Genomic DNA, 57,279 nt, shown 5'->3' on the forward strand with positions numbered 1-57,279 from the left:
GCGAACTCGGCGGCCACCGCCCACCCGAGCCCCGTACCACCCCCGGTCACCAGGACGAGCCGGCCGTCGTACGTACCCGGGGGCAGCGCGCAGGCGCCGAGCGGGGGAGGGGCGGGGAGGCCGCGCGGGGCGGCGGAGGTGTCGTCCGTCATGGCGCACATGGATACCCCGTGAGCGCTCAACCTTCCATGGCCGCGACGGGGTCGAGGTTTGCCGCGCCTATCGAAAAACGATAGATTCTTGTCGTAAGTCAATGGGAGGTGGTTCGGGGCATGGGGAATTTGGCCGTACGGGCGTTGCGCGCCGTACTCGCGGTGGTGCTCGCCGGCACCGTGTTCGTCCAGGTGTCGATGGCGTGGACGTTGATCAGCGGGAACGATCCGGAGGACGGTTCGCTCCCGCTGACGCCGCTGCGTGTGATCGTGATCCTGGGCATGGTGGCGGTCCAGGTCGCCCTGGGGTGCGTATGGCGGCTGGTGGGGATGGTGCGGCGCGGCACCGTGTTCTCGGGCGCGGCCTTCCGGTACGTGAACGGGGTGATCGGCGCGATCGTGGCGGTCGCCCTGCTGTGGTTCACGGTCACCGCGATCAACGCGCCCGGCCAGCGCGAGGACCCGGGCGTCACCCTCATCATGGGCGGCATCGGCGTGGCCATCCTGGGTGTCGCGCTCGTCGTGCTCGTCCTGCGCATGCTGTTGGCCCAAGCGGCTCAGATGCGGGCCGAGTTGGCCGAGGTCATCTGATGCCGATCGTCGTCGACATCGACGTGATGCTGGCCAAGCGGAAGATGTCCGTGGGGGAGCTGGCCGAGCGCGTGGGCATCACGCCCGCCAACCTCGCCGTCCTGAAGAACGGGCGCGCCAAGGCGGTCCGCTTCACGACGCTGGCCGCGCTGTGCGAGGTGCTCCGCTGTCAGCCGGGTGATCTGTTGCGGTGGGAGGAGGGATAGTGACTCGCCGGGTGTTGGTGGGGCCCGAAGGCCGGGGCTCTGCCCCGGACCCCGCGCCTCAAACGCCGGCGGGGCTGGAAAGATCGACCGCCTCCCGCTCCAGGTCGGCGTGGAGCAACTGCGCGTGGATCGTGACCCCCGCCCGGTAGCCCGCGCTCGCCGCGTTGACCACCTGCTCCGCGGGCCCGGCCGCGTTCCCCACCGCCCACACCCCCGGCACACTGGTCATCCCGGTCGGATCCACCTCCACGAACGGCCCCGCCGGAGTCTCCTTCGTCCGGGCCCCGAGCGCGCCCAGCAACGAATCGCGCGGCACCATCACGGTCGGCACGACCACGACCGACCGGGGGAGCACCCGCCCACCTTCGAGCCGCACCGCGGACAACCGGTCGTCCGTCACCTCGACCCCGTCGACCTCTCCGCTCACCACGCTCACCCCGGCCGCCGCGAGCAACTGCCAGTGCTCGTCCGGGAGTTCGACCTCGTCCGCGCCGTTCAGGAACAGCATCACGTCGGAGGAGAGCGCGCTGAAGAGGAGTGCCTGGTGGATGCCGGCGGCCTTGCGGTAGAGCACGCCGATGGGCTGGTCCCGTACCTCGTAGCCGTGGCAGAACGGGCAGTGGATCACGTCGTTCCCCCAGCGCTCGGCGAGGCCGGGGACGTCGGGCAGCTCGTCGACCAGGCCGGTGGCGACGATCAGGCGCCGCGCGTGCACCCGGCCGTCACCCTCCGCCAGCGTCACCTCGAACTCCCCGGCCCCGTCGGGCTCGACCGCCGTCACCCGGCCTCGTACCAGCTCGACGCCGTACGAGGTGACCTCGCGCCGCACCTGGGACAGGAACTCGGCGGGCGGCATCCCGTCCCGCGAAGGGAAGCCGTGCATGTGCGCGGCGGGCGCGTTGCGCGGCTCGCCCGCGTCGACCACGAGGACCGAGCGGAGCGAGCGGCCCAGGATCAGCGCGGCCGTCAGGCCCGCCGTCCCACCGCCGACGACCACGACGTCGTACGCGTTCCGCTTGATCTGTACCGGAGTCTGCATGGTGACCACCTCGCACTCGAAGTCCGCTCTGTGCTCTCGAAGGTGCACCCGACCCTGCGGGATTGACAAACGAGCTTGCCGAAACTGCAATGGAACCATGAATCGGCAAGGTCATCCGCACGGCGAAGAAGAGCACCCCGAGGCGAGCACGGACGCCGTCCTGTCCGGGGTCGGGCCCCGTCTGCGCGCGCTGCGCAAGGAGCGCGGCGCCACCCTGTCCGGACTCTCCGAGACCACAGGCATCTCCGTGAGCACGCTCTCCCGCCTGGAGTCGGGCCTGCGCAAACCCAGCCTGGAACTGCTGCTGCCCATCGCCCGCGCGCACAAGGTCCCCCTGGACGAACTGGTCGGCGCGCCGCCGGTCGACGACCCCCGGGTGCAGGCGAAGCCGATCGTGCGCGGCGGGCGGACCATGATCCCGCTGACCCGCAAGCCCGGTGGGCTCCAGGCGTACAAGGTGATCGAACCGCAGCGCCGGATCGAGCCGGACCAGAAGACGCACGAGGGCTACGAGTGGATGTACATGCTCTCCGGAAAGCTGCGGCTCGTCCTCGGTGAGCACGACGTGATCCTGGAGCCGGGCGAGGTCGTCGAGTTCGACACGCGCGTGCCGCACTGGTTCGGGTCGACGGGGGAGGGGCCCGCCGAGTTCCTGGTGCTGTTCGGTCCGCAGGGCGAGCGCATGCACGTGCGGGCGCGGCCCGCGCGCAAGAAGAAGGAGGAGTGACCGCCGATCGACCGCCTCCAGGGCATTCACAGATCGGCAAGCGACCGCTTAGTATGCGGCCGAACCCGGTTTGACGAAGCAGGCCCGAGCAGCCCCGTGGAGGCTCCGCATGCAGGCATGGCAAGTGCACGAGAACGGCGAGCCGAGCGAGGTGATGCGCCTCGAAGAGGTCGAGCGCCCCGTGCCCGGCGAGGGGCAGGTTCTGCTCAAGGTGCGCGCCGCCAACATCAACTTCCCGGACGCGCTGCTGTGCAAGGGGCAGTACCAGGTCACGCCCCCGCTGCCGTTCACGCCGGGCGTGGAGATCTGCGGCGAGACCGCGGACGGCCGCCGGGTCATCGCCAACCCCGTGCTGCCGCGCGGCGGACTCGCCGAGTACACCGTCGCCGACGAGCGCAGCCTGCTGCCGGCCCCGGAGTCCCTCGACGACGCCGAGGTCGCCGCGATGCACATCGGCTACCAGACGGGCTGGTTCGGCCTGCACCAGCGCGCCCGCCTCCAGGCGGGCGAGACGCTGCTCGTGCACGCCGCCGCGGGCGGGGTCGGCAGCGCCGCCGTGCAGCTCGGCAAGGCGGCGGGCGCCAAGGTCATCGGCGTCGTCGGCGGGCCCGAGAAGGCGAAGGTCGCCGCCGAGTTGGGCTGTGACGTCGTGATCGACCGGCGCGCCGAGGATGTCATCGCCGCCGTGAAGGAGGCCACCGGCGGGCGCGGCGCCGATGTCATCTACGACCCGGTGGGCGGCGACGCGTACCGGCAGTCCACGAAGGTCGTCGCCTTCGAGGGCCGCATCCTCGTCATCGGCTTCGCCTCCGGCGCCATCCCGACCGCCGCGCTCAACCACGCGCTCGTGAAGAACTACTCGATCGTCGGGCTGCACTGGGGCCTGTACGCCACCAAGAACCCGAAGCTGATCCCGCACTGCCACCAGAAGCTCACCGAGCTTGCCGCGAGCGGCGCCATCAAGCCCCTCGTCAGCGAGCGCGTCGACCTGAGCGACGCGGCGTCCGCCGTGCAGCGCGTCGCCGACGGCATCACGACGGGCCGCGTCGTGGTGGTGCCGGGGCTGAACGCCCGTACGGAAGGAGCCTGAGAATGACCGTCGATGCAGCCCAACTGCGCTCCCGTACACAGGAGTTCCTCGCCGCGCACCCCGTCGCGAGCACCTCCCGCGAGGACTTCCTCAGCGCCCGCTTCGACGCCGGGCTCGCCTGGGTGCACTACCCGGAGGGCCTTGGCGGGCTGGACGCGCCGCGCGCCCTCCAGGCCGTCGTCGAGGCCGAGTTGGAGGCGGCGGGTGCCCCGGACAACCGCCCACGGCGCAACGGCATCGGCCTCGGCATGGCCGCCCCCACCATCCTCCGCTACGGCACCGACGAACAGAAGCAGCGCTTTCTGAAGCCGCTGTGGCTCGGCGAGGAGGTCTGGTGCCAGCTGTTCAGCGAGCCCGGCGCCGGGTCCGACCTCGCCGCGCTCGGCACCCGCGCCGTCCGCGACGGCGACGACTGGATCGTCAACGGCCAGAAGGTGTGGACGTCCAACGCCCACAACGCCCGCTTCGCCATCCTCGTCACCCGCACCGACCCGGACGTCCCCAAGCACAAGGGCATGACGTACTTCGTGTGCGACATGACGGACCCCGGCGTCGAGGTGCGGCCGCTGCGCCAGATCACCGGCGAGGCCGAGTTCAACGAGGTGTTCCTCTCCGACGTCCGGATCCCCGACGCGCACCGCCTCGGCGAGGTCGGCGACGGCTGGCGGGTCGCCCAGACCACCCTCAACAACGAGCGCGTCTCCATCGGCGGCATGCGTGTGCCGCGCGAGGGCGGGCTCGTCGGCATCGTCGCCAAGACCTGGCGCGAGCGCCCCGAGCTGCGCACCCACGACCTGCACCAGCGCCTCGTCAAGCTGTGGGTCGACGCCGAGGTCGCCCGCCTCACCAGTGAACGCCTGCGCCAGCAGCTCGTCGCCGGACACCCGGGTCCCGAGGGCGCCGGCATGAAGCTCGGCTTCGCCCGCCTCAACCAGGAGATCAGCGGCCTGGAGGTCGAACTCCTCGGCGAGGAGGGCCTGTTGTACGACGACTGGACCCTGCGCAGGCCCGACATCGTCGACTTCGCCGGGCGCGAGGCGGGCTACCGCTATCTGCGCGCCAAGGGCAACAGCATCGAGGGCGGGACGAGCGAGGTCCTGCTGAACATCGTCGCCGAGCGCGTGTTGGGCCTGCCGTCCGAGCCGCGCACAGACAAGGACGTCGCCTGGAAGGACCTCGCCCGATGACCACCACCCCCAGCACCGAGCCCGACCTCCTCTACTCCGAGGAGGAGGAAGCGCTCCGCTCGGCGGTCCGCGATCTGCTCACCGACCACTGCGACGCCACCGAGGTCCTGGCCCGCGTCGACACGGACGCGCCGCACGACCGCGAACTGTGGAAGAACCTCGCCGAGACGATGGGCCTCGCGGGGCTGCTGGTCCCGGAGGAGCGCGGCGGCCAGGGCGCCTCGCACCGCGAAGCGGCCGTCGTCATCGAGGAGTTGGGGCGCGCCGTCGCCCCGGTCCCGTACCTGACGAGCGCCGTCATCGCCACGGAGGCCCTGCTCGCCTGCGAGGGCGACGAGGCCGCCGCACTCCTCGCGTCCCTCGCCTCCGGCCGCACCATCGGCGCGCTCACGGTGCCGCTGTCGGCGACGGCGGGGCAGGACTTCAGGGACGTACGAGCGGAGGGCGGGGCGCTGACCGGCCGCGTCACCGGAGTCGCGGACGCGGGCGCCGCGGACGTGTTCCTGGTGCCCACCGCGAGCGGCCTGTTCGCGGTCGACGCCGCCGCCGAAGGTGTCACCGTCGAACCGCAGATCTCGCTCGACCGCACACGCCCGCTGGCCGCCGTGACGTTCGCGGGCGCCACCGGCAGGCAGCTGAGCGACAGCGCGGCGACGCCCGTGCGCCGTGCGCTGCGGTCCGGCGCCGGACTCCTGGTGTCGGAGCAACTGGGGCTCGCCGACTGGCTGTTGACGGAGACCGTGCGCTACACGAAGGAGCGCAACCAGTTCAACCGGCCCGTCGGCTCCTTCCAGGCGCTCAAGCACCGGCTCGCCCAGCTGTGGCTGGAGACGGTCAACACCCGCGCCGCCGCCCGCAACGCCGCCGACGCGCTCGCGAGCGGAAGTGAGGATGCGGACATCGCCGTCGCCGTCGCCCAGGCGTACGCGGCGCCCGTCGCGGTGCACGCCGCCGAGGAGGCGCTGCAGCTGCACGGCGGCATCGGCATGACGTGGGAGCACCCGATCCACCTGTACCTCAAGCGCGCCAAGGCGGACTCCATCGCGCTCGGCACGGCGGGCCGGCACCGGGAGGAGCTGGCCGAACTGGTCGACCTGCGCGCTCCGTGACGGCCCCTCGTTTTACCTCTCCTTGACGAGATGGCATTATTGCGACCCGTTCGCAATAACGGCTGATCTTGAATAGGGGTGGGGAGCGTGGCCAGGCCGGCACGGATCGCGACAACAGGGGCCGCGGTCACCGCACTGGCGGTGACCGCGGCCGCCTGCGCGGCGCCGAACGACGATGCCAAGAGCGGTGGCGGCAGCGGCAGCGCCGTCGTCGGCATCGCGTACGAGCCCGACAGCCTCAGCCCCCTCCTCGGCTACGGCAAGGACGGCAACTCGAAAATCTTCGACGGGCTGCTCACGCACGACGCCGACATGAAGCTCAAGCCCGCGCTCGCCGCCGAGCTGCCGAAGGTGAGCGACGACGGCCGCACGTACACGTACAAGCTGCGCGACGGCGTGAAGTTCAGCGACGGCAAGCCGTTCACGTCCAAGGACGTCGTCTTCACGTACGACACCATCCTCGACAAGAAGACGAACAACGCGTCCAAGACCGAACTGGACGCGGTGAAGGACGTCGAGGCGAAGGGCGACGACACCGTCGTCTTCCACCTCAAGTACCCCTACGCGCCGTTCGCCGAGCGCACCGTCCTGCCCATCGCCCCCGAGCACGTCGCGGGCGCACAGGACGTGAACAACGGCCGGTTCACCACCAAGCCCATCGGCACAGGACCGTACGAGCTGGTCAAGTGGTCCAAGGGCGAGAAGCTCGTCTTCAAGGCCAACCCCGACTACTGGGGCGGCGCGCCGAAGATCAAGAACTTCACCATGGCGATCATCAAGGACGACGACGTGCGCGCCACCCGGCTGCGCTCCGGCGACCTCGACGGCGCCATCCTGCCGCCCAACCTCGCGGGGACCTTCAAGTCCGACACGGCGAAGCGGACGTACGCGGCGAACTCCTTCGACTACCGCGTCGTCACCCTGCCGACCGGCAACAAGGTCACGGGCGACAACGACATCCGCCGCGCCCTCGACATCGGCGTGGACCGTAAGGCCATGGTCGACCAGATCCTGGAGGGCGCGGGCAAGGCGGCGTACGGCCCGGTGCCCACCGACAGCCCCTGGTTCACCAAGGGCACCGAGCGCGAGCACGACCTCACCAAGGCCAAGAAGCTGCTGGACAAGGCCGGTTGGAAGGCAGGCGCCGACGGAATCCGGCGCAAGGACGGCGTGCGCGCCGCCTTCCCGCTCTGGTACCTCACCGGCGACAAGCTCCGCCAGGACCACGCCCTCGCCTACGCCTCCGACGCCAAGAAGCTCGGCATCGACGTCAAGGTGGAGAGCGGCACCTGGGAGGTCATCATGCCGCGCATGCCCAAGGACGCGGTCCTCGCGGGCGGCGGCGCACCCGCCGACCCGGACTTCGACCAGTACATGATGCTCAAGTCCTCGCTCGCGGGCGACGGCTTCAACAACATGGCGCACTACGACAACAAGAAGGTCGACGCCGCCCTGGAGGACGCCCGCCGCACCGACGACAAGGCGAAGCGGAAGGCCGCGTACGACACGATCCAGCGCGAGCTGGTGAAGGACCCCGGCTACACCTTCCTCACCCACATCGACCACCTCTACGTGGTCGACAAGAAGTTCGGCGACCTGACCACACAGGTCGAGCCGCACGACCACGGGCTCGCCTCCGGACCCTGGTGGAACGTGGAGGACTGGAAGGCATGAGCAAGCGGCTCCCCTGGGGGCCGATGGCGCGCCTGACGGGCCGGCGGATCGCCTTCGCCGTGCCCGTCCTGGCCGCCGTCACCTTCGGCGTCTTCGCGATCGCCGCGGCGTCCCCCTTCGACCCGGTCAAGGCCTACGCGGGCACGGCGGGCCTCACCGCGTCCCAGGAGAACCTGGACCAGCTGCGCGCCAACCTCGGCGTCGACCAGCCCCTCTTCACCCGCTGGTGGCACTGGCTGACGTCGGCGCTGACCGGCGACCTCGGCGACTCCGCCGTCATGCGGCAGCCGGTCGCGCAGGTCATCGGCGAACGCCTCGGCTGGTCCGTCCTGCTGGCCGCCACCGCGTTCCTCGCCGCGATCGCGCTCGGCACCCTCCTCGGGGTGCTGGCCGCGCGCCGCCAGGGCGGCTGGTTCGACCGGGCCGTCACCTCCCTCGCGTACACGCTGGAAGCCGCGCCGCCGTTCTGGCTCGGCCTGCTCGCCGTGTGGCTGTTCGCGCTGAAGCTCGGCGTGCTTCCGGCCGGCGGACTCACCGACACCGGCTCGTCGACGGTCACCGCCGGACAGGTCCTGTCCCATCTGGCGCTGCCCGCCGCCGTATTGGCGATCTCGCAGCTGCCGTGGTTCGTCCTGTACGTACGTCAGGGCGTCGGCGACGCGCTCGACGAGGACCCCGTGCGCGGCGCACGGGCCCGCGGACTCTCCCCGCGCACCGTCCTGTTCGGGCACGCCCTGCGCTCGGGCACGCTGCCCGTGCTCACGCTCATCGGCTCGCGCGTGCCCGAACTCATCACCGGGGCACTGCTCGTGGAGACCGTGTTCAGCTGGCCGGGCATCGCCGCCGCGACCGTCCAGGCCGCCACGTCCGTCGACTTCCCGCTGCTCGCCGCCGTCACCGTCCTCGCGACCCTCGCCGTCCTCGCCGGAAACTGGGCCGCCGACCTCCTGTACGGCATCGCCGATCCGAGGGTGGGCTTCGATGGCTGAGCACGTCCTGCAATGGCGCGCCCATGGGGTGCGGCGCCGCTCCACGCGCGCGTGGCGGATACGTACGTCGGCGCTGATCGTGTCGGTGGTGGTCCTCGCCGTGCTGCTCGTGCCGCCGCTCACGAACCTCGACCAACAGGCCGTCGACCTGGCGTCGAAGCTCCAACCACCGTCCTGGGCACACCCGTTCGGCACCGACGACGTCGGCCGCGATCTGCTGCTGCGCTGCGTGTACGGGCTGCGGGTCTCGCTGCTCGTCGGCGTGGTGGCGGCCGTCGTCGCGACCGTCATCGGCACGGCTGTGGGCGCGCTCGCGGGCGCGCTCGGCGGCTGGGTGGACAGGGGCGTGATGCGCGTCGTGGACACCTTCTCCTCGGTGCCGCACCTGCTGCTCGGCATCTTCATCGTGGCGATGTTCAGGCCGGGCGTCTGGCCCGTCGTGATCTCGGTCGGCCTGACGCACTGGCTGTCGACCGCCCGCATCGTGCGCGCCGAAGTGCTGTCGCTGCGCTCGCGCCCTTACGTCGACGCGGCGATCTCCGGCGGCGCCTCACGTTGGCGGGTCACGGCCCGGCACCTGCTGCCCGGCGTGCTGCCGCAGGCCGCGCTCGCCGCCGTCCTCATGGTCCCGCACGCCATCTGGCACGAGTCCGCCCTGTCCTTCCTGGGTCTCGGCCTCCCCACTCACCAGGCCAGCCTCGGCACGCTCGTGCAGACGGCACGCGGCTCGCTGCTCGCGGGCGACTGGTGGCCGACCCTCTTCCCCGGCCTGTTCATCATCGTGCCGACCCTGGCGATCGCGGGCCTCGCGGGCGCCTGGCGCGAACGCCTCAACCCCCGCCGCCGATCGGAGCTGACCCTGTGACCACGGCTTCCACGGCTTCCACGGCGACCACGGCGACCACGGTGCTTTCGGTGGACGGCCTGTCCGTACGGTTCCGGATGCGCGACGGCGCGTACATACGGGCCGTCAGCGGCGCCACCTTCGAACTGCGGGCGGGGGAGTGCCTCGCGCTCGTCGGCGAGAGCGGCTGCGGCAAGTCGGTGCTCGCCTCCGCGCTCCTGGGACTGCTGCCCGGGAACGCGGAGACGGCGGGCGCGGCGCGCCTCGGCGAGACCGACCTGATGACGGCCGACGAGGCGACCCTCGCACGCACGGTACGAGGTCGCCGCATCGGCCTCGTACCGCAGAGCCCCGCCGCACACCTCACCCCGGTCCGCACCGTCCGCTCACAACTGGCCGAGACCCTGCGGAAGTTGACCGGCGCGCCCCGCAGGGGCCCGCGCCTCGTGGCGGCCGTGGAGGAGGCCGCCGCACGGGCCGCCTTCCCCCTCGACCACCTCGACCGCCACCCCCACGAGCTCTCCGGCGGCCTCGCGCAGCGCGCCGCGACCGCGCTCGCCCTCGTCGGCGACGCCCCGCTGCTCCTCGCCGACGAGCCCACCACGGGACTCGACCGGGACCTCGTCGAGCGCACCGTCGACGAACTGCGCCGGCACATCGGCACCGACCGCGCGCTCCTCCTCATCACGCACGACCTCGCCGCGGCGGAGCGGATCGCGGACCGGGTGGCGGTGATGTACGCGAGCCGCGTCGTCGAACTCGCCGACGCCCAGGACTTCTTCGGGACACCCGGCCCCCGTCACCCGTACGCCCGCGGCCTCCTGAACGCCTTGCCCGACCGCGAGTTCACGCCGATCCCCGGCATGCCGCCGGAGCTGGGCGCGCTCCCCGAAGGCTGCGCGTTCGCCGCCCGCTGCGCGCGCGCCGACGAGACGTGCGCGCGGCTGCCGGAACTCGCGGAGGGCGTGGCCTGCCACCACCCTGTGCCGGCCCACGAGTCGTACGAGTCGTACGAGTCGTACGAGTCGTACGAGGAGGCCACCCGTGCTTGAACTGCGCTCCATCACGGCGGGCTACGACCGCCGAACCCCGGTCCTCCGTGACGTGACGCTCACCCTGCGCCCCGGCGACAGCGTCGGACTCCTCGGCCCCAGCGGCTGCGGCAAGTCGACCCTCGCCCGCGTCGCGGCGCTGCTGCACACCCCGGACGCGGGGAGCGTCGTCATCGACGGCGAACCGGCCCGCGGCTGGCGCCACCGCGCGCCGCGCGCCCAGCGCACCGCGTTCGGCGTCGTCTTCCAGCAGCCCCGACTCTCCGCCGACCCCCGCCTGCGCCTGTCCGACCTGATCGCGGAGCCGCTGCGCGCGACGGGGGCCGAACACGCGGATCGGGTAAGGGAGTTGGCGGAGGCGGTCGGCCTGTCCACCGACCTCCTGACCCGCCGCCCCCACGAGGTCAGCGACGGCCAGCTGCAACGCGCCTGCGTCGCCCGCGCCCTCACCCTGCGCCCCCGCTGGCTGATCTGCGACGAGATGACCGCCATGCTCGACGCGTCGACCACGGCCGCGCTGGTGGGCGTGGTCGAGGACTACCGGCGGGAGACCGGGGCGGGGCTGCTGGCCGTGGGGCACGACCGGGTGCTGCTTGAACGGTGGTGCGGGCGGACGGTGGAGTGGGGGGAGTTGGTGGGGGCGTAGCCCCGGTGCGGGTGCGGGTGCGGGTGCGGGTGCCGGTGCGGGTGCGGGTGCGGGTGCGGATGCGGATGCGGATGCGGGTGCGGATGGCGGCGCGGCCGCCGGAGGGCTGTCACGCCGGCCGCCCGATCTCCGCCACCAACGCCTCCGCCTGCGACCGCAGCAGCGGCCGCAACGGCCCCCACTCCTCCTCCGCCTCGCCCAGATACACCGCCCGCGCGTGCGCCAACACCCCACGCTCCCCGTCCGGGAGCCGGGCCAGCGCCCAGTCCGCCGCCGCGTCCTTCGACAGGATCTCGCCGGTCGCGAGCGTGGCCCAGATACGGGCCAGCGTCAGGACCACATTGCGGGTGTCCGACTCCAACTCGGCCAGCAGCTCCGGGATCCCGGCCACCGTCGCGCGCCGCACATCGGCCTCCGGAACCGGGTCCAGCAGCTCCGTGGCGGACGGCCCGTACAGGGCGACCCCGCCCTGCCGCACCATCGTGATGAGCAGCGCCAGGTCCGGGTCCGTCCCGGGCTCCGGTGTCTCGCCCCGCTCGTACGCGTCCCGCAGCCACTCCCCGTACTGGAACTCGCACACCGGCGGGTACCGCCAAGGGCGGACGTCCGCGAGCCGGACGAGCGTCAGCTCCACCGGGCGGGCCTCACCGCCACCCGACAGTTCCATGAGCGAGGCGACGAGGCGGGCGCGCTGTCCGTGCGTCGTGGGCCCGTCCGTCACCGCGAAGACGTCCACGTCACTGTGCGGGCGGAGGCCACCGGACGACACCGCCGAGCCATAGAGGTACGCGGCGGTCAACTCGCCACCGAGCACCGCGCGCAGCACCTCCACCACGGACCCCACCTGACGCACAGCCGACTCCTCCCGATATCCCTTGACATCCCTCGATGTCTCTCGGCTACGTGATCTTTCATCATGCACCACGCGCGGCACGGCCCCGCGGTGAACCAGGGGCGGCCATCACGCCAACTCCCGTCCCACATCTGCCGATCCACCCGCTCCGCCCCGCATACTCGCCGTGTCCCACCGGCCCACCACGGGAGGCACACATGGCCCGCACCACCCGCCGTAGAGCCCTTGGAACCCTCGCCGCGGCGCTCGCCGCCGGTCTCGCCGCGCCACAGGTGGCCCACGCGGGCGGCGCCAAGCGCGGCCCGGGACCGCTGCGGCGCGCCCACGCCCACAACGACTACGAACACCCACGGCCCCTGTTCGACGCGCTCGACCAGCGGTTCAACAGCGTCGAGGCCGACATCTACCTCGTGAACGGTGACCTGCTCGTCGCCCACGACCCCGTCGACCTCGACCCCTCCCGGACCCTGACCTCCCTCTACCTCGACCCGCTCGCCGCCCTCGTGAGGGCCAACCACGGCTCGGTGTACCGGGGCTGGCGCACCCCGCTCCAACTCCTCGTCGACATCAAGACCGACGGCGCGGCGACGTACCAGGAACTCGACCGCCAACTGCGCCGCTACGGCCACCTCTTCACCACTTACTCGCGCGGACGCGTGCACAAGGGAGCCGTCACCGCCGTCGTCTCCGGCGACCGCGCCGCCCGCGCACCCATGGAGGCGCAGACGGTACGCAGCGCCTTCTACGACGGCCGCCTCACCGACCTCGGCAGCGCGGCGCCCGCCTCCTTCATCCCGCTCATCAGCGACAACTGGGCCAACAACTTCACGTGGCTGGGCAGCGGGCCGATGCCCGCCGCCGAGCGCGCGAGGCTGCGCGGCATCGTCGGCGCCGCGCACAAGCGCGGGCAGCGCGTCCGCTTCTGGGCGACACCCGATGTCGCGGGCCCGGAACGGGACGCCGTATGGGCCGAGTTGGTGGCGGCTGACGTCGACCACCTCAACACCGACGACCTCGCGGGCCTGCGCGCCTTCCTGGAGACACACGACGGGACACGCGACCGGTGACAGGCCGTTAACACCCGTTCGGGGGACAGGTCATGACCCGGTCGGCGCCCTCCGCTGCGTCACACTTGCGGCCGATAGCCACGGTGTTGACGTGGCGGAGGAGGTTCGACGATGTCTCTGTCCATTTCCGTGGTGCTGTTGCTCGTGATCGTCGCGGTGATCTTCCTGCGCAACGGAGCGATGAAGTTCTCGCACGCGCTGGTGTGTCTCCTGCTGGGCTTCCTGCTCGCGGGCACCGACGCCGCGCCCACCATCCACGACGGCATCAACTCCACGGCGTCCCTGGTCAGTAGCCTCGATCCCTAGAGACCCCGGCGGTCTACTTCGCGGCCGAGAACACCCCTATGCCGTTCGCGACGGCGCGCTCCGGCGGGTCACTTGGATGGTTGCGGACGGTCACCGTGTCCGCGCCAGGCGGGCGTGCCACGAGCGTCGACGAACCGCCGCCGTCCAGGCTGAACGCGTCGTCCGAGCCCAACGACCGCATCGTGGCGGCCACTTCGGCGATCGACATGCCGGTGCGATAGGCGGGGGCCCCGTCGAGCGCCAGCAGGATCAGCCGACGGCCGTCGTCCCCGATCCCGGCCGCCGTGCGCACCGCCGACGTCGCCGCGTCCAGACCGGGCAGCGGCGCACCGTCCCGCAGCACCGGATAACCGCCCACCGCGAAGCGGTACGGAACGTCCGAGCGCGCGGCGACCAGCCGGTGATGCACCGTCACCGGCTCACCCGGCGACAGCTTGCGCAGCCACTGCGCCCCGGCCTCCCGGCCCACAAGCACCGTGCTCCCGGCCGCTATCTGTCCGCTTCCGGGAGTGTCGGCCGACGACACCACCCGCCCGTGCCGCACCGTCACCTCGAACGTGTCCGTGCTGCACGGAGCCGCCCGCTGGGTGTCCGTGCCGCACGTGGCCCGCACCCGCGACACACTGCCCCAGTCCTTCGTGAACGCCCCGACCGAACCCACCGGCAGCGCGTACTGGTTGAGCCCGCCGAGCGGCATCCGGTCGTCCGGGGTGCGGACCGAGCCGTCGAGCGCCAGGCTGTCGAGCCGCGCCCGCCGGTCGACACCGACGCCGAGGACGTCCTGCGTGGAGGTGCCGGGCGGCAGGGCCGGGCCGAAGCGCTGCCCGTTCGGCACGGCCGCCTTGAGGGTGTGCCCGGCCGCGATCGCCGGTCCCACGGAGGCCCCGGTGACCTCGACGCCCGGGTGCTGACTCTCCGTGATGTTGAAGAAGTCCCCGTTGACGCCGCCGACCGCGCCCGCCGCGTCGGACATCGCGGAGACCGTGGCGCGGGCCCCGACCACGCCCGGGTGCAGCAGGTCGACCCGCACGCGCGGATCGGTCAGGTCGACGGTGAGGACATGGGCGTGCGCGGTGCCCTTGGCGGCCGGCACGTCGAACTCGGTGTACGTCACGCCGGGCGCCACCGGCTCGCCCGAAACGGCGCCGGCCGGTGCCGCGCCCGTCAGGGCGGCACCGGCCAGCAGCGACGCGAACCCGAGGGCCGCGAGGGTTCTTCTGCCTCTCTTACCGAGAGTGCCAAGTCTCGTCTGCATGCGGGGAGTTCAGCAGACGTGGCGCCGTGCGTCGATGGCTAGGTGCCGACAAGTCGGGAACGGATCAGGAAACGCACGCCTTCGGGTGCTTCCAGCGAGAACCCGCTGCCGCGCCCCTCGACGACGTCCACGATGAGCCGCGTATGACTCCACACCTCGTACTGGCTCTTCGACATCCAGAACGAGACGGGCTCGGCCACCCCCTCCACGGCGAGCTCGCCGAGCAGCACATCGGAGCCTCCCGTGCGGAACTCGCCCTCCGGGTAGCACATCGGGGCGCTGCCGTCGCAGCAGCCGCCGGACTGGTGGAACATCAGCGGACCGTGGGCCTCGCGCAGCCGCCGCACCAGGTCGGCGGCCGCGGACGTCAGCTCCACGCGGGGTACGTCGCTCATGACACGCCAGTCAAACGGGCAGGACGTTGCGACCACGTTGCACGCGCGGCCGGCCCGGCGCATAAGCTCCGCACATGGAACAGAGGGAGATCATTCTGCGGGCGATCGGCGTGCTCACCGAGACCCACGAGATGGTGCGCAGGCTCAGCGACGGCGAGACGCTCGACACCGACCTGACGCAACTGGGGCGGCTCGTGTCGGAGGTGTTCCCGACCATCGAGATCCCTTCGGGGGCCACCGCGGAGGAGGCCGCCGAACTCACCATCGCCGCGCTGATGCCGGCGAGCGTGTCGCTCGTCGAGGCCTTCGCGTTCCTCTTCACGCAGCTCGCGAAGGTCCACGACGAGGGGCGCGGCGACGTCAGCTCCAGCGAGCTGCTCCAGGAGATCGCCCTGCGGATGTCCGACCCGGGAGACCCGGGCGACACCGACGAGGCGGACGAGGAACTGGGCTGAGCTCGCGCGGCCGAAGCGGCTACTTGTGCGGGCCCCTGAAGCGGCCGAACGCCTTGCCGAGCGTGCCGAACGGTGACGCGTCCTTGCCCGTCGGATCCACCGGCGGGCGCGGCACGCCGTCGCCGCCCGTCGCCTCGGCGAGCGCCGCCCGCGCCGCTTCCGCCGCCTCGCGGTAGCTGTCCCGGGACCGCGTCATCGCGTCGAGCGCCTCGGCGTACTTCGTGACCATGTCCTGCGCGTGCGTCAGCTCCTCGTCGGGCGTCAGCAGGTGCCAGCCCTTGCGCAGCCGCGTGAGGGCCTGCTCCGCCTCGGCGGTCAGCGGGCGCGGAAAGGCCGTGAACTCCCGGATCCGGTCGAGGAGTTCGGTCGGCTCGCTGCCGTCGAGGAACACGCTGCGCACGGTGAAACGGTCCGCCGCGTAGTCCGGGTGCGGTGGCGTGGTCGGCAGCACGACACCCCCGCCGCGCGGCAGCCCCGCCTTGAAGTCCTTGCGCAGCCCGAAGTCCACGATCTGCGCCTGCTCCGGCGTCGCCCGGTGCTCGATCACCCGGTGCTGCAGGCTCGGCGGCAGGTGCCGCATGATGGACCGCTGCCCCTGGGCGTCCGGAGTCATCGCCTCGTGGATGACGACCTGCACGTACCAGCTGTCGCGCGAGCAGTCCTTCAGGAGGCGGCGCAGCGCGTCGTCGTCCTTCGGGAGGTGGTTCGGCGCGCGCAGCCGAAGGCCCGCCACCGTGTCGTGGTCCCACGGCACCCGGTCGCTGTCCGGCCAGAACATCGAAGCGGGCGACGGCCAGGCCAGCTCCCAGGCCCGCTCCGCCTCCGCCGCGAGGATCCAGGTGACGCCTTCGGTGTGCTTGCGGGGCTCCGGGTCGTACGTCGTGAGCTGGCCGCGCACCGTCACGTTCTCGGCCACCCGCCAGCGCGCCTCGAAGACCCGCCGGGCGCCGGGCCCGGGTACGGCGTCCTCCTCGCGCGGGTGCAGCACCGTGGAACGCGAGGCGTCCTCGGGGTCGAGGTCGAGGAAGTCGTCGAGCACCCCCGCCGCCTTGAGGGCGATCAGGTTGCGCCGGACGTCCCGCTCGGGCTCGGGCCCGAGATGGCGCCCGCGGCCGAGCCACACGGTGTCGGGGACGGGGGTCGTGGTTGCGTTCTTCTTCGCCATGGAGTCGTTCTGTGAGTGATCGGGGCGCGACCAGTATGGGTCCGTGGGCGCGCTGAAGCGAGGGCAGGGTGGGCCGGTGTCGGGATTGTCGCGCGTGCGTGCCCGATTCGCCCTCCGTGTACCCCGGCGTGGCGCGTTCGATCCCGTACGCTCGCCGAATGGCCAGGTACTACGACGTGCACCCAGCAAACCCGCAAGCCCGTCTCATCTCCGCCATCGCGGACGGCATCCGCGACAGCGCCCTCGTCGCCTACCCCACGGACTCCTGCTACGCGCTCGGCTGCCGGCTCGGCAACAAGGCGGGCGTGGACCGGATCCGGCAGATCAGGCAGCTCGACGACCGGCACCACTTCACGCTCGTCTGCCAGGACTTCGCGCAGCTCGGCAGGTTCGTACAGATCGACAACGACGTGTTCCGCGCCATCAAGGCGGCCACGCCCGGCAGTTATACGTTCATCCTGCCCGCCACGCGCGAAGTGCCGCGGCAGCTCCAGCACCCCAAGAAGAAGACCGTGGGCGTGCGCATCCCCGACCACGTCGTGACGCAGGCCCTGCTCGCCGAGCTCGGCGAACCGCTGCTGTCCAGCACGCTGCTGCTGCCCGGCGAGGAGGAACCGCTCACCCAGGGCTGGGAGATCAAGGAGCGGCTCGACCACCAGGTGGACGCCGTCGTGGACTCCGGCGACTGCGGCACCGTGCCCACGACGGTCATCGACTTCTCCGGCGGCGAGGCCGAGATCGTACGGCGCGGGGCGGGGGACACCGACCGCTTCGAGTGAACTATGTGGTGCCCATGAGTTACGTGGTGCCCAGATAGCGGATGTGCGGGCGGGTACCCGGAAGGGTGACCTCGGCCCGCACCCCGTAGACGTCCGCGATGAGTTCCTCCGTCAGTACGTCGCCGGGCTCGCCCGCCGCCACCACGCGGCCCGCGCGCAGCACGACGACCCGCGCGCAGTAGGTGGCCGCCAGGTTCAGGTCGTGCAGGGCGACGACGCTCGTGACGTCCAGGGTGCCGATCAGGTCGAGGAGTTCGAGCTGGTGCTGGATGTCGAGGTGGTTCGTCGGCTCGTCGAGGAGCAGCTCGCGGGGCTCCTGCGCGAGGGCGCGCGCGATCTGGACGCGCTGGCGTTCGCCGCCGGACAGCGTGTGCCACAGGCGGTGCGCCCGGTCGGCGAGGCCGCTGCGCTCCAGGGCGGCGCGCACGGCCGCCTCGTCCGCCGCCGACGCCGGCTGCCAGGCGCGGCGGTGCGGGACCCGGCCCAGGCGTACGACGTCCGCGACCGTCAACTCGACCTGGGCGTCGGACTGTTGCTGCACCATCGCGATGCGGCGCGCGGCCTGCCTGCGGCCCACGGAGGCCAGCGGGTCGCCGTCGAGGGTGACGACGCCGGTGGACGGGGCGAGGACACCGGCGAGCAGCCGCAACAGGGTCGACTTCCCCGAGCCGTTGGGGCCGAGGATCCCGGTGACGGTGCCCGGCCGCGGGGTCAGGCTCACCCCGTCGAGGACCAGCGCCCCGCCCGGCGACCACGACACCCGCTCCGCGCTCAGCCCCGCCGCCGTCATCGCACACTCCGTCCCCGGTACAGCACAAGCACGAACGCCGGCACACCGATCAGCGACGTCACCACACCCACCGGAACCTCCTGCGGTTCGAGCACCGTCCGCGCCACCGTGTCCACCCACACCAGGAACACCGCCCCGGAGAGCGCCGTCACCGGCAGCAGCCGGGCGTGCCCCGGACCCACCAGGGCTCGCGCCGCGTGCGGCAGGACCAGGCCGACGAAGCCGATCGCCCCCGCCGCGCTCACAAGGGCCGCCGTGAGCAGCGCCGTCACACACAGCAGCACCAGGCGTGTGCGGGCCACCTGGACGCCGAGCGTGGCCGCGGCCTCCGCCCCGAAGGCGAACGCGTCGAGGGTCCGCCCGTACGCCAGACACACCACGAGCGCCACGACGAGCACGGCCAGGCACAGCCACACCTCCGTCCAGCCGACGCCGCTGAGCGAGCCGAGCAGCCAGAACAGCACGCCGCGCGTCGTCTCCGCGTCGGCGGACGTGAGGACGACGAACGAGGTCAGCGCCGAGAACAGCTGCATCGCCGCGACCCCGCACAGCACCACCCGGTCCGTGCTGCCGCCCAACGTGTGACTCAGCACGAGGACCAGCGCGAACGAACACACCGCTCCGACGAACGCGCCGCCGGACACCGAGATGGCGCCGCCGCCGAGCCCGAGCACCACGACGAGCACCGCCCCGGTCGACGCCCCCGACGACACACCGAGCACGAACGGATCGGCCAGCGGATTGCGCAGCAGCGCCTGGAGCACCGCGCCGCACACCGCGAGCCCGGCCCCGCACACCGCCGCGAGCAGCGTCCGCGGCAGCCGCAGATTCCATACGATGCCGTCCCGGATCGGCGACAGGTCCGAGGTGCCGAGCCCCATCCGGTCGCCCACCGCCGCCCACACGTCGCCGACCCGGATCTCGGCCGGCCCGATGGTGATCGCGACGGCCACGGAGGCGCACAGCGCGGCGAGCCCGGCCGCCCAGCCGAGGGTGGCCCGGAACCGGAAGCGTGGGAAGGCGCGAAGGGAGGCGGCCGTCATCGGGCGAGGCCGAACTCGCGCAGCCCGGCCGCCACTTGCTCCACACCGTCGACCGTCCGGATCGTCGGGTTCATCGCCTGCCCGCTGAGGCGCACGTACCGCTTCTTCTTGACGGCCGTCATGTGCTTCGTGACGGGATTCGACTCCAAGAACCTGATCTTCTGCGCGGCCGACTCCGCCGACTGCGAGCGGCGCGTCAGATCGCCGATGACCAGCACGTCCGGGTCGCGGTCCGCGACCGTCTCCCAGTTGACCTGCGGCCACTCGGCACGTGTGTCGTCGAAGACATTGCGTGCCCCGGTCTCCTTGGTGATGACACCGGGAGCCCCGCAACAGCCCGCCATATAGGGCGAGTCCGAGTTCGCGAACCAGTACGCGACGTCGACACCGTGCGCGTCCAGGCCCGAAGTGGCCTTACGGACCCGGGACTTGAGGTCGTCGATCAGCTTCTCGCCGCGCTCCTCCACGTCGAAGACGCGCGCCAGATCCCGGATCTCGCCGTACACGGCGTCGAGCCCCAGCGTCTTCGTCCGTACGCCGTCCCCGTCGCCGTTGTCCTTGCCGACGCAGTCGCTGGGGGAGAGGTACGTGGGCACGCCGAGCTTCTCGAACTCCGCGCGCGACGCCACACCGCCCTTGCCGAGGGTGTACGTGAACGAGGCGGCGGCGAAGTCGGGTTCGGTGCCGAGGACCTTCTCGAACGACGGGTAGCGGTCGGCGAGGCGCGACACCTTCGCGTTCGCCTTCGCCAGGTTCTTCAGGACCGGATCGGTCCAGGTGCCGGTGCCCACCATCCGGTCCGCCAGGCCGAGCGAGAGCATGATCTCGGCGGAGCCCTGGTCGAGGGCGACGGCCCGCTTCGGGGTGTGCTCGACCTCGACCTTCCTGCCGCAGTTGTCGAGGGTGACCCCGCCACCGCCGGCCTTGTCGTCCTCGGCGGCCCCGGTCGTGGTGCCGCACCCGGTGAGCAGCAGGGCACCCGCCAACAGCGGTATGCATCGGCGGAGTTGACGTGCGAACAGCACGGAGTTTCCTTCGCGTCCAGGGCTCATACGCGGAGCCGGCCTACGGTCCCGCCCCCGCCGCCACGCGGCGCCCGGGGGCCGCCAGCAGGTCTTCGGACTCGGGGTCGGCCGCGCGGAGCGCCTTCCCAGGCCCGGTGTCGCAGGCCCAGTGGCAGTGTGCTCCGCCCGTCACCCTCACCGCTGCGCGTCAGTTCCGGATTCGCACCGGATTCCCTGACCCGTGTGCGCACAAAAACACACAAAGGTACGACTGGCTCGGCGAAACTATCACAGGGCCCCGCGGCCTCCGGATCCGGAGGTCAGCGTCGGGCGTTGAGGGCGTCCACGGCGCCGCGTGCGTCCCCGATCGTCGCGTAGTCCACGGCCACGAAGTTGACCGGTCTGCCGCGCTCGCGTTCGCAGCGCTCCGCCCGGTCGAGGACGAAGCGGCGGGCGTTGACCGTGCCCGCGTCGATGCGGCTGCCGCCGTTGTTGGTGATGAAGTGGTTCATCAGGAACAGCCGCTTGTCGTCGCCGCCGCGATGCGGGACGCAGCTCATCTGGTCGGGGGAGCGGAAGGTGAACGGGGTCTCCATCCCGTAGCGGTAGAAATTCCGGTACCAGGGCGCGGGGCCGTCCGCCTTCTCCGCGAAGACCATCAGACGGCGGCCGCTGTCGATCATCTCGCCGAGCGTCGGCCACGGCTTCGCCGGCTCGGCGTCCGGCCTGCGCACCAGGTCGTCCAACCCGGCCTGCCGGAACGCCTTTTGGGTGTCCTCGCCGGAGATGCCGTCCTGGATGATGAGGGTGAGGACGTCGTTCGGATGGTCGTCCATCCACTCCTTGATCTCGCGCAGTGTCGGCACCAGCGCGATCGCCCCGGCCCTGCACACCGAGTGGCACAGCCACAGCCCCTCGCGCGGCGGGCTGAACCGGTTGACCGCCGAGGTCACCAGCGCCTGCTGCTCCGCCGTGAAGTCGGAGTCGTCCAGGCGCTCAGTGAACTGCTCGGGCGTCTCCCACCGGTAGGTGTCGAGCTGCAGCGCGCGCACCCCGTGGTCCAACTGCGCGGTGATACGCGGGTCCTGGAGCGGGCCGATGAAGTGGTCGGCGGTCGTCGACATCGCGTTGTGCGCGGTCAGATACGCCACCTCGTCGTACGGCCGGTCGCACAGCTCCGTGCTGCCCTGGCACTCCCGGGCCGCCGCAGGGGACGCCGCAAGCGGCATCAGCACCATCCCCGCGACCGCCACGCCCGCCGCCCCGAACCCGAGCCCCACCGCCCGCCGCGACGACCCGAACCGCTGCCGCACCACCCTCGGGACCCGGCCCGCGAGCCCCGACCTGGCGAGCAGGCCGACCCCGGCGAGCAGCGACCCGGCGAGCACGGGGACGAGCGCGGCCCACAGGGCGGTCCCGGTCACATGACTCACGGCGGCGCCCTGCACGTCGTCGACGAGCCGGGTCAGGCTCGGCGGCCACGACGCGGGCGGGTCGACGAGCCGCCCGTCCGTGACGATCCGCGTCACCCAGGCGGCGAGCGCCGCGAGCGCCCCGCCCACCACGAGCGGCGCCCCGAGCAGCACGAGCCGCCGCCCCGGCTGGCGCGGGCCGAGCAGCCACAGCGCGGTCAGCGCCAGCAACAGCAGCCCCGCCGCGACGACTTCGAGCACCCCGAGCCCGACCGCCGTGTACGGGCGCACCTCCCGCAGCCCTGACAGGTCGTTGCCGGACGCCTTGAGGGTGTCGGTCAGGTCCCAGGTGCCACCGTCCACGAGCTGCCGCAGCTGGGCCGCGGCGCCCCGGGTGTCGGCCGAGACGGTGACCGGGGCGACGGCGGCGAGCGCGGTCCCGAGGTCCCCGTCCGCGAGCGCCGTCTCCACCTCGGGCCGCAGCGTCGCGCGCTGCCCGGCCGGTACGAGGGTGAGCAGTGTGCCGGCGATCCGGCTCGCCTGCTCCGCCGTCAGCGGCAGCTTCGGCAGCCCTTCGGGCGCGCGCCCATGGGCGAGGTCGCGCACCCCGTCGGTGAGCGCCTGCCGGAACCGGCCGAAGTCGGGCTCGGAGCGGTGCTGCACGCCCGCGACGAGATCGCCGAAGTAGGTGTGTGCCAGGTCGCCGAGGTTGGCGAGGACGGGCCGCAGGTCGACGACGAGCCGCAGGTCCTGGCGGTCGCCGTTCAAGTAGCCGACCACGGCGTGGATCTGCTGCCGCGTCAGGTCGCGCAGCGTGTCGGGCGGCAGGACCAGCTTGATGTTGGAGGTGATCTGGGCCTCCGGCACCTCGAGCCGGGCCAGCAGGGCGCGGGTGACCGGGGCGGACTCCGGGTCGACCAGGACCTCGTTGTAGAGCCGGTCGTAGGCGTGCTGCTCGTCGAGCACGCCGTCGTGGAAGCCGGGGTCGAGCAGGGTGCCTCGGACGGTGGCCGTCGCGCACACGGTCAGCGTGGCGACGGCGGCCACGACGAGGGCCACCGCGCGTACCAGCGTATGGAGCGCGACCTTCCCCATGCCTTCGACCGTACCCGGCCTACGGCCGCGTCAGTAGTCGAGCGGGTCCCGGCTGATGGGGCAGGTCATGCAGTGGCCGCCGCCGCGGCCCCGGCCGAGTTCGGCGCCGACGATGGTGATGACCTCGACGCCCGCCTTGCGCAGCAGCGTGTTCGTCTGCGTATTGCGGTCGTAGGTGAAGACGACGCCGGGTTCGAGGGCGACCGCGTTGTTGCCGCTGTCCCACTGCTGGCGCTCGGACGCGTACACGTCGCCGCCCGTCTCGATGACCTGGAGGTCGCCGATGCCGAGCGCCTTCGCGACGACCTTCGTGAACGGGGCCGAACCCTCGTCGATGATCTCCAGGCCCGGAGCCTTGTCGCTGGGGCGCAGCGAGAAGCTGTGCACCGAGTCCATGATCTTCGGGTAGAGGGTGACGATGTCGTGGTCGGCGAACGTGAAGACGGTGTCCAGGTGCATCGCGGAGCGCAGCTTCGGCATTCCGGCGACGACGACGTGCTCGGCGGCGCCCCGCTCGAAGAGGGACGCCGCGACCTGCGTGATGGCCTGCCGCGAGGTCCGCTCGCTCATCCCCATCAGGACGACGCCCTTGCCGACGGGCATGATGTCGCCGCCCTCGAAGCTCGCCTGCCCCCACTCCCGCTCCGGATCGCCCCACCACACCGTCGAACCCACGAAGTCCGGGTGGAACTCGTAGACCGCCTTCATCAGGAGCGTCTCGTCGTGCCGCGCGGGCCAGTACAGCGGGTTGAGGGTGAGGCCGCCGTACAGCCAGCACGTGGTGTCGCGGGTGTAGAGGGTGTTGGGCAGCGGCGGCATCAGGTACTCGCGTACGCCGGTGGACTCGCGGGCCAGGGACACGTAAGGGGAGCGGTAGTCGTCGGGCAGGTCGGTGGTGGCGAGCCCGCCGATCAGGAACTCGGCGAGCTGCCGGGGGTCGAGCCCCTCCAGGAACGCGCGCGTGTCGTCGATGAGCCCGAGCCCCACCTGGTTCGCCACGATCTTCCGGTCCAGGAGCCAGGACTTCGCCTCCGGAATCGCCATCGTCTCGGCGAGCAGCTCGTGCAGCTCGACGACCTCGACGCCGCGCCCGCGCAGCTTGTTGACGAAGTCGGCGTGGTCGCGCTGCGCGTTCTCCACCCACATCACGTCGTCGAACAGCAGGTCGTCCGCGTTGGTCGGGGTCAGCCTGCGGTGCGCGAGCCCCGGCGCGCACACGAGCACCTTGCGCAGCCGGCCCACCTCGGAGTGGACGCCGTACGGGGCGGGAGTGGTGCTGTCGGGGTCGGTCACGGGTGCCTCCAAGAAAGGCAGGGGTGGGACGGGGTCGGTAAGCGGCTTCGGAGGTGTCAGGGGCTTCAGAGGCTGATCCAGCCGGCGGCGAGCGCGACGATGCCGACCACGGCACCGATCACGGAGACGGCGAGGATGACGAGTTCGCGCGGCGAGAAGATGCGTCGGCCCTGCTCGCGGCGGGCCATGACGAAGAGGATGGTGGCGGGTGCGTAGAAGATCAGCGAGACGAGGACGAACTTCAGCCCCGCCGCGTACAGCAGGAACGCCGTGTAGATGACGGCCAGCCACGCGATGGTCAGTTCCCGGTTCGACGTACGGCCGCCACTGCCCGCGGTGAGCGGATCGGACCGCATGCCGATCTTCACGGCGAACGCGGCCGCGAGCAGATACGGGATGAGGGAGAGGGCGCTGGTCAGGTCGAGGGCGAAGTTGAAGGCGTCGTCGGAGAACGCGGTGACGACGAGCACGACCTGGGTGAGGATCGTCGTCATGAGCAGGGCGGGCACCGGCACATCGGCCGGGTTCGCGCGGCGCAGGAAGCGCGGCATGTCGTCGTCCTTCGCGGCGACGAACAGCACCTCGGCCGCCATCAGCGTCCACGCCAGATAGGCGCCGAGCACCGACACGATCAGGCCGACGCTGATGAACACCTTCCCCCAGGTGCCGACCGCCTCCTCCAGGACGCCCGCCATGGACGGCTGGCGCAGCTCCGCGATCTCGCTCATCGGCATGATCCCGTACGAGACGATCACGACGGAGGCGAAGATGGCGAAGACGGACAGGAAGCCGAGGATGGTCGCCCGCCCGACGTCCTCGCGGCGCTTGGCGTGCCGCGAGTAGACGCTCGCGCCCTCCACACCGAGGAAGACGAAGACGGTGGCGAGCATCGTGCCGCGCACCTGGCTGAACAGCGAGCCCGCGTAGTCGGCGCCGCCCCAGTTGTCGGCGAAGACGCCCGGGTCGAAGAAGACGAGCGCCAGGATCACGAAGACGAGGATCGGCACGACCTTCGCCACGGTCACGATCCTGTTGATCGCTGCGGCCTCCTTCACGCCGCGCCGGATCATCAGGAAGAACGCCCACAGGCCGACCGACGACAGGATCACCGCGAGCGCGGTGTCCCCCTCGCCGAGCCCCGACCAGATCGTGCCGATCGTCGACATGATCAGCACCCAGTACGTCACATTGCCCACGCACGAGCTGGCCCAGTAGCCGAAGGCGGAGAAGAAGCCCACGTACTCGCCGAAGCCCGCCTTGGCGTACGCGTACACGCCCGCGTCCAGATCGGGCCTGCGGACGGCGAGGGACTGGAAGACGAAGGCGAGCATGAGCATGCCCGCACCGGCGATCACCCAGGAGATGAGGGCCCCCGCCACGCCGGTCTGCTCGGCGAACCGCGCGGGGAGCGAGAACACTCCGGCGCCGACCATGGAGCCGATGACCATGGTGGTCAGCGTGAAAAGCGTCAGCTTCGCGGTCGGCGGGGAGGCCTGCTGCTCCGCCATGTCCGCCCCCTTCGTTCGTTCGTGGCATGTGGGATCTGGGACGCTCAGGCAACAGTTTTCTCCCCAGATGCCGGATATGCGAGTTGTGGGCAGCATGGTGCGAGCCGTCCTCGACGACGTCACGGAAGAAGGACAAGCAGCCATGCATTCCTCGTTGACCCCGGTGATCCTCCGCGAGCTGCGGGAACCGCGCGCCTATCCGGCCGTGTCCCTGGCGATGCCCACCCACCGCAGACCACCGGAGAACAGCCAGGACCCGGTCCGGCTCGGCAACCTCGTCAGCGAGGCGGAACGGCAGCTGACCGCGGATCCGGGGGTGACGAAGGAGCGGCGCGAGGACGTCGTCGCTCAGCTGCGGGCCGCCGTGCAGGAGATCGACCTCGCCCATGTGCGCGACGGCCTTCTCGTCTTCGCGGCGCCGGGCGAGCACCAGGCGTGGGTCGTCGACCGGAGTGTCCCCGAGCGGGTCGTCCTCGCCGACACCTTCCTCACCCGGAACCTGGTCGCCGCGGACGCCGCGCGCCGCCCCTACTGGGTGCTGACCCTGGCGGCCGACCGGATCGCGCTGTGGGACGGCAGGGGCGAGCGCGTCACCGAGGACACCGGGCACGGCTTCCCGCTGACCCGCGGCCTGGAGGACCCGGACGCCGAGCGGAAGGAACGCGTCGGCGACCTCCCCAGCACCTTCCGCGACGAGCAGACCCGGCAGTTCTTCCGGGACGCGGACACCGCGCTGACCGAGGCGCTCGCCGGACGGCCGAGGCGGCTCTACGTCACCGGGGAGTCGGCCGCGCTTGCGCTCCTCGCGGACGTCGGCAGCGTCGCCGACACGGCGATCGAGGTGCCGGTCGGCGGCCTCGCGCAGGCCACCGCGGAGGAGGTCGCGCAGGCGGTGGCCCCGGCCCGGCAGGAAGCGGCGCGGCTCGTGGTCGCGGAGGCGCTCGACCAGCTGGAGCAGGCGCGCGGCGAGCGGAAGTACGCGGCGGGCGTCGACGAGGTGTGGCAGGAGGCCCAGGACGGGCGGATCCGCCGCCTCGTCGTGGAGGAGAACTACCGGATCACCGTGCGGGCCGGCGACGGCCACCTGGAACCGGCCGCCGACGACGACATCGACGCCGTGCACGACATCGTCGACGAGGTCGTCGAGTCCGCCCTGGAGACCGGCGCGGAGGTGGTGTTCGTGCCCGACGACACCCTCGCGGACGCCGGGCGCGTCGCCGCGGTGCTGAGGTTCTGATGCGGGCCCGGAAGGCGATCGGGCCGGTCGCGGGCGCACTGGCGGGTGTCCTCGCGCTCACGGCGTGCGGCAGCGAGAGCGGCGAGGACACGGGGGCCAGCGCTCGGCCCAGCGCGACGCGCACCTCCGTCGACCCGTCCTCGCCGGCCTCGAAGAAGGAGGAGCTGAAGGCCTCCGCGTCCGAGGCCGCGAAGTCCGCGTCGGCGCGGGCCAGCGAACTGGAGGCGTCCGTCTCGGCCGACGTCGAGCGCAACCGCCAGGAGTTCACCAAGCAGCTCAAGAAGGCCGACGGGCAGGGCAACGCGGTGCGCGACGTCGAACTGACCGGCAAGCGCATCGCCGACACCAAGGGCGTGCGCGCCGTCGTCGTCCACATCACCAACACCACGGACAAGACGGCCTCGTACGCGGTGCAGGTCGACTTCACCGACCCCGACGGCAAGCTCGTCGAGTCGAAGGTCGTCGGCGCCAAGGACCTGAAGGCGGGCGGCCGGGCGCAACCGCTCGCGATCAGCACCAAGCCCCCCGAGCCGCACCTCAAGGCGAGCGTGGCGAAGGCCCAGCGGTACTAGATCGCCACGGCCTCTTGTGTCGCGGTCGCCGAAGCGGCCGCGACACGGCGCTGGTGGTGGACCCGCAGCCGCAGCGTGCACCAGATGCCGAGCGCGGACACGGCCATCAGCGCGAGCGCCGTCGGCCAGTACGCGCCACCCGCGAGCGACGACAGCCAGACCGCCGTCACCGGGGCGAAGCCCGCGAACACCATGTTGCAGATCTGGTACGACAGCGAGATGCCGGTGTACCGCACGTGCGGGGCGAACCCGTCGGCGAGGATCGCGGCCATCGGCCCGTACAGCGCCGACATCACGAGCCGCATGGCGAGCATCATCAGGTAGATCAGCGCGACGCTCCCGCCGCCCAGCACCATGAACTGCGGGATCGACAGCAGCACCACCCCCGCGAGCCCCGCCACGACGACCCTGTGCGCGCCGACCCGGTCCCCGAGCAGCGCCAGCAGCGGCGTGACGACGAGCTCCAGGAACGCGGCGAGGGACAGGCCGTTGAGCAGCATCGACTCCTTCAGGTGCAGGGACTCGGTGCCGTACGAGAGCAGATAACTGGTCACCACGTAGTAGCCACCGGTCGCCGTGGCCAACGCGAACACCCCGGTCAGAACGGTCTTCCAGTCCTTCTGCAGCACCTCGGCGACGGGCAGCCGCTTCGACTCGCCCTGCTCGGCGTGGATCTCCTCCATCACCGGCGAGTCCTCCAGCTTGGCGCGGACGACAAGCCCGATGACGACGAGTACGGCGGAGGCCAGGAACGGCACGCGCCAGCCCCAGCTGTCGAACGCGGCGTCACCGAAGAGGTTCATGAGGCTGAACATCCCGGTGGACAACAACGCGCCCACGGACGAACCGAGTTGGGCGAACGACCCGAAGAACGTGGCCTTCCCCTCGGGCGCGTTCTCCACGGCGATGAGCACGGCGCCGCCCCACTCGCCGCCGATGGCGACGCCCTGGATGAGGCGCAGGGTGATCAGCAGAATCGGCGACAGGACACCGACCTGGTCGTACGTCGGCAGCAGACCGATCGCGAACGACGCGATGCCCATCATCAGGAGCGTGATGACCAGCGTCTTCTTGCGGCCGACGCGGTCACCGATGTGCCCGAAGACGATGCCGCCGAGCGGCCGCAGCAGAAAGCCGACGGCGAACGTCGCGAACGACGAGATCGTCTTCAGCGCCGTCGGCATGTCGGCGGGAAAGAACACGTCGTTGAAGACGATCGCCGCGGCGGTGGCGAAGGCGTAGAAGTCGTACCACTCGATGGAGGTACCGGACAACGCGGCAAGCGCCGTCCGAAAGGGACTCTGCGTGGAACGTGTCATGGGACGGGAGCCTCCGGCAGGGGGGAGTCGGGTCTTTTAGGGGCGCGGGGCACGGCGCATCCGTAACCACGGTTCTTTTAGGGGCGCGGGGAACTGCGCGAACCGCAACCACGGCGCGGCGCACACGGCGTCACGGCCGCAAAGAACTACGCGGACCAGGCCTGCTCACCACCGACCCACGTCTCACGAACCCGCACGCCGCCCAACTCCTCCACAGGCACGCGCAGCGGATCCGCATCCAGGACCACGAAATCCGCCAGCATCCCCGGCGCCAACGCCCCCACCGCATCCTCACGATGCAGCGCCCGCGCCGCCGCCCCCGTGTGCGCGTCGAGCCCCGCCGCCACGGACACCCGCAACGACTCGTCACCCAGCACCGTGCCGAGCACCGTCCGCCGCGTCGCCGCCGCGGCCACCGCCTCCAACGGCGCGGGCGGCGCCACCGGCGCGTCCGAGGAGAAGACGACCGGCACCCCCGCCTCGTGGCACCGCCCCGCCGGGTTGTACCGGTGTCCAAGGCCGCCGATCGCGGTCAACGTCCCGTCGCCGGTGCGCAGATGGTGCTGAGGCTGCATCACCGGTACGACGCCGAGCGCCCCCATCCGCTCGATCTGCTCGTCCGTCGGAAGCCCCGAGTGCTCGACGCGGTGCCGCATGTCGTCGCGCGCCCGGTCGGCCTGCGCCTTCTCGATCGCGTCGAGCACCATCCCGATCGCGTACGGGGACTGCGCGTGCGTCGCCGTCTGCAGACCGGCGGCGTGGGCGCGCCGCACGATCTCCGCGTACTCCTCGACCGAGTGGTACAGCTGCCCGTGGTGGCAGCAGTCGGCGGCGTACCCCTCGGGGAAGTACGCGGTCCAGCCGCCGAGCGTGCCGTCGGCGTAGAACTTGACGCCCTGGACGCGGAATTGGTCGTCGCCGAAGCCGCGCACGGCGCCGAGTTCGAGGGCGGTGTCGAGCAGCGCGGAGGTGAGATACGCGCTCACACGCATCCGCAGCGCGCCGTCCGCCCGCGCCCGCAGATACGTCTCCATCTCGCGCCGCGACACCTGCGCGTCGCCGATCGTGGTGACACCGGCGGCGAGGAACACCTCCTGGGCGCGCAGCAGATGGTCGGCCATGATGTCTTCGGGCTCGGAGAGGTGGAAGTTCGGCCCGTGGTTGCCGATCTTCACTCCGGCCGGTCCGGTGAGCAGGTCGCAGGCGGCGTCCCACAACTGTCCGTCGGGCTCCCCGTTCTCGAAGTGCCCGATGCTGCCACCCTCCGGCGACGGAGTGCCGGCCGTGATCCGACAGGTGCGCAGGGCATGGGAGTTGACGACGCCGCCGTGCCCGGAGGCGTTCATGACGTAGACCTCGCGGTCGTCCGCGACCCGGTCCAGGTCGTGGCAGCTGGGGTGCCGCCCCTCCGCGAGCCGCCGGTGCTCGTAGCCGAAGCCGCGCACCGGGACGCCGCCCGGCAGGTCACGGGCCGCCTCCCGCAGCACCTCCACCATCGTGTCGATGTCCGGCACCCGCTCGGGCCGCAGATCGACCCAGGCGAGCGCCTGCCCGTACATCACCGGGTGGCAGTGTGCGTCGACGAATCCGGGGTGCACGAGGCCGCCGTCGAGCGTCAGCTCCTCGTCGACCCGGCCGCCGAGCGCGGCGCGGGCCTCCTCGACGGTGCCGACGTGCACGACGCGCTCGCCGCGCACGGCGAGGGCCTCGGCCCTGACGGTGGTACCGGCGGCGGCGACGGCGGCACCGGTGACGAGGAGCGTGTGCTCGGGGGAGCGGGGCATGGCAGGCCTGCTTTCGACCGGGAGCGTACAGGGGGTGCCGACAGACGATTCGGCTCGCAGAACGATAAAGAGCGAACGACTGGTTGACCAGAGGGTCAAGGGAAGAATGTTTGTAAAGCTGTTTCGACTCTTCGCTTACGTATCGACTGTGCGCCCCGGTGTCGCCCGCGCGCTCACTCCGTGCGCGGCCCCACGTCGTACCGCTCCTTGACCAGTTCGAGGTGCAGCCAGCTCTCCACCTCGCGCACGGCGGGCAGCTCCCGCATCTCCTCGATCGTGGCGCGCACCGCGGCGAACGACTCCGCCGTGACCGTGCCGACCAGCTCCGCACGCCCCAGGCACGTCGACAGGAACGTCACGCGCTCGAAGCCGGCGATCCGCTCCGCGACGTCCGCCGCCGCGCCGTCGACCCGCAGGCTGAACCCGCACAGATACCCCATGCCGAGCACCTCGGGCCTGACCAGTGCGACCACCTTCGCGACCCCGCCCTCAAGGAGGCGCAGGGTGCGCGCACGGGTCGCGCCCGCCGACAGGCCGACGCGCGCGGCGAGTTCCGCGAAGGCGAGGCGGCCGTCGTCCTCCAGCTCGGCGAGGATCCGCTCGTCCATCGCGTCCAGCGCGCTCACCGTCGGCTCCCGCGTCAGCAGGTACGGGTCCTTCACGTGCCGCGCCGCGACGAGCGTGTCCACCGCGCGGACGCCCGGCAGCGCGCGGATCCGTTCGATGGCCTCGTCGAGCGCGCCGAAGCCCGCCGTGCGCAGCTCCGTCATGATGGCGCGCCGCCCGCTGGTCAGCGTCACGAACGGGGCCTCGGGCAGCTCGGCGATCGCGCGCGCCACCGGACCCGCGGCGCCTTCCGTGTCGATCGCCAGGTGCGCGGAGGCCGAGAGCTCGCGCACGGCGGGGTGCACGATCGCCACGACCCGCACGGCGCCCGACTCCTGGAGCCGCTGCACCCGCATCCGCGCCGCGGGCCGCGACAGGCCCACGCGCTGGGCCAGGGTCTCGTACGTGAGACGGCCGTCGGTCTGCAGCTCGCGCACGAGGTGCTGGTCGGTCTCGTCGAGATCCACGTGCTGTTCCCCTCAACGGTTCGGTTCGTCCTGGCCGCTGGTCGGCCGGGTGCCCGCTCATTCTTGTTCACGGCACGGGCGACCGTCTCATCCGGCCTGGACAAGGTATGCAGTCGAAACGTAAGTTCAATCCCCGTAAGCCAACCGAATCATTCCTGACTTCTCTCTGGAGGATGGTGTGCCGCGCCCCGTCGCCGTGATCACCGACACCGAGGAGCTCGACCCCGTGCCCGGTGTCCAGCTCCTCACCGACGCCGGCTGGGACGTACGCGTCGTCGGCAGCCGGGACCCGGAGGCGATCACCGCCGCCGCGCACGACGCGGACGCGCTCGTCGTCGGGTACGCGCGCGTGGACGCGGACCTCCTCGACCGCCTGCCCAAGGTGCGGATGATCGCCACCATGTCCGCCGGCTACGACATGATCGACACCGCGGAGGCGGAGCGCCGCGGCCTCTGGGTCGCGAACCTGCCGGGCGCCGCGACCGAGGACGTCGCCGTGCACGCCCTCGCCCAGTCGCTCGCCCTCGCCCGCCGCCTCCCGCAGGCCGACGCCGTCGTCCGCTCGGGCGGCTGGAACACCGAACTCGGCGAAGTACCGCGCAGGGCAAGCGAGTTGACGCTCGGCCTCGTCGGCATGGGCCGCATCGCCCGCACCCTCGCCCGCCTCGCCGCACCCCTCTTCGGCCGCGTCGCCGCGTACGACCCGCGCGCCACCGACTGGCCCGCGGGCGTCGAACGCGCCGACGACCTGGACACGCTCGTGGCCCGCGCCGACATCCTCTCCCTGCACGTCCCCTCCACCCCGGACACCAAGGGCATGGTCGACGCCGGCCTCCTCGCCCGCATGCGCCCCGGCAGCCTCCTCGTGAACGTCTCCCGAGGCGACCTCGTCGACGCCGAGGCGCTGCTCGCCGCCCTCGACAGCGGCCTGCTCGCGGGCGCCGCCCTCGACGTCTTCCCCGTCGAACCGCCCACCCCCGACGACCGCCTGCGCACCCACCCCCGCCTGCTGCTCTCCCCGCACAGCGCCTTCCTCTCCGACGCCTCGCTGCGCGCCTACGTCACCGAACCCGCGCGCAACGTCCTCGCCTGGTGGACCACGGGCCGCCCCCACACCCCCGTCGTCGACCCGACAACCCGCCACACCTCCCGTACGCAAGGAGCCCTCGCGTGACCGACACCCTCGCCACCCCCGTCACGGCCGACGACAGCGCCGCCGCCCAGGAGGAGTGGCGGCTGCGCCGCGAACTGGCCGCCGTCTACCGCCTGGTCGCGCACTTCCGCATGACCGACCTGATCTTCACGCACATCTCGCAGCGCCTTCCGGGGCCGGACAACCACTTCCTCATCAACCCCTACGGCCTGCTCTTCGAGGAGATCACCGCTTCGAACCTGGTGAAGATCGACCTTGAGGGCAACGCGGTCGAGCCCAGCCCGCACCCCGTCAACCCGGCCGGATTCGTGATCCACTCCGCGATCCACAAGGCCCGCCCCGACGCCCACTGCGTGCTGCACACCCACACCAAGGCGGGCTGCGCCGTCGCCGCGCAGCAGGGCGGGCTGCTCCCCGTCAACCAGATGTCGATGGAGTTCCACAACCGCGTCGGCTACCACGACTACGAAGGCGTCGCCCTCAACCTCGACGAGCAGGAGCGCCTCGTCGCCGACCTCGGCACGCACCCCGCGCTGATCCTGCGCAACCACGGACTGCTGACCGTCGGGGAGAGCGCCAAGCAGGCGTTCCTGCGCATGTACTACCTGGAGAAGGCCTGCGAGATCCAGGTCACCGCCCAGGCGGGCGGCGGGCTGATCATCCCCGCCGAGCAGGTCTGCGAGTACACGGCCCAGCAGCTCACCGGCGAGGCCTCGTCGGACATCGAGGACGACATCGCGTACGACCTGGCCTGGGGCGCGCTGCTGCGGCTCGTGGAGCGGGTCGCGCCCGACTACAAGGAGTGAGCGGGCGGTAGGGCGGCGCGCGGGTTCTACTGAGGGAGGCGCCCCCTGTGTGGCCGGGGGCGCAGGCCGGAAGGGAGCCCCCGTGACCCGCGCGACCGACACCGTCCTCAAGGGACTCGACGCACTCCGCCCCTGGCTGGAGGACCTCTACAAGGACCTCCACACCCACCCCGAACTGGGCTTCCAGGAGCACCGCACCGCCGCCAAGGCCGCCGAGTCCCTGCGGTCCGACGGCTTCGAGGTGACCGAGGGCATCGGCGGCACCGGCCTCATCGGCGTGCTGCGCGGCGATGGCGGCGACGGCCCCACGGTGATGCTGCGCGCCGACATGGACGGGCTGCCGGTGGCCGAGGCGACGGGCCTGCCCTACGCGTCGACCGCCACCGCCGAGGCCGCCGACGGCAAGACGGTCCCCGTCATGCACGCCTGCGGCCACGACGTGCACGTCTCCACGATGCTCGCCTTCGCCCGCCTCATGGCGGGGGCCCGGGAAGCCTGGCGGGGCACGCTCGTGGTGCTCCTCCAGCCCTCCGAGGAGAACGGCGCGGGCGCCGACGCGATGGTCGCCGACGGCCTCGTCGACCGCTCGCCCCGGCCGGACGTCGTCCTCGCCCAGCACGTCCTGCCGTACCCGGCGGGCTACGTCGGCATCAGGCCCGGCTCCTTCCTCGCCGCCGCCGACAGCACGAAGGTCACCCTGTACGGGCGCGGCGCCCACGGCTCCATGCCGCAGAACGCCGTCGACCCCGTGGTGATGGCCGCGATGACGGTCGTCCGGCTCCAGACGGTGGTCTCCCGCGAACTCGCCGCCGCGACCCCCGCCGTGCTCACCGTCGGCGCCATCACGGCCGGTACGGGACCGAACATCATCCCCGACCGCGCCGAGCTGCAACTCAACGTCCGTACGTACGACGAGGAGACACGGACCGCCGTCCACGAGGCCGTCGAACGCATCGTGCGCGCCGAGGCGACGGCGTCCGGCGCCACCCGCGACCCCGAGTTCGAGCCCCTCTCCGCCTTCCCGCCCACCGTCAACGACGAGGCTCCGACCCGCACCGTCGCCGCCGCCTTCACCGAGCACTTCGGCGAGCAGGCCCACACCATCGAGGCCCAGCCGGCCAGCGAGGACATGAGCCGCATCCCCGAGGCGTTCGGCGTCCCCTTCACCTACTGGGGAATCGGCGGCACGGACCCGGCGACGTACGAGAAGGCGGCAGCGGCGGGCCGCCTCACCTCCGACGTCCCGGTCAACCACAGCCCGCACTTCGCCCCGGCCGTCGAGCCCACCCTCGACACGGGCGTCCGCGCGCTCACGGCGGCGGCCCTCGCCTGGCTGGCCTGAGCCACGACCCCGCCCCGGTCGGGCGTCCTCCAGGGGGCGGCATCCGGGGGCCGTGAGCAGGCGCGGCGCCGCCGATCGACGGACCATGGGAGAGGCCGGAGAGCGACGAGCAGAGGGGAGTGCCGCAGGTGGCTGGCGGGCGCGAGCACGGACACCCCGAGGAGCTCGACGAGGACGCCGAGGAGCACGGTGGACCCGGACCCGGACCCGGACCCGGACCCGGACCGGGCGAGGGCGGACCGGGTGGCGGGTACGAGGCGGAGGTCCGGCAGGTCGACGGGCTCAACCGGCTCGCCGGGCCCGCCTCCGGAGGGGCCCGCGCCGAGGGGGAGCCGCCGCGGACGCGGCACCGCGAAACCGATCTGCTCGTGACCGGGCACGCGCTGGCCCGGGTCGCCTCGCTGGGGGAGGCGCTCACCCTCATCTCCCAGCTCACCGCCGACGACTTCCCGCTGTGCGCGCAGGCCGTGTTCCGGGCCGACCGCGAAGTGCTGTACTGCGTCGGCGGGTTCGGGCTGCGCGAGGGCGACGGCGACGGCGAGGCCGAGGCGTTCCGGCTGCCGCTGCGCACCGAGCACCCGGCCGCGCAGGTGGCGAGGACCGGGCGGCCCGTGGTGCTGACCTCGCCGGGGGAGTACCGCGACCGGTTCCCGGCCGCCGCCGGGTACGCCGACCGGGAGAGCCACGCGGCCTGGGCGTTCCTGCCGCTGCACACGTACGGCCAGCTCACCGGCGTATGGATGGTCGTCTTCGACGCCCCGGTGGAGATGACAGGCGGCATCGGCACCTTCCTCGTGACGCTCGCCCGGCTGCTCGGCCAGAGCATCGAGCAGACCTACGACGGGCAGGCCGACCTCGCCCTCTCCCAGAGCCTGCGCAGCAGCATGGGCCGCATCGGCCCCGGCCCCGAAGGGCTCACCGTCACCGCCCGGTACGTCCCCACCGGCGGCGGGCTCATGGTCGGCGGCGACTGGTTCGACAGCATCGCCCTGCCGGGCGGCCGCCTCGGCCTGGTGATCGGCGACGTACAAGGACACGACGTCCAGGCCGCCGGCCTGATGTCCCAACTGCGCACCGCCATCCACGCCTACGCAGCCGAGGGCCACGGACCCGACGCCGTCCTCGTCCGGGCCTCGCACTTCCTGGCCTCGCTCGACGAGGGCCGCTTCGCCACCTGCGTCTACCTGGAGGCAGATCCCGCGACCGGCGTCCTGCGCATCGCCCGCGCCGGGCACCCGCACCCGGTGCTGCGGCTGCCGGACGGCACCTGCCTGCTCAAGCACGTACGCGGCGGGCTGCCGCTCGGGCTCGACCTCGGCGAGGACGACTACCCGGTCAGCGAGGTCGCGCTGCGGGACAACGAGATCCTGATGCTGTGCACGGACGGGCTGATCGAGTCCGGCGGGCACGACATGTACTCCGGCTGGCTCCGGGTGCGCACCGCGCTCACCCCCGGCGGCCCCGACGACCTCGAAGGACTGGCCGACCGCCTCATGGACGCCGTCGTCGCCCCGCAGGCGGCGCAGCCCGGCGACCGGCCCGTCACCTCGTTCACGGAGGACGACATCGCGCTGCTGCTGCTGCGCCGCGACCCCTCCGCCGACCACGCCGACGGGCCCGGCCGCAACCTCCGCTTCACCCTCGAACAGGACCAGGCCCAGGGCATCGCCGACGCCCGCATCGAATTCCAGGGGCTGCTGCACGACTGGGCCCGCCCCGAGCAGGTCGACACGGCGCTCCTGCTCGTCTCCGAACTCCTCGGCAACGTCCTCATCCACACCGAGCACGCCGCCGTCCTGCGCGCCGACATCGAGGGCCCCGAAGGCCGGCGCAGGCTGCGCGTCGAGGTCTCCGACCGCAGCGACGAGGTCCCGCACCGCCGCGCCCCCGGCGAACTCTCCTCCTCCGGCCGCGGCCTCGTCCTCCTCGACCTCCTCGCCCACCGCTGGAACCTGCGCCCCGACCCGGAGGGCAAGACGGTCTGGTTCGAACTGGACGAGGACGGGCCCGAGGAACCGTAGGACGACTTCCTGGGGAACCGCTCACGTCCTGTCGAACGTGACGGTGCAGTGGCAGAGCAGCCAGATGTCGTCGATGAGCGCCTGGACGATGTCGGTGCGGCGCAGCCAGCCCTTCAGGTCACTCAGCGGCTTCCCGTCGAACGTCGCCTTGCGCAACCGCGCCACCCGCGGGTCCGTCAGTCGGTCCGTCGCCTTGACGAACACCCCCACCTCGTCGAGCCGAATGTGGCGTACGGGGCCCAATCCCCGTGCCGCGTACGTTCGTTGAAGCCCGCCGGGGTGCGGTCCAGGCGGACCAGACAGCTCTCGCCCACCCCCGGCTCGTCCTTGAAGTGGTGGAACATCAGGACGCGATCCGCGCGCCGTGGCCACGGCGCCCGCTCGTCCGGCCCTTCGTGGCCGAGTTCCGGAACCAGCTCCTCCCCGTTGAAGAGGAAGTCGTCGTTGATGGGGAAGGCGTCGCTCCCCGGTGCGGCGTCCGCGTAGCGCGGCACTCCGCGGTCCGTGCGGCGGGTGATCGCCTGCGTCACGGGCCGAAGCTGACGCTGTCGTACGACTCGGGGACGGGCAACGGGCTCTTCGGTTTCGGCTGGCGACTGTCGGCGCGGCTGCCCGTGCCCGTCGCCGGGTTCGCCGTTCCGCCCAATGGCCCGTTCGCGGCCCGGGGTGGGACGCCGCTCCGGAACGCCCGCCGGGCGCACGCCCCTGGCGTGTGAATCCGTGCGAAATCAGCCGGGGAGGCGGCGCGTCCGGTGGCCGGGTGAACTCGTGATTCCGCAGGTCGTGAGGGGTATCGCGGGCTCCGAGGGGTGGTTGGGGGGTGACTGATACGTGTAGGTGGCTTCAGGTGGTGACCACAAATTCCACACATCCCTCTCTATGGGAGGTCTCAATGGTCTAGATTGACCGTGCTTCGCTTCACATGCCGGGCACGCTCGGACACGAGGCGACAAATAATGATCTATTGCTCCGGCAGTCAGGGGCGGTTGACCGCCGCGCCTGCCGGAGTCACAACGGGGGGTGATCAATTCTTGGTGCCCGAGACGGGCCCGGGCGCGGGGAGCGCCCGAGGACTCCAGGGACTCGCGCACCTCACGCTCCGAACGCGGGGCGGACCGGGCAAGTCCGCCAAAGACTGAGCGGATTGCCCACACAGCGCTGGAAATGCCGAAAGTCATGCGCGGGAGGCGGGGGCCTCCCGAGGGGGAGGAGCAGTGCGGCGCGGGGGCCGGGGGGTCTCCCGAGGAGGGGAACAGCGCGGGAGGCGGGGGCGCCTCCCAGGGGGGAGTAACCGTGTTGGGCGAGCACGTCGAACCCGCTGGCGACCAGGACGGGGCGGTACAGCAAGGGGACTTGATCAGCCCGTTCCCACCGGAGCGCGGACGCCCGGGGGACGGGGAGTTACGTCGGCCCGCGAGCGACTGGGAACAGCGCTACCGCCGCATCGTGATCGTGAGCGACACCGTGGCAACGGCCTTCGTCGTGGCCGCCTTCGGCGGCTTCTTCGGAGTCAGGGACGCGGCCAACTGGCACGAGAAGTGGAAGATACTCGCCTTCGGGACCGAGTTACTGGTCCTGGGGGCACTGGCGGTCAGCCGCTCCTGGGCGCCCGCCGTGCTCGGCCAGGGCGCCGAGGAATTCCGCAGGCTCGGGCGTTCGCTGTTCACGGCGACCGTCGTGCTCGCGCTCGGCGGAATCGCCCTGACCTCGCGGAACATCAAGCTGTGGATATTCGTCGCGATCCCCGCGATCGCGCTGGTCACCATGACCGCCCGCTATCTGCTGCGCCTGTGGCTGCACAGACAGCGCAAGGAGGGCCGGTGCCTGCGCCCCGTCCTCGCGGCCGGAAGCCCGGCCACCGTCAGCGATTTGATCACCAGGACCCGCAAGTTCCCGCACATCGGCTGGCGGGTCGAGGCCATCTGCATGTCGGAGAGCCACGGCCTCGACGGTGACCACTTCGAGGGGGTCCCGGTCGTCGGACGGCTGACGGACGTGGCCAACCACGTGCGCCGCGACGGATACCGGGTCGTCGCCGTCACCCCGGACCCGCACTGGTCGCCGGACCGGCTGCAGCGCCTCGCCTGGAACCTGGAGGGCAGCGACGCGGAAATGGTCGTGGCGCCCGTCCTCATGGAGGTCGCGGGACCGCGGCTGCACGTCGACGCGGTGCTCGGGATACCGCTCCTGCGGGTCAGCATGCCGGCCTTCACCGGGGGACGGCGGGCGATCAAGGAAGTCGTCGACCGGCTCGGTTCGGCGTTCCTGATCCTGCTGTTCGCGCCGCTGATGGTGCTCGTCGGGCTCTTCGTACTCCTGGACAGCAGGGGCGGGGTGTTCTACCGGCAGCGCCGCGTCGGCAAGGACGGGCGCGAGTTCACCATCCTCAAGTTCCGCACCATGGTCACCGGCGCCCACAACAAACGCGCAGGACTCGCCGACCGGAACGAGGGCGCGGGGCTGCTGTTCAAGCTCCGCCGCGACCCGCGGGTGACCCGGGTGGGGCAGGTACTGCGCCGCTACTCGCTCGACGAACTCCCGCAACTGTTCAACGTACTCACCGGGTCCATGTCGCTCGTCGGCCCGCGCCCGCCACTGCCGGAGGAGTCCGCCGCGTACGGACCCGACATCCGGCGGCGGCTGCTCGTCAAGCCGGGGCTCACCGGGCTCTGGCAGATCAGCGGGCGCAGCGACCTGCCGTGGGAGGAGGCCGTCCGCCTCGACCTGCGGTACGTCGAGGACTGGTCGCTCGCCCTGGACACGGTGATCTTGTGGAAGACGCTACGGGCCGTGCTGCACGGACAAGGGGCCTACTGAGCCCTGTCGAGCAAGGGGGGCGCCGCTTCGGCGGCGTACGGACGGCGGGCCACAAGGGCCCGTCGAGGGGGAGGAACGGTCATGAGAATCAGCGTCTTAGGGCTTGGTTACGTCGGATGTGTGTCGGCCGCGTGCCTCGCGGGGCAGGGCCACGAAGTCATCGGCGTGGACGTCAGCGAGGCCAAGGTCGACCTGGTCAACGCCGGGAAGGCACCGGTCGTCGAGGAGCGGATCGGCGAACTCACCGCCGAGGTCGTCGGGAGCGGCGCGCTGCGCGCCACCCGCGACGTCCGCGAGGCGATCCTGGGCAGCGACGTGTCCCTTGTGTGCGTCGGCACGCCGTCGGAGCCCAACGGCAGCCTGTGCACCACCTACTTGGAACGGGTCGCCGAACAGATCGGCGCCGCGCTCGCCGAGCGGGGGGAACAGGGCGGCAGCCGGCACACGGTCGTGTTCCGCAGCACCATGCTCCCGGGCACCTGCCTGAACCTGCTGGTGCCGATCCTGGAGAAGAGCGTCGGCGGCACCGCCGGCGTGGACTTCGGCGTCGCCGTCAACCCGGAGTTCCTGCGCGAAGGCACCAGCGTGCGGGACTTCTTCGACCCGCCCAAGACCGTCATCGGCGAATTCGACGCGGCCAGCGGCGACGTCGTGGCATCCCTGTACGAGGGGCTGCCCGGCGAGGTGTTCCGCGTTCCGGTTCCGGTGGCCGAGGCGATCAAGTACGCCGACAACTCGTTCCACGGCCTGAAGATCGGCTTCGCGAACGAACTCGGCGCCGTGTGCCAGGCGTTGGGCGTGGACTCGCACCAGGTGATGGACGTGTTCCTCGCCGACCGCAAGCTCAACATCAGCCCCGCCTACCTGCGCCCCGGCTTCGCCTTCGGCGGCTCCTGCCTGCCCAAGGACCTGCGCAGCCTCGTGCACGCCGCGCGGCGCGCCGATGTCTCCGTGCCGATCCTCGCGCACGTACTCGCCTCGAACGCCGACCACTTGCAGCGCGCGGTCGAACTCGTCGAGCGCACCGGCAAGCGGAAGGTCGGCATGTTCGGCCTGTCCTTCAAGCCCGGCACCGACGACCTGCGCGAGAGCCCGCTCGTCGAGCTGGCCGAGCGGCTCTACGGCAAGGGGTACGAGCTCAAGATCTACGACGCCAACGTGAGCCTCTCGCGGCTGATGGGCGCCAACCGCGAGTACATCGAGCAGCGGCTTCCACACCTCGCGCAACTGCTCGCGGACTCCGTCGACGAGGTCCTCCAGCACGCCGAGGTGTGCCTGGTCGGGACCAAGGACCAGGCCGTGCTCGACGCGCTGCCGCACAGCGGCGGCCCGGCGGTCGTCGACCTCATCCGCCTACCCGACGCCGAAGCGCGCCGGGCCGAACCGGGATACATGGGCCTTGCTTGGTAACGCCATCGGTGACGCACCGAACAACGAGGACGGATCCGGCCGCGACGCCTCTGGACCTGGGCGGCGCGCGCTGATCCTCGTGGAGAACCTGTCGGTCCCCTTCGACCGGCGGGTCTGGCAGGAGTGCACCACCCTGCGCGACGCGGGCTGGACCGTGCACGTCATCTGCCCCCAGGGAACCAAGCGGGACACGGAAGCCGAAGCCGTGATCGACGGGGTGCACATCCACCGCTACCCGTTGACCGCGGCCACCGGAGGACCCGCCGGCTACCTCAAGGAGTACGGCTCCGCGCTGTGGCACACGGCCCGCCTCGTCCGCAAGGTGGGCCCCGTCCACGTCGTGCACGCCTGCAACCCGCCCGACCTGCTGTACCTGCCCGCGCGGTGGGCCAGGCGGCGCGGCGCCCAGTTCGTCTTCGACCAGCACGACCTGGTGCCCGAGCTGTACCTGTCCCGCTTCGACCGGGGCAACGACCTCCTGTACCGCGCCGTGTGCGCCCTCGAACGGCGCACGTACAAGGCGGCGGACATCGTGATCGCCACCAACGAGAGCTACCGGGACGTCGCCGTCAGCCGCGGCGGCAAACGGCCGGAGGACGTCTTCGTGGTGCGCAGCGCGCCCGCGATCGAGCGGTTCCAACCGGTCCCGCCCGAACCGGAGTTGAAGCGCGGCAAGCCCCATCTGCTGTGCTACCTCGGCGTCATGGGGCCCCAGGACGGCGTCGACTACGCGCTGCGGGCGCTCGCCAAGCTGCGCGACGAGCTCGGACGGACCGACTGGCACGCCGTGTTCGTCGGCTCGGGCGACGCCTTCGACGCCATGGTGGAGCTGTCCCGCGAGCTCGACCTCGGCGACCAGGTGCAGTTCACCGGGCGCATCCCGGACGCCGACCTGGTGCGCTACCTGTCCACCGCCGACGTCTGCCTGTCCCCTGACCCGTGCAACCCGCTCAACGACGTGTCGACCATGAACAAGGTCCTCGAATACATGGCGATGGGCCGCCCCATCGTCTCGTTCGACCTCCGGGAGGCCCGGGTCTCCGCCGGAGACGCCGCCCTCTACGCGCGTGCCGACGACGAGGCCGAATTCGCCGCGCTCATCGGCGAGTTGCTCGACGACCCGGACCGGCGCGCCCGCATGGGCAAGCTCGGGCAGGAGCGGATCGGCGGCCCGCTCTCCTGGCGGAACTCGCAGGACGCGCTGCTCGCCGCCTACGCCGCCGCCTGCCGCGCCCGCACCGCGGTGCGCTCCGGCGGCGGCCCGCTCTCGGCAAGGAGGAGGCGGCGTCGTTGAGCGAGGACACGATCCGCCTGGTCACGATCGGCCGGATGCTGCGCAGGAGGTGGCGGCTGCTCGCCACCCTCACCGTCGTCGGCGCCCTCGTCGGCTACGGCATGTCCATGGTGTTCCCGCCCCGGTACACGGCATCGGCGTCGGTGCTGCTGCCGGGGCAGTGGGAGGAGCGCGAAATGCTCACCCAGGTGGACATCGCGACCAGTTCGTCCGTGACGGACCGCGCCGCCGCCAAGCTCGGCTGGAACGGCGTCGACGGCAGCGAACTGCGGAAGCGGGTGAGCGCCAAGGCCGCCGACGGGAACGTCATCACGATCTCCGGAGCCGCCGAGAACCCGAAGCGCGCGCAGCAGCTCACCAACCGGGTGGCGAAGGAGCTCGTCTCCTTCTCCGCCCGGATCGCGGGCGGCGCCACCGACCCCGCGGCCGCCGCGGGCCCCGAGGCGCTGCGCAAGAAGGTGCAGGACACCAACCGCCGCATCACCGAACTCGCGGGCGCGGCCGACCCGGGACGGACCGTGGAGAGCGTGCAGGCCCGCACCGCGCTGGAGAAGCTGCGCACCTCGCTGGAGGAGGCCATGAAGAAGCTGGAGGAGACCGACCCGGCGAGCGACAAGGCAGGCATGGTCCTCATGGACACCGCGGCCAAACCCACCGGGCAGGCGCCACCGACGCGGCTGCAACTCGTCGTCGCCGGAGCCCTGTTGTTCTTCATCGTCACCGTCATCGCCCACCTCACCGCCGCCCGCATGAACCGTCGGCTGCGCGGCGAGGCGGAGATCGCGGCGGCGCTCGGCTCGAAACTCCTCGGCACCGTCGACGTACCCGGCGACCTGCGCGCGCACCGGGCACAGGGCGGCGGCGCGAAGGCCGGGCTCCGGCGGCTGCTCGGCCTCGACATCCGGTGGGACGTACCGGCGCCGCAGAAGTCCGGCGACGAGGCCGTCCGACGCACCCGCTTCCGCCGCGTGTGCGCCAAGTTGCGCAACCAACTGCCCGCCCCCAGGCGGCTGTTGGTCGTCGTACCGGACGGCGACGAACTCGCCCTGCGGGCCGCGGGGCAGCTCGTCGCCGAGGCCGGCAGCGAACCCTCCGCGACCTCCTCCGGCCGGGGGTACCCCATGCTGCGGACCGTGGTGGTCCCCGTCGACCGGCCCATCGTCCCGGACCGCGGCAGCGAGTCCGGGGCCGTCGTCGTGCTCAGCGCGGGCAGCTGGACCGCGGAGGAACTCGCGGGCATCGCCGGGGCCTGCGCCGACGGCCGCCACGAGATCGTCGGCATCGTCGTCGCAGGACCCGTCCTGACGGGCCCCGCGCGATCCGCCGAAGGACCGCCGGACCACGCCGCCCCGGCGCTCGCGGTGCGCGGGCACGCGACGGGAGGTTCGGCGTGACGACGAACAGCACACCGGAGTCCTCGGCGGCCACTCCGCTCTTCGACCTGCACGCGCTGGTGGTGGCGGTGCGCAGGCGCCGCCGCCTCTGGCTCGCCATGGCGCTGCTCGGACTGCTCGCCGGAGTGGCCGTGGCGGTCCTGCTGCCGCCCCCGCCGAGCGCGGTCACCAAGGTGCTCGTCTCCCACCCGGAGGACCAGCCGAACGACACGGGCACCCTGATCCGTACCGACACCGAGGTGCTGGCCACCACCCGCATCGCCCGGGAGGCCCTGAAGACCCTCAAGTCCCAGGAGAGCCCCGAGGACTTCATGAAGGAGTACCGGGGCACCGGACTGACCAACAACGTGCTGCAGATCGACGTGGCGGGCGAAAGCGACGCGCTCGCCGTCGACCGGGCCAAGGCGCTCGCCGACGCGTTCATCGCCGACCACGTCAAGCGGATGCGCGAGACCGCGAACGCGGAGGCGCAGGCCCTGCTCGACCAGCGCGACCGGATGCGGGCCGAACTCGCCCGCGTCAACAAGGAGATCGGCGACCGTTCCCCGGAGAGCACCCCCGAGGACTCCGCCGGCATCGAGACACTCTTCTCCCGGCGCGCCGAACTCAACTCGCGGATCGCCGACTTCGACCAGCGCGCCGCCGAGGCCCGCACCGGCACACCCAAGGTCATCGCGGGTACGCAGATCGTCGACGCCCCGCGCGCGGTGCGGCACTCGCTGCCCATGACCGCCGCGACCAACGGGGCGATCGGATTCGTCCTCGGCCTCGTCCTCGGGCTCGCGATCTCCGCCGTCGGCGCCCTGGTGGGGGACCGGCCCGTGCTGCGCCGGGACATCGCCGCGAACCTGGGCGCCTCCGTCGTCGCGGAGCTGCCCCGCCGCGGCGGGCCGCTGCGGCGCGGCCGCGTCAGGCTCACCCGCGAGCGGCTCACTACGACGCTGTCCCGCATCGTGCACGGCTCCCCGGAGCCGCTGTCGCTGCTCGAACTGGGCTGCGCGCACAGTACGAGCGCCATCGCCCTCGACCTCGCGAGGGCCCTCGCGGCGGAGGGCCCCGTGCTCGTCGTCGACGGACTGCCGGGCGCCGAGCTCGCCAACCTCCGCCCGCAGCCGGGGGACCCGCGGATCGTCGCGGGCGAGCACGCCCCCGCGCTTTCGCCGCAGGACCGCCGCGTCGGTGTCGGCTCGGTGGCACCCGGGACGGCGTGGACCGACCTCCAGTACCTCGGCACCCAGACCGTGCTCGTCGTACGCGCCGGGCACGGCAGTGCCGCCTGGCTGCACACCGTGGCACGCCAACTCGCCGAGCAGCGCATCCCCGTGCTCGGCGTCGTGCTGATCGACCCCGACCCCCGGGACCGTACCGACGGAACCCTGTGGGACGGGCTGCACATCGCGCTGCGCGGCCGCGGCGAACGGGCCGCCCGGCAGAACGGCTCCGGCCAGCGGCGCACGGAGCGCAAGCCCGCCTGGGCGGCACGCGGCGCGGACAACGACCAGGAGGCTCGCTAGCACATGTGTGGCATCGCAGGCACCTACCGGTGGCCGGACGGGAAGGTCGTCACCGACCGGCTCACCGACACCCTCGCCCACCGCGGCCCCGACGGGGCGGGCCGCTACGGCCACCCCGTCGGCGACGGTGAGGTGCAGTTCGGGCACCGCAGGCTGTCCATCATCGACCTGTCCGAGACCGGCGCCCAGCCCATGGTCTCGGACGGCCTCGCCCTCACCTACAACGGCGAGATCTACAACGCCCCCGAACTCCGCGCCGAACTGGAGGCGGCCGGAGTCCGCTTCCGCGGCACCTCTGACACCGAGGTCCTCCTGGAGGCGTGGCGACGCTGGGGCACCGACTGCCTGCCACGGCTCCGCGGCATGTTCGCGTTCGGGATCTTCGACGAACGCACCGGTGAACTGGTCCTCGTCCGCGACCAGTTGGGCATCAAGCCGCTGTTCCTGCTGCGGCGCGGCGGCGGCCTCGTCTTCGCCTCCGAGCTGAAGGCGCTCGCCGCCGCGACGTCCCTGTGCCCCGACCCCGCCGCGCTCGTCGCCTCGCTGCTCTACTACTGGGTGCCGGACTCCCGCTGCGCGTACGGCGATGCGGAGAAGCTGCCGCCGGGCAGCTGGATGAGATTCCGGCCGGACGGCCAAGTGGAGCGTGGCCGGTACTGGAACCTGAAGGACGTCGCCTCCGAGGGCCGCGACCGGGCGCGGGCGGGCGAGCGGCCCGACCTCGCCGCCATTGTCGACGAGTCGACGAAGCGACACCTGCTCTCCGACGTGCCCGTGGCGACGTTCCTCTCCGGCGGCCTCGACTCCAGCTACCTCACCGCCCTCGCCGCCCGCCACCAGCCCGGCATCTCCGCCTACACCATCGGATTCCGCGCCGAGGACGCCAAGTTCGAGGCCATGCCCGACGATCTGCGCTACGCCCGGCAGGTCGCCGCCCGCTTCGGCGTGGACCTGCACGAGATCGAGATCGCGCCGAACGTACTGGACCTGCTGCCGCGGATGACGTACAGCCTGGACGAGCCGATCGGCGACCCGGCCGCCATCAATACGTTCCTGATCTGCACGGCCGCCCGCGAGGCGGGCGTCAAGGTGATGCTGTCGGGGATGGGCGCCGACGAACTCTTCGCCGGCTACCGCAAGCACCTCGCCAACCTCATCGCGCTGCGCTACCAGCGCGTGCCCCGGCCCGTGCGGCGCGGCGTGTCCGCGACGGTGGAGCGGCTGCCGGTCGCCACGTCGAAGCGCGGCCTGCGCTCGGTGCGCTTCGCGAAGCGGTTCCTGTCGTTCGCCGAACTGCCGGAGGAGACCGCGTTCCGGCGCAGCTACACCATGTACGACCGGGCCGAGCTGCTCGGCCTGATCGACCCGGACCTCGCCGGGACCGTCGACGACGTCCTGACCGAGCACGCGGACACGTACGAGGACAACGACCTCGACGACTTCGTGAACCGCATGTGCCTCGGCGACGCCCGGATGTTCCTGCCGGGCCTCAACCTCACGTACACCGACCGCTCCAGCATGGCCGCCTCCACCGAGGTCCGTGTGCCGTACGTCGACGTGGAGGTCGTCAAGGCGGCGTTCGCCATCCCCGGCGAGCGGAAGATCGTCGGCAGGCAGGGCAAGGCCGTCCTCAAGGAGGCCGCCACCACGATCCTGCCCAAGGAGATCGTCTACCGGCCCAAGGGCCTGTTCAGCGCCCCGCTGCGGGCCTGGATGAGCCGGGACCTGGCGCCCCTCGTACGCGAGGTGATCAACGAAGGGGAGCTGGTCCGCTCCGGGTTCCTGCGCCGCGACGCCCTCCAGCGGCTCGCGGCGGCGGACGCGGCAGGGCAGAGCGACCACTCCAAGCATCTGTGGCACGTACTGACCCTCGAGTACTGGTATCGCGAAGCGACCTCTGGGTCCGGCAAGAGCACACGGTCAACGGCATAGGAATTACAGGGGAGTTCGCGTGAAGCAAGTTGTTCAGAACTACAAGAGCGGCGAGTTGGCCGTGCTCGACGTGCCGGTGCCGGGCTGCAAGCCGGGCGGTGTGCTGGTCCGCACCGCGTACTCGCTGATCTCCACGGGCACCGAGATGATGAAGGTGTCCGAGGCCGGCATGTCGATGCTGGGCAAGGCCCGCTCGCGCCCCGACCAGGTCGCCAAGGTCATGCAGTCCGTGGCCACCAACGGAGTGCCCGCCACCTACCGCAAGGTCATGGGCAAGCTCGACTCGTACACGCCGCTCGGCTACTCGCTGTGCGGGATCGTCGAGCAGGTCGGCGCCGGGATCGACGACGTGAAGGTCGGCGACCTCGTGGCCTGCGCGGGCAACGAGCACGCGCTGCACGCCGAGTTGAACTGGGTGCCGAAGAACCTCTACGCCCCGCTGCCGGAAGGGCTCGCGCCCCGGCACGCCGCCTTCGGCACGGTCGGCTCCATCGCGCTCCAGGGAGTGCGTCAGGGCGAGCCGCAGCTCGGTGAGTCGGCGCTCGTCATCGGCCTCGGCCTGATCGGCCAGCTCGTCGTGCAGCTCCTCACCGCCTCCGGCGTCCGCGTCGTCGGTGTCGACCCCGACCCTTCGCGCTGCGAACTCGCCGAGGGGCAGGGCGCCGTGGCGTGCGGCGACCCCGAGTCCGCGGCCGTCGAGTCGGCCGTCGCCGAACTCACCGACGGGCACGGAGTCGACCAGGTGTACCTGGCAGCGGGCGGCGGCAGCAACGGCCCCGTCGAGCTGGCCGCCCGCCTCTGCCGGGACCGGGGCCGCGTCGTCGACATCGGCAAGTGCCGCCTCGACCTGCCCTGGAACGCGTACTACGAGAAGGAACTCGACGTCCGCTTCTCCCGCTCGTACGGCCCCGGGCGCTACGACCCCGAGTACGAGCTGGAGGGCCGGGACTACCCGATCGGCTACGTCCGCTGGACCGAGCGCCGCAACCTCGCGTGCTTCCTCGACCTGGTCGCGCGCGGCAAGGTCGACGTCGAGCCACTGGTCTCCCACGTCGCGGATTTCGACGATGCCGTGGAGACATACCAGAAGTTGAAGGACGGCGACCTCAAGGCCGTCGCCGTGCTGTTCAGGTACCCCGAGCAGTCGGGCGCGGCGGAACCCGAGACGTCTGCCGTCACCGTGCCCGCCGTCCCGGCCGCGCCCGGGAAGCGGCGCCCCACCAAGTCCCCCGTACGCCTCGCCTTCATCGGCGCCGGGAACTACGCCACGTCCATGCTGCTGCCGCACCTCGCCCAGCGCGAAGGCGTCGAGCTGGCCACCGTCGTCACCACGACGGCGCTGTCGGGGGCCAACGCGCAGCGCAAGTTCGGTTTCGCCAAGGCCACCACCGACCTCGACGCCGTGCTCGGCGACGACTCCGTCGACGCCGTCTTCGTCGTCACCCGGCACAGCTCGCACGCCGACCTCACCCGCAAGGCGCTGCACGCGGGCAAGGCCGTCTTCGTGGAGAAGCCGCTCGCGCTGAGCGAGGACGAACTGGCCAGTGTTCTCACGGCTGTTGAGGAGTCCGGGAACGACCGGCTCCAGGTCGGTTTCAACCGCCGCTTCGCGCCGCTGCTGCGCGAGGCACAAGGCCGCTTCGGCACCCGCACCGGCCCCGCGCACCTGCGCTACCTCGTCAACGCCGGCCGCCTCGACCACGGCAGCTGGTACCTCCAACAGGGCAGCGAGGGCTCCCGGTTCGCCGGTGAGGGCGGCCACTTCATCGACACGGCGAGCTGGCTCCTCGACGCCGACCCGGTGTCCGTGTACGCCACCGCTTCGGCCGGCAACGACGACCTCCAGGTCGTGCTCCGCTACCCCGACGGCTCCACCGCCACCATCAGCTACGTCACGAGCGGACCGGCCGCCTTCCCGAAGGAGACGCTCGACCTGGTCGCGGACGGCAAGGCGCTGCGCCTCGACGACTTCGTGCGCGCCTCCGTCTACAGCCCCAAGCGGTGGGTGAGTTCACGGCTGCCCAAGGCCCGCGACAAGGGGCAGAGCGCCGAACTCGCCGCATTCGTCAGGGCCGTTCGCACCGGCGGCCCGATGCCGGTGCCGCTCAAGTCCCTCGCCGCCACCACCGCCGCCACGCTCGCCGTGCGGACGGGCCTGGCCAGTGGCGCCCCCGTGACCCTGGCGGAGGCGCGATGACGATGAGCGTGGGCTGGTACCTGCGGCGGCTTTCCCGGATGGGGCCGCAGGAGGTCGCGGGCCGGGCCGGTGACGCCGTGCGCAGACGGCGCTGGCGCACGGCGCGGCCGAACTCCCCGGCCGTCACCGGCGCCCGGTTCACCGCCGTGCTGCCCGCCGGGGCGCTCGCCGACGTGCCGCCGGACGCCGCGAAACGCCTGATCGCGGAGGCCGACCGGCTGATGTACGGGCACGCCGAGTTCTTCGGCGTCGTCCGTGACGACATGGTCGACCCCGACTGGTGGCACGACCCGAAGACGGGCCGCCGCGCCCCGTTCGGCTACGCCTTCGGCGTGCCGTACCGGGACGAGGACGTCGTCGGCGACATCAAGCAGATCTGGGAGCCGTCCCGGCACCAGTACCTCACCGTGCTCGCCGCCGCGTACGCCATCACCGGCGACGAGCGGTACGCCGAGCGCGTCGCAGCGCACCTGCGGTCCTGGTGGGCGGCGAACCCGCCGCTGCGCGGCGTGCACTGGATCAGCGGCATCGAGCTGGGCATCCGGCTCATCTCCTGGGTGTGGGTGCGGCGGCTGCTGGACGGCTGGCGGGGCGCGGCCGGTCTTTTCGAGGACAACCCGGTGGCTGTCCATCAGATCTGGCACCACCAGCGCTGGCTCGCCGCCTTCCCCAGCCGGGGCTCTTCGGCGAACAACCACGTCATCGCGGAAGCCGCCGGGCAGTTCGCGGCGGCCTGCGCCTTCGACTGGTTCTCGGCGTCGGCGCGCTGGCGGGCCGCCGCGCTGCGCTCCCTGGAACGGCATCTGCGCTCCAACACCTTCCACTCGGGCCTCAACCGCGAGCTGGCCTCCGAATACCACGGCCTCGTCCTGGAGTTGGGCCTCGCCGCGCTCGCCGAGGCGGACGCCGCCGGGGTGCCGGTCCCCGCGACCGTACGGATCGTGCTGCTGCGGATGACCGACGCGCTGGCCGCCGTCGTCGACAACCGGCTGCGACCGCCCCGGCAGGGCGACGCCGACGACGGGCACGGCCTGATCCTGGACGGTCCCGGCACCGACCGCTGGGGCTCGCTGCTCGCCACCGGGGACGCCGTGTTCGGGCGGCTCGGCTGGTGGCCGACGGTGACCGGAAGCGATGTGCGTACGCCGCTGATCGCCTCGCTCATCAAGCACGGAGCCCCGCGCGTGAAGCGCCCCGCCGCCCGGCCCTGGCACTTCGCCGACGCCGGGCTGACCGTGCTGCGCGGCCCGGAGGAGATCTGGTGCCGCTGCGACGGCGGCCCGCACGGCTTCCTGTCCATCGCCGCGCACGCCCACGCCGACGCGCTGTCCGTCGAGGTCAGGCACGACGGCGTCGACGTGCTCGCCGACCCGGGAACGTACTGCTACCACGGGCAGCCCGAGTGGCGGCAGTACTTCCGCTCCACCCTCGGCCACAACACCCTGGAGTTGGACGGCGCCGACCAGTCCACCTCCGGCGGACCGTTCCTGTGGACCCGGCACGCCCGCACCACCGTCCGGGAGGCGGGCGCGGCCCGCTGGTCCGCCGAACACGACGGCTACGAAGGGTCCACGCACCGCCGCCGCGTCGAACTCGACCCGGAGACACGGGAGTTGATGATCCGCGACGAGGTGCGCGGCGCAGCGCGCCCGCAGCTGCGCCTCGCCTTCCACCTCGGCCCGGAGATCACCGCCGAACTGGAAGGACACCGGGCGCGGCTCACCTGGTCGCGCGACGGCGAGGAGCGCTCCGCCGTGCTCGACCTGCCCGAGCGCCTCGACTGGCAGGCGCACCGCGGCGAGAGCGGCCCACCGCTCGGCTGGTACTCCGCCGGATTCGGCCGCAAGGAACCCGCCACCACGCTCGTCGGCACCGGACAAGCGGAGGGCACGGGCGAGTTCACCACCGTGCTCAGGTTCCAGGGCTGAGGAAGGGAGGGGACACGTGGGTATCAAGTGGCGGCACTGGACGTTGCCGGCGGCGCTCCTCGCGCTGGTCCTGCCGGCGGCGACCGCCTGCACCAGCGGCACCCCCGAGGAGAAGCCGAAGCCGAGCGCCAAACCGACCGAGTCCGGGGCCCGATCGCCCGTGGCCCGCGTGTGCGACAAGCCGTCGGACGGACCGAAGAAGGCACCCAAGGGCGCCGTGACGGTCGACCCGAAGGTGGTCAACGACCTCGCGGCGAAGACCAAGAGCCACCCGGCGGGCACCACGTTCTGGCTGCGCCCCGGCAAGCACCGCCTCGACGCGGAGAAGTACGCGCAGGTCATCCCCAAGAAGGGCGACCGCTACCTCGGGGCGCCCGGCGCCGTGCTCGACGGCCGCAAGGTCAACCAGTACGCCTTCGGGGGCACGGCCACCCACGTCGTGATCCGCCATCTGACCGTCCAGGGCTTCGTCCCGCCGCAGAACGAGGGCGTCGTCAACCACGGTTCGGGCGACGACTGGGTCATCGAGCACTCCACGATCCAGCGCAACTCCGGCGCCGGGATGATGACAGGCGCCCGTCAGCGGATCCGCGCCAACTGCCTGCGCGACAACGGCCAGTACGGCATCAACGGCTACAAGGACGGCGACACCGCGCGCGACCTCGTCGTCGAGGACAACGAGATCGTCGGCAACAACACCGACGACTGGGAGCGCAAACAGCCCGGCTGCGGCTGCACAGGCGGCATGAAGTTCTGGGCCGTCAACGGCGCCGACATCCGCGGCAACTGGGTGCACGACAACCGCGGCGTCGGCTTCTGGGCCGACAACAACAACAACGACTTCCGCATCGAGAACAACCTCTTCGAGTCCAACGACGGCGCCGCGCTCATGTACGAGACCAGCTACAACGCGGTCATCCGCAACAACACGATGCGGCACAACAACTGGGTCGGCAGCCGCAAGTCGGCGAAGCGCGGCGACAGCTTCCCGTACGCCACCATCTACGTCTCCGAGGCGGGCGGCGAACCACGCGTCAAGGCGCGCACCGACAAGCTGGAGATCTACGGGAACCTGCTGGACAACAACTGGAACGGCATCACCCTCTGGGAGAACGCCAACCGGTTCTGCAACAGCCCCGCCAACACCTCCACCGGCGAATGCACCCTCCTCGTCAAGGACGTCGACCGCTGCGCGCGGCCGGCGATCGCGAAGGCGCCGCTCTACGACGACTGCCGGTGGAAGACGCAGCGCGTCGACATCCACGACAACCGCTTCGTCCTCGACAAGTCCGTCGTCAAGTGCACCGACAAGTGCGACCGCATGGGGCTCCTTTCGCTGTACGGCACGTACCCGAAGTGGTCGCCGTACAAGGCCGAGAAGGTGGCCAAGGCGATCGCCCGCAAGCAGGGCAACCGCTGGCACGACAACGAGTACCAGGGCGCCTGGAAGTTCGTCGTCGAGGACCAGAGCAAGGTCGTCGACCGCGACGCCTGGCAGGACACCCCGTACAAGCAGGACGCGGGCAGCACCTTCGGCCGGAAGGCCGGTGGTTGAGATGGCCATGGAACAGCGCGACACGGTCGGCACACCGAGGGCCGTCGGGATCGTCTGGCTGCTGCTCGGCCTCAACACGCTCGGCTCGGCCGGGGCGAAGACCATCTTCCCGATCCCGCGCTCCATCATCCAGCTCGTCACGATGGGCTCGCTGGTCGCCGCGTTCGCCCTCGCACTCGCCCTCAACACCCGGCTGCGCATCAGGTCCAGCGCCTTCCTGTTCCTGCTGACCATGCTGCTCGTGCCGAGCGTGATCTCCAGCCTGCAACTCGCGGTCGGGTTCGGCGCGTTGTTCCGCTGCGGGCGCCTCGCCCTGTTCGTCGCCACGCTGTGGCTCGTCAGCCGCTGGTGGGACGGCAGCCTCACTTTCGTCCGCTACCACATCCGGATGTACGCGGGCGTGCTGGTGACGGTCGTCGCCGGCCTCTTGATCTCGCCGGGCGCCGCCATGCCCGAGCTCTACGGCGGGCGGCTCGTCGGCGCGCTGTGGCCGCTCACCCCGCCGCAGATCGGCCAGTACACCGCGGTGATCATCGGGCTGACGGTGCTGCTCCTGGTGGGCCGCAAGGTCGACAAGGCGGGCGCGACCGCCGTCATCGTCCCCTCGCTCGTCCTGCTCGCGCTCACCCACACCCGCACGGCCACGGTCGGCCTGCTCGCCGGGCTCGCGCTCGCGATCTGCTCGCTGCTGCTGAGCAGCGCCGCCGCCCGGCGGTTCTTCGGATGGGCGGTCCTCGTGGTGACGATCGCCGCCGTCGGCTTCGCGTCCGCGGTCCAGGCGTGGTTCCTGCGCGGCCAGACCAAGGAGTACTTCACCAGCCTCACCGGGCGGGCCAAGGTCTGGGACGCCCTGCTGTCGGCGCCCCGCTCCACCGTCGAGCAGTTCTTCGGCGTAGGACTCGGCGACAAGTCCTTCGGCGGCCTTCCCATCGACAACAGCTGGCTGGCCGTCTACAACGAACAGGGCCTCATCGGCGTCGCCCTCGTCGCGTCCGTCATCCTCGTCCTCGGCGGCGTCGCGATGCTGCGCCCGCCATCCCTGCAACGGGCCTGCGCGATCTTCCTGATCTCCTACGTCGCGATCTCCTCGTACACCGAGGCGGGCCTCGGCGACGCCTCGCCGTACCTGCTGCACCTGGCGCTCGCCGCGACGCTCCTCGCGACCCCCGCGGCGGCCACGCCGTTCGTGACGCCCGCGGTGCCCCGACGACGCGTCCCGCGCTGGGCCCGGGACCGGGAGGTGAGGTGACCGTGCACATCCTCGTGATCCACAACTACTACTCGTCGGGGCAGCCGAGCGGCGAGAACCGGGTCGTCGCAGAGGAGGTCGCGCTGCTGCGCTCGGCCGGCCACCGCGTCGAGGTGTTCGAGCGGCGCAGCGACGACATCGCGGGCCGCTCCCTGCTCGGCAAGGTCGCCGTGCCGCTGCTCGTGCCGTGGAACCCGGCGGTCCGCAAGGAACTCGCGGCCAGGCTGCGCGCCGAACGCCCGGACGTGGTGCACGTCCACAACGTGTTCCCGCTGCTGTCGCCCGCCGTCATCGCCGCCTGCACGGACGTCGGCGTGCCCGTCGTCACGACGCTGCACAACTACTACCAGGTGTGCCCGCCGGGCACCCTGCAGCGGGACGGCCGGCTGTGCACGGACTGCGTCGGCCGGAAGGTGCCGCTGCCCGCCGTCCGGCACGGCTGCTACCGGAACTCCCGGCTCGCGACGGTGCCGCTCGCCGTCAACCTGACGGTGAACAGGCGGCGTTGGTGGTCGGACGTCGAGCGGTTCCTGTGCATCTCGGCGGCGCAGCGCGACGTCCTGGTGGCGTCCGGGATGCCCGCCGAAAAGCTCTCGGTGAAGCACAACTTCGTACCCGACCCGGGAGTCTGTCGAGAGGGCGAGGGCGAGCAACTGCTCTTCCTCGGCCGCCTCGCGGAGGCCAAGGGGATACGGGTGCTCATGGCGGCGTGGGACATGGTCGCCGCCGAGGGCGGGGTGGGCGTGCCGCTCGTCATCGCCGGATCCGGGCCGCTGGAACCGGAGGTGTCCGCGTGGGCGGCGGGCCGCGACGACGTGCGCTACGAAGGGCTGCTCGCGCCGGACGAGGTCCGCAAGGCCGTCGCCCGGTCGGTCGCCGTGGTGGCGCCCTCGCTGGCCCCGGAGACCTTCGGCCTGGTCGTCGCGGAGGCGATGGCGGCGGGGGTGCCGGCCGTCGCCTCCGGCCACGGCGCGTTCGTCGAACTCGTCGCGGACGGGGAGACGGGGCTGCTGCACCGGCCGGGCGAGCGGACCTCGCTCGCGTCCTGCCTGCGCCGGATCACCGCCGAACCGGCCCGCAACCGGGAGATGGGCGATGCGGCGCGGCTCCGGTACGAGCGGGGCTTCAGCCCGGCCGTCGGGCTGCGGCGCCTGGAAGAGGAGTACCGGGCCGCGATCGCGGGCCGGTCGGAACCATCGGAACCATCGGAACAAATGGGGGACGGAATCAATGGGGGGCAGTAAATGACACAGTGCCGACTCTGCGGCTCGGCGACGCTGGCGAGCGTCGTCGATCTGGGGGCGACACCGCCGTGCGAGAGCTTTCTCGCCGCGGACCAGCTCGACCTGGCCGAGCCCGCGTACCCGCTGCACCTGCGGGTCTGCACGGACTGCTGGCTCGCGCAGATCCCGCCGCTGATCACGCCCGAGGAGACGTTCAAGGAGTACGCGTACTTCTCGTCGTTCTCGACGTCCTGGGTGGAGCACGCGCGCGCCTTCGTCGCCGCCGCGGTGGAGAAGGCCGGACTCGGCCCGGACGCCTTCGTGGTGGAGGTCGCGAGCAACGACGGCTATCTGCTGAAGCACGTGGTGGACCGGGGGATCCGCTGCCTGGGCGTCGAGCCGTCGGTCAACGTCGGAGCGACGGCCCGCGACAAGGGCGTCCCCACGCTCACCGAGTTCCTGTCCCCGGAGACGGGGGCGGCGGTCCGCGCCGAACACGGCCCGGCGAACCTGGTCGTGGCCAACAATGTGTACGCGCACATCCCGGACGTCGTCGGCTTCACGCAGGGCCTGCGCGCGTTGGTCGCGGACGACGGCTGGGTCTCCATCGAGGTGCAGCACCTGCTGACCCTCATCGAGGAGAACCAGTACGACACGATCTACCACGAGCACTTCCAGTACTACACCGTCGCCTCCGCGATCCGCGCACTCGCCAGCGGCGGACTCGCCCTGGTGGACGTCGAGTTGCTGCCCACGCACGGCGGCTCGATCCGGCTGTGGGCACGGCCGGCGGAGGTGGCGGGGGAGCCCTCGCAGCGAGTGGCCGACGTACTGGAGCGGGAGAAGGCGGCCGGGCTCCAGGAACTCTCCGGGTACACCGAGTTCTCCGCCCGCGTCGCCAAGGTCCGCCGCGACCTCCTCAAGTTCCTCATCACGGCGGCCGAGGAGGGCAAGTCGGTCGTCGGCTACGGCGCGCCCGGCAAGGGCAACACGCTGCTCAACCACTGCGGCATCCGCCCCGACCTGCTCGCCTACACGGTCGACCGGAACCCGTACAAGCACGGCCGGTTCACGCCCGGCACCCGTATCCCGATCCTGCCGCCCGAGCGGATCGCCGAGGACAAGCCGGACTACGTCCTGATCCTCCCGTGGAACCTGAGGGCCGAGCTGACCGAGCAACTGGCGTTCGTGCACGAGTGGGGCGGCCGCCTGGTCTTCCCCATCCCGGAACTGAGTGTGGTCGAACCGAGCACCGTCGAGGAGAGGTCATGAAGGTCGTTCTGTTCTGCGGCGGCTACGGGATGCGGATGCGCAGCGGCGCCTCGGACGACGTGCCCAAGCCGATGGCGATGGTCGGCCCCCGCCCGCTGATCTGGCACGTCATGCGCTACTACGCGCACTACGGGCACAAGGAGTTCATCCTGTGCCTCGGCTACGGCGCCCACCACATCAAGGACTTCTTCCTCAACTACGAAGAGACCACGTCCAATGACTTCGTACTGAGGCACGGGCAGACCGAGCTGCTGTCCAACGACATCGCCGACTGGACGATCACCTTCGCGCAGACCGGCATCGAGTCCCCGATCGGCGAGCGCCTGCGCCGCGTCCGCCACCACCTCGACGGCGACGAGATGTTCCTCGCCAACTACGCCGACGTCCTCACCGACGCGCCGCTCGACGAGATGGTCGACCGGTTCGCGGAGCGCGACGCGGGCGCGTCGATGATGGTCGTG

At 71.7% G+C, this 57,279-nt stretch carries 52 protein-coding genes and 1 riboswitch (2 of these 53 cut by a window edge); of the genes, 35 read left to right on the forward strand and 17 right to left on the reverse strand.

The annotated features are described in order from the left end of the window. On the reverse strand, window positions 1-152 hold the beginning of the coding sequence (locus RBJ65_RS32860; RefSeq protein WP_306320266.1) for an SDR family oxidoreductase. The gene continues 793 nt to the left of window position 1, outside the view; 152 of the gene's 945 nt are visible here — the first part of the coding sequence; the start codon lies at window positions 150-152; its stop codon lies off the left edge, out of view. A 120-nt stretch (window positions 153-272) separates the two neighbouring features. On the opposite strand from RBJ65_RS32860, the gene RBJ65_RS32865 reads away from it, so the two are divergent. Next, entirely contained in the window at window positions 273-743 is a 471-nt protein-coding gene (locus RBJ65_RS32865; protein WP_306320265.1) for a DUF2975 domain-containing protein, read from the forward strand. Beyond that, on the forward strand, window positions 743-949 hold the full coding sequence (locus RBJ65_RS32870; protein ID WP_306320264.1) for a helix-turn-helix transcriptional regulator: 207 nt from the start codon (window positions 743-745) through the stop codon (window positions 947-949). Before RBJ65_RS32865 ends, RBJ65_RS32870 begins: the two co-directional genes overlap by 1 nt. A 58-nt stretch (window positions 950-1,007) precedes the next feature. Here the strand turns inward: RBJ65_RS32870 and RBJ65_RS32875 are convergent, their stop codons facing one another. After that, the gene (locus RBJ65_RS32875) at window positions 1,008-1,988 is read right to left on the reverse strand and encodes an NAD(P)/FAD-dependent oxidoreductase (RefSeq protein WP_306320263.1); all 981 of its coding nucleotides are present in this window, start codon (window positions 1,986-1,988) and stop codon (window positions 1,008-1,010) included. A 97-nt stretch (window positions 1,989-2,085) separates the two neighbouring features. Between RBJ65_RS32875 and RBJ65_RS32880 the strand changes: the two genes are divergently transcribed. The 9 genes from RBJ65_RS32880 to RBJ65_RS32920 all read left to right on the forward strand — a co-directional run bounded on the left by RBJ65_RS32880 (window position 2,086) and on the right by RBJ65_RS32920 (window position 11,306). Beyond that, window positions 2,086-2,715, forward strand: coding sequence for a helix-turn-helix domain-containing protein (locus RBJ65_RS32880; RefSeq protein ID WP_306320262.1), 630 nt, complete (start codon window positions 2,086-2,088; stop codon window positions 2,713-2,715). A gap of 109 nt (window positions 2,716-2,824) precedes the next feature. Continuing rightward, window positions 2,825-3,805: an NADPH:quinone oxidoreductase family protein gene (locus RBJ65_RS32885; RefSeq protein WP_306320261.1), complete on the forward strand. Its 981-nt coding sequence runs from the start codon at window positions 2,825-2,827 to the stop codon at window positions 3,803-3,805. Between the two features lie 2 nt (window positions 3,806-3,807). After that, on the forward strand, window positions 3,808-4,992 hold the full coding sequence (locus tag RBJ65_RS32890; RefSeq protein ID WP_306320260.1) for an acyl-CoA dehydrogenase family protein: 1,185 nt from the start codon (window positions 3,808-3,810) through the stop codon (window positions 4,990-4,992). Further along, window positions 4,989-6,101 carry an acyl-CoA dehydrogenase family protein gene (locus RBJ65_RS32895; RefSeq protein ID WP_306320259.1) on the forward strand — a complete coding sequence of 371 codons (1,113 nt, stop codon included), beginning with the start codon at window positions 4,989-4,991 and terminating at the stop codon, window positions 6,099-6,101. The genes RBJ65_RS32890 and RBJ65_RS32895 overlap by 4 nt, the downstream gene beginning before the upstream one ends. 87 nt (window positions 6,102-6,188) lie before the next feature. Then, window positions 6,189-7,775: an ABC transporter substrate-binding protein gene (locus tag RBJ65_RS32900; protein ID WP_306320258.1), complete on the forward strand. Its 1,587-nt coding sequence runs from the start codon at window positions 6,189-6,191 to the stop codon at window positions 7,773-7,775. Continuing rightward, on the forward strand, window positions 7,772-8,764 hold the full coding sequence (locus RBJ65_RS32905) for an ABC transporter permease (RefSeq protein ID WP_306320257.1): 993 nt from the start codon (window positions 7,772-7,774) through the stop codon (window positions 8,762-8,764). The genes RBJ65_RS32900 and RBJ65_RS32905 overlap by 4 nt, the downstream gene beginning before the upstream one ends. Then, entirely contained in the window at window positions 8,757-9,629 is an 873-nt protein-coding gene (locus RBJ65_RS32910; RefSeq protein WP_306320256.1) for an ABC transporter permease, read from the forward strand. The genes RBJ65_RS32905 and RBJ65_RS32910 overlap by 8 nt, the downstream gene beginning before the upstream one ends. 77 nt (window positions 9,630-9,706) lie before the next feature. Then, window positions 9,707-10,660, forward strand: a complete 954-nt coding sequence (locus RBJ65_RS32915) for an ABC transporter ATP-binding protein (protein WP_306320361.1) — start codon at window positions 9,707-9,709, stop codon at window positions 10,658-10,660. Further along, a complete protein-coding gene (locus tag RBJ65_RS32920) occupies window positions 10,653-11,306 on the forward strand; it encodes an ABC transporter ATP-binding protein (protein ID WP_306320255.1) in 654 nt (217 codons plus the stop codon). The genes RBJ65_RS32915 and RBJ65_RS32920 overlap by 8 nt, the downstream gene beginning before the upstream one ends. Window positions 11,307-11,415: 109 nt before the next feature. Here the strand turns inward: RBJ65_RS32920 and RBJ65_RS32925 are convergent, their stop codons facing one another. After that, entirely contained in the window at window positions 11,416-12,159 is a 744-nt protein-coding gene (locus RBJ65_RS32925; RefSeq protein WP_306320254.1) for an aminoglycoside adenylyltransferase family protein, read from the reverse strand. 197 nt (window positions 12,160-12,356) lie between these two features. Here RBJ65_RS32925 and RBJ65_RS32930 point away from each other — a divergent pair, with 197 nt between their 5' ends. Further along, on the forward strand, window positions 12,357-13,226 hold the full coding sequence (locus tag RBJ65_RS32930) for a phosphatidylinositol-specific phospholipase C/glycerophosphodiester phosphodiesterase family protein (protein WP_306320253.1): 870 nt from the start codon (window positions 12,357-12,359) through the stop codon (window positions 13,224-13,226). A 111-nt stretch (window positions 13,227-13,337) separates the two neighbouring features. Beyond that, window positions 13,338-13,532: a hypothetical protein gene (locus tag RBJ65_RS32935; RefSeq protein WP_306320252.1), complete on the forward strand. Its 195-nt coding sequence runs from the start codon at window positions 13,338-13,340 to the stop codon at window positions 13,530-13,532. Window positions 13,533-13,545: 13 nt separating this feature from the next. Here RBJ65_RS32935 and RBJ65_RS32940 read toward each other — a convergent pair whose 3' ends face one another. Together RBJ65_RS32940 and RBJ65_RS32945 are read right to left on the reverse strand one after the other, a co-directional pair. Further along, complete coding sequence (locus RBJ65_RS32940; protein WP_372341312.1) at window positions 13,546-14,787, reverse strand: phosphodiester glycosidase family protein; 1,242 nt, start codon at window positions 14,785-14,787, stop codon at window positions 13,546-13,548. A gap of 38 nt (window positions 14,788-14,825) precedes the next feature. After that, window positions 14,826-15,182 carry a DUF779 domain-containing protein gene (locus RBJ65_RS32945; RefSeq protein WP_306320251.1) on the reverse strand — a complete coding sequence of 119 codons (357 nt, stop codon included), beginning with the start codon at window positions 15,180-15,182 and terminating at the stop codon, window positions 14,826-14,828. A gap of 74 nt (window positions 15,183-15,256) precedes the next feature. Here RBJ65_RS32945 and RBJ65_RS32950 point away from each other — a divergent pair, with 74 nt between their 5' ends. Beyond that, the gene (locus tag RBJ65_RS32950) at window positions 15,257-15,637 is read left to right on the forward strand and encodes a hypothetical protein (protein ID WP_306320250.1); all 381 of its coding nucleotides are present in this window, start codon (window positions 15,257-15,259) and stop codon (window positions 15,635-15,637) included. 19 nt (window positions 15,638-15,656) lie between these two features. Here the strand turns inward: RBJ65_RS32950 and RBJ65_RS32955 are convergent, their stop codons facing one another. After that, the gene (locus RBJ65_RS32955) at window positions 15,657-16,802 is read right to left on the reverse strand and encodes a hypothetical protein (RefSeq protein ID WP_306320249.1); all 1,146 of its coding nucleotides are present in this window, start codon (window positions 16,800-16,802) and stop codon (window positions 15,657-15,659) included. Window positions 16,803-16,960: 158 nt separating this feature from the next. On the opposite strand from RBJ65_RS32955, the gene RBJ65_RS32960 reads away from it, so the two are divergent. Further along, the gene (locus RBJ65_RS32960) at window positions 16,961-17,581 is read left to right on the forward strand and encodes an L-threonylcarbamoyladenylate synthase (RefSeq protein WP_306320248.1); all 621 of its coding nucleotides are present in this window, start codon (window positions 16,961-16,963) and stop codon (window positions 17,579-17,581) included. A 19-nt stretch (window positions 17,582-17,600) separates the two neighbouring features. Here RBJ65_RS32960 and RBJ65_RS32965 read toward each other — a convergent pair whose 3' ends face one another. From RBJ65_RS32965 to RBJ65_RS32990, 6 genes are all read right to left on the reverse strand, one after another. Then, complete coding sequence (locus RBJ65_RS32965) at window positions 17,601-18,371, reverse strand: ABC transporter ATP-binding protein (protein WP_306320247.1); 771 nt, start codon at window positions 18,369-18,371, stop codon at window positions 17,601-17,603. Next, window positions 18,368-19,414 (reverse strand): iron ABC transporter permease, encoded by a 1,047-nt coding sequence (locus RBJ65_RS32970; protein WP_306320246.1) that lies wholly within the window; start codon window positions 19,412-19,414, stop codon window positions 18,368-18,370. The genes RBJ65_RS32965 and RBJ65_RS32970 overlap by 4 nt, the downstream gene beginning before the upstream one ends. Further along, window positions 19,411-20,466, reverse strand: a complete 1,056-nt coding sequence (locus RBJ65_RS32975; RefSeq protein ID WP_306320245.1) for an ABC transporter substrate-binding protein — start codon at window positions 20,464-20,466, stop codon at window positions 19,411-19,413. Before RBJ65_RS32975 ends, RBJ65_RS32970 begins: the two co-directional genes overlap by 4 nt. Before the next feature lie 38 nt (window positions 20,467-20,504). Next, window positions 20,505-20,709, reverse strand: a riboswitch (cobalamin riboswitch). A gap of 29 nt (window positions 20,710-20,738) precedes the next feature. After that, entirely contained in the window at window positions 20,739-22,925 is a 2,187-nt protein-coding gene (locus tag RBJ65_RS32980; protein WP_306320244.1) for a PI-PLC domain-containing protein, read from the reverse strand. 30 nt (window positions 22,926-22,955) lie between these two features. After that, a complete protein-coding gene (locus RBJ65_RS32985; RefSeq protein WP_306320243.1) occupies window positions 22,956-24,218 on the reverse strand; it encodes an arginine deiminase in 1,263 nt (420 codons plus the stop codon). Window positions 24,219-24,283: 65 nt separating this feature from the next. Continuing rightward, entirely contained in the window at window positions 24,284-25,726 is a 1,443-nt protein-coding gene (locus RBJ65_RS32990) for a basic amino acid/polyamine antiporter (RefSeq protein ID WP_306320242.1), read from the reverse strand. Between the two features lie 142 nt (window positions 25,727-25,868). On the opposite strand from RBJ65_RS32990, the gene RBJ65_RS32995 reads away from it, so the two are divergent. Continuing rightward, window positions 25,869-26,963, forward strand: coding sequence for a chemotaxis protein (locus RBJ65_RS32995; RefSeq protein ID WP_306320241.1), 1,095 nt, complete (start codon window positions 25,869-25,871; stop codon window positions 26,961-26,963). Beyond that, complete coding sequence (locus RBJ65_RS33000; RefSeq protein WP_306320240.1) at window positions 26,963-27,535, forward strand: hypothetical protein; 573 nt, start codon at window positions 26,963-26,965, stop codon at window positions 27,533-27,535. Before RBJ65_RS32995 ends, RBJ65_RS33000 begins: the two co-directional genes overlap by 1 nt. Here the strand turns inward: RBJ65_RS33000 and RBJ65_RS33005 are convergent. From RBJ65_RS33005 to RBJ65_RS33015, 3 genes are all read right to left on the reverse strand, one after another. Then, on the reverse strand, window positions 27,532-28,854 hold the full coding sequence (locus RBJ65_RS33005) for an MFS transporter (protein ID WP_306320239.1): 1,323 nt from the start codon (window positions 28,852-28,854) through the stop codon (window positions 27,532-27,534). The genes RBJ65_RS33000 and RBJ65_RS33005 overlap by 4 nt on opposite strands. Before the next feature lie 146 nt (window positions 28,855-29,000). Next, window positions 29,001-30,638, reverse strand: coding sequence for an amidohydrolase (locus RBJ65_RS33010; RefSeq protein ID WP_306320238.1), 1,638 nt, complete (start codon window positions 30,636-30,638; stop codon window positions 29,001-29,003). Between the two features lie 173 nt (window positions 30,639-30,811). Then, window positions 30,812-31,711: an Lrp/AsnC family transcriptional regulator gene (locus tag RBJ65_RS33015; protein ID WP_306320237.1), complete on the reverse strand. Its 900-nt coding sequence runs from the start codon at window positions 31,709-31,711 to the stop codon at window positions 30,812-30,814. A 178-nt stretch (window positions 31,712-31,889) separates the two neighbouring features. Between RBJ65_RS33015 and RBJ65_RS33020 the strand changes: the two genes are divergently transcribed. From RBJ65_RS33020 to RBJ65_RS33035, 4 genes are all read left to right on the forward strand, one after another. Further along, a complete protein-coding gene (locus RBJ65_RS33020) occupies window positions 31,890-32,885 on the forward strand; it encodes a C-terminal binding protein (protein ID WP_306320236.1) in 996 nt (331 codons plus the stop codon). Further along, window positions 32,882-33,670, forward strand: a complete 789-nt coding sequence (locus tag RBJ65_RS33025) for a class II aldolase/adducin family protein (RefSeq protein WP_306320235.1) — start codon at window positions 32,882-32,884, stop codon at window positions 33,668-33,670. The genes RBJ65_RS33020 and RBJ65_RS33025 overlap by 4 nt, the downstream gene beginning before the upstream one ends. Window positions 33,671-33,752: 82 nt before the next feature. Further along, the gene (locus RBJ65_RS33030) at window positions 33,753-35,012 is read left to right on the forward strand and encodes an amidohydrolase (protein WP_306320234.1); all 1,260 of its coding nucleotides are present in this window, start codon (window positions 33,753-33,755) and stop codon (window positions 35,010-35,012) included. Window positions 35,013-35,140: 128 nt separating this feature from the next. Further along, window positions 35,141-37,033, forward strand: coding sequence for a SpoIIE family protein phosphatase (locus RBJ65_RS33035; protein ID WP_306320233.1), 1,893 nt, complete (start codon window positions 35,141-35,143; stop codon window positions 37,031-37,033). A 21-nt stretch (window positions 37,034-37,054) separates the two neighbouring features. On the opposite strand, the gene RBJ65_RS33040 is transcribed toward RBJ65_RS33035, so the two are convergent. Further along, window positions 37,055-37,243, reverse strand: coding sequence for a hypothetical protein (locus RBJ65_RS33040; protein ID WP_372341311.1), 189 nt, complete (start codon window positions 37,241-37,243; stop codon window positions 37,055-37,057). After that, window positions 37,210-37,563 (reverse strand): hypothetical protein, encoded by a 354-nt coding sequence (locus tag RBJ65_RS33045; RefSeq protein ID WP_306320231.1) that lies wholly within the window; start codon window positions 37,561-37,563, stop codon window positions 37,210-37,212. The genes RBJ65_RS33040 and RBJ65_RS33045 overlap by 34 nt, the downstream gene beginning before the upstream one ends. Before the next feature lie 15 nt (window positions 37,564-37,578). On the opposite strand from RBJ65_RS33045, the gene RBJ65_RS42195 reads away from it, so the two are divergent. The 14 genes from RBJ65_RS42195 to RBJ65_RS33110 form a co-directional block, all read left to right on the forward strand. Beyond that, window positions 37,579-37,749 (forward strand): hypothetical protein, encoded by a 171-nt coding sequence (locus tag RBJ65_RS42195; protein ID WP_372342336.1) that lies wholly within the window; start codon window positions 37,579-37,581, stop codon window positions 37,747-37,749. A 637-nt stretch (window positions 37,750-38,386) separates the two neighbouring features. Beyond that, a complete protein-coding gene (locus RBJ65_RS33050; RefSeq protein WP_306320230.1) occupies window positions 38,387-39,850 on the forward strand; it encodes a sugar transferase in 1,464 nt (487 codons plus the stop codon). Between the two features lie 81 nt (window positions 39,851-39,931). Next, on the forward strand, window positions 39,932-41,260 hold the full coding sequence (locus RBJ65_RS33055) for a nucleotide sugar dehydrogenase (RefSeq protein WP_306320229.1): 1,329 nt from the start codon (window positions 39,932-39,934) through the stop codon (window positions 41,258-41,260). A 4-nt stretch (window positions 41,261-41,264) separates the two neighbouring features. Further along, window positions 41,265-42,554, forward strand: coding sequence for a glycosyltransferase family 4 protein (locus RBJ65_RS33060; protein ID WP_306320359.1), 1,290 nt, complete (start codon window positions 41,265-41,267; stop codon window positions 42,552-42,554). After that, complete coding sequence (locus RBJ65_RS33065) at window positions 42,551-43,948, forward strand: Wzz/FepE/Etk N-terminal domain-containing protein (protein ID WP_306320228.1); 1,398 nt, start codon at window positions 42,551-42,553, stop codon at window positions 43,946-43,948. Before RBJ65_RS33060 ends, RBJ65_RS33065 begins: the two co-directional genes overlap by 4 nt. Then, the gene (locus RBJ65_RS33070) at window positions 43,945-45,462 is read left to right on the forward strand and encodes a Wzz/FepE/Etk N-terminal domain-containing protein (RefSeq protein WP_306320227.1); all 1,518 of its coding nucleotides are present in this window, start codon (window positions 43,945-43,947) and stop codon (window positions 45,460-45,462) included. The genes RBJ65_RS33065 and RBJ65_RS33070 overlap by 4 nt, the downstream gene beginning before the upstream one ends. 3 nt (window positions 45,463-45,465) lie before the next feature. Beyond that, on the forward strand, window positions 45,466-47,394 hold the full coding sequence (asnB, locus tag RBJ65_RS33075; RefSeq protein WP_306320226.1) for an asparagine synthase (glutamine-hydrolyzing): 1,929 nt from the start codon (window positions 45,466-45,468) through the stop codon (window positions 47,392-47,394). A 19-nt stretch (window positions 47,395-47,413) separates the two neighbouring features. Beyond that, a complete protein-coding gene (locus RBJ65_RS33080) occupies window positions 47,414-49,591 on the forward strand; it encodes a bi-domain-containing oxidoreductase (RefSeq protein ID WP_306320225.1) in 2,178 nt (725 codons plus the stop codon). Further along, the gene (locus RBJ65_RS33085; protein ID WP_306320224.1) at window positions 49,588-51,519 is read left to right on the forward strand and encodes an alginate lyase family protein; all 1,932 of its coding nucleotides are present in this window, start codon (window positions 49,588-49,590) and stop codon (window positions 51,517-51,519) included. Before RBJ65_RS33080 ends, RBJ65_RS33085 begins: the two co-directional genes overlap by 4 nt. Before the next feature lie 16 nt (window positions 51,520-51,535). Further along, on the forward strand, window positions 51,536-53,074 hold the full coding sequence (locus RBJ65_RS33090; RefSeq protein WP_306320223.1) for a right-handed parallel beta-helix repeat-containing protein: 1,539 nt from the start codon (window positions 51,536-51,538) through the stop codon (window positions 53,072-53,074). Between the two features lie 7 nt (window positions 53,075-53,081). Further along, window positions 53,082-54,323 (forward strand): O-antigen ligase domain-containing protein, encoded by a 1,242-nt coding sequence (locus RBJ65_RS33095; RefSeq protein WP_306320222.1) that lies wholly within the window; start codon window positions 53,082-53,084, stop codon window positions 54,321-54,323. Window positions 54,324-54,325: 2 nt separating this feature from the next. Next, window positions 54,326-55,567: a glycosyltransferase gene (locus RBJ65_RS33100; RefSeq protein WP_306320358.1), complete on the forward strand. Its 1,242-nt coding sequence runs from the start codon at window positions 54,326-54,328 to the stop codon at window positions 55,565-55,567. Beyond that, the gene (locus tag RBJ65_RS33105) at window positions 55,568-56,818 is read left to right on the forward strand and encodes a class I SAM-dependent methyltransferase (protein ID WP_306320221.1); all 1,251 of its coding nucleotides are present in this window, start codon (window positions 55,568-55,570) and stop codon (window positions 56,816-56,818) included. It abuts the gene before it with no gap. Continuing rightward, window positions 56,815-57,279, forward strand: the 5' portion of a protein-coding gene (locus RBJ65_RS33110) for a glucose-1-phosphate cytidylyltransferase (protein ID WP_306320220.1). The gene runs 330 nt beyond the window's last position; only the first 465 of its 795 coding nucleotides appear in the window; it begins with the start codon at window positions 56,815-56,817; its stop codon lies off the right edge, out of view. Before RBJ65_RS33105 ends, RBJ65_RS33110 begins: the two co-directional genes overlap by 4 nt.

This window comes from Streptomyces sp. KL109B (genome assembly GCF_030766935.1).
GTDB lineage: Bacteria > Actinomycetota > Actinomycetes > Streptomycetales > Streptomycetaceae > Streptomyces.

Bases quoted from the DNA above. Each gene is read 5' to 3' on its own strand.
- RBJ65_RS32865 (WP_306320265.1), top strand. From the start codon at position 273: ATGGGGAATTTGGCCGTACGGGCGTTGCGCGCCGTACTCGCGGTGGTG.
- RBJ65_RS32870 (WP_306320264.1), top strand. From the start codon at position 743: ATGCCGATCGTCGTCGACATCGACGTGATGCTGGCCAAGCGGAAGATG.
- RBJ65_RS32875 (WP_306320263.1), bottom strand. From the start codon at position 1,988: ATGCAGACTCCGGTACAGATCAAGCGGAACGCGTACGACGTCGTGGTC.
- RBJ65_RS32880 (WP_306320262.1), top strand. From the start codon at position 2,086: ATGAATCGGCAAGGTCATCCGCACGGCGAAGAAGAGCACCCCGAGGCG.
- RBJ65_RS32885 (WP_306320261.1), top strand. From the start codon at position 2,825: ATGCAGGCATGGCAAGTGCACGAGAACGGCGAGCCGAGCGAGGTGATG.
- RBJ65_RS32890 (WP_306320260.1), top strand. From the start codon at position 3,808: ATGACCGTCGATGCAGCCCAACTGCGCTCCCGTACACAGGAGTTCCTC.
- RBJ65_RS32895 (WP_306320259.1), top strand. From the start codon at position 4,989: ATGACCACCACCCCCAGCACCGAGCCCGACCTCCTCTACTCCGAGGAG.
- RBJ65_RS32905 (WP_306320257.1), top strand. From the start codon at position 7,772: ATGAGCAAGCGGCTCCCCTGGGGGCCGATGGCGCGCCTGACGGGCCGG.
- RBJ65_RS32910 (WP_306320256.1), top strand. From the start codon at position 8,757: ATGGCTGAGCACGTCCTGCAATGGCGCGCCCATGGGGTGCGGCGCCGC.
- RBJ65_RS32915 (WP_306320361.1), top strand. From the start codon at position 9,707: ATGCGCGACGGCGCGTACATACGGGCCGTCAGCGGCGCCACCTTCGAA.
- RBJ65_RS32930 (WP_306320253.1), top strand. From the start codon at position 12,357: ATGGCCCGCACCACCCGCCGTAGAGCCCTTGGAACCCTCGCCGCGGCG.
- RBJ65_RS32935 (WP_306320252.1), top strand. From the start codon at position 13,338: ATGTCTCTGTCCATTTCCGTGGTGCTGTTGCTCGTGATCGTCGCGGTG.
- RBJ65_RS32940 (WP_372341312.1), bottom strand. From the start codon at position 14,787: ATGCAGACGAGACTTGGCACTCTCGGTAAGAGAGGCAGAAGAACCCTC.
- RBJ65_RS32945 (WP_306320251.1), bottom strand. From the start codon at position 15,182: ATGAGCGACGTACCCCGCGTGGAGCTGACGTCCGCGGCCGCCGACCTG.
- RBJ65_RS32950 (WP_306320250.1), top strand. From the start codon at position 15,257: ATGGAACAGAGGGAGATCATTCTGCGGGCGATCGGCGTGCTCACCGAG.
- RBJ65_RS32955 (WP_306320249.1), bottom strand. From the start codon at position 16,802: ATGGCGAAGAAGAACGCAACCACGACCCCCGTCCCCGACACCGTGTGG.
- RBJ65_RS32960 (WP_306320248.1), top strand. From the start codon at position 16,961: ATGGCCAGGTACTACGACGTGCACCCAGCAAACCCGCAAGCCCGTCTC.
- RBJ65_RS32965 (WP_306320247.1), bottom strand. From the start codon at position 18,371: ATGACGGCGGCGGGGCTGAGCGCGGAGCGGGTGTCGTGGTCGCCGGGC.
- RBJ65_RS32970 (WP_306320246.1), bottom strand. From the start codon at position 19,414: ATGACGGCCGCCTCCCTTCGCGCCTTCCCACGCTTCCGGTTCCGGGCC.
- RBJ65_RS32975 (WP_306320245.1), bottom strand. From the start codon at position 20,466: ATGAGCCCTGGACGCGAAGGAAACTCCGTGCTGTTCGCACGTCAACTC.
- RBJ65_RS32980 (WP_306320244.1), bottom strand. From the start codon at position 22,925: ATGGGGAAGGTCGCGCTCCATACGCTGGTACGCGCGGTGGCCCTCGTC.
- RBJ65_RS32990 (WP_306320242.1), bottom strand. From the start codon at position 25,726: ATGGCGGAGCAGCAGGCCTCCCCGCCGACCGCGAAGCTGACGCTTTTC.
- RBJ65_RS32995 (WP_306320241.1), top strand. From the start codon at position 25,869: ATGCATTCCTCGTTGACCCCGGTGATCCTCCGCGAGCTGCGGGAACCG.
- RBJ65_RS33000 (WP_306320240.1), top strand. From the start codon at position 26,963: ATGCGGGCCCGGAAGGCGATCGGGCCGGTCGCGGGCGCACTGGCGGGT.
- RBJ65_RS33005 (WP_306320239.1), bottom strand. From the start codon at position 28,854: ATGACACGTTCCACGCAGAGTCCCTTTCGGACGGCGCTTGCCGCGTTG.
- RBJ65_RS33010 (WP_306320238.1), bottom strand. From the start codon at position 30,638: ATGCCCCGCTCCCCCGAGCACACGCTCCTCGTCACCGGTGCCGCCGTC.
- RBJ65_RS33055 (WP_306320229.1), top strand. From the start codon at position 39,932: ATGAGAATCAGCGTCTTAGGGCTTGGTTACGTCGGATGTGTGTCGGCC.
- asnB (WP_306320226.1), top strand. From the start codon at position 45,466: ATGTGTGGCATCGCAGGCACCTACCGGTGGCCGGACGGGAAGGTCGTC.
- RBJ65_RS33085 (WP_306320224.1), top strand. From the start codon at position 49,588: ATGACGATGAGCGTGGGCTGGTACCTGCGGCGGCTTTCCCGGATGGGG.
- RBJ65_RS33095 (WP_306320222.1), top strand. From the start codon at position 53,082: ATGGAACAGCGCGACACGGTCGGCACACCGAGGGCCGTCGGGATCGTC.
- RBJ65_RS33105 (WP_306320221.1), top strand. From the start codon at position 55,568: ATGACACAGTGCCGACTCTGCGGCTCGGCGACGCTGGCGAGCGTCGTC.